The organism is Streptomyces sp. NPDC008150 (genome assembly GCF_042956945.1).
Lineage (GTDB): Bacteria > Actinomycetota > Actinomycetes > Streptomycetales > Streptomycetaceae > Streptomyces.
In genome coordinates, this window is record NZ_JBIBHJ010000008.1 from 1 (window position 1) to 57,671 (window position 57,671).

General features: G+C 72.0%; 47 protein-coding genes. 16 read left to right on the forward strand and 31 right to left on the reverse strand.

Translation table 11 applies throughout. The features are described 5' to 3' along the window. A partial coding sequence (locus ACFZA0_RS20455; RefSeq protein WP_391018725.1) for a hypothetical protein occupies window positions 1–202 on the forward strand: 202 nt, incomplete at its 5' end. A 167-nt stretch (window positions 203–369) separates the two neighbouring features. Here the strand turns inward: ACFZA0_RS20455 and ACFZA0_RS20460 are convergent. The 3 genes from ACFZA0_RS20460 to thyX form a co-directional block, all read right to left on the reverse strand. Beyond that, the gene (locus ACFZA0_RS20460; protein ID WP_391018727.1) at window positions 370–2,055 is read right to left on the reverse strand and encodes an RNase J family beta-CASP ribonuclease; all 1,686 of its coding nucleotides are present in this window, start codon (window positions 2,053–2,055) and stop codon (window positions 370–372) included. A gap of 178 nt (window positions 2,056–2,233) precedes the next feature. Then, window positions 2,234–3,133, reverse strand: coding sequence for a 4-hydroxy-tetrahydrodipicolinate synthase (gene dapA / locus ACFZA0_RS20465; protein WP_391018730.1), 900 nt, complete (start codon window positions 3,131–3,133; stop codon window positions 2,234–2,236). Between the two features lie 245 nt (window positions 3,134–3,378). Then, window positions 3,379–4,119 (reverse strand): FAD-dependent thymidylate synthase, encoded by a 741-nt coding sequence (thyX, locus tag ACFZA0_RS20470; protein WP_391018734.1) that lies wholly within the window; start codon window positions 4,117–4,119, stop codon window positions 3,379–3,381. 201 nt (window positions 4,120–4,320) lie between these two features. On the opposite strand from thyX, the gene ACFZA0_RS20475 reads away from it, so the two are divergent. Together ACFZA0_RS20475 and ACFZA0_RS20480 are read left to right on the forward strand one after the other, a co-directional pair. Then, a complete protein-coding gene (locus ACFZA0_RS20475; RefSeq protein ID WP_391018737.1) occupies window positions 4,321–4,560 on the forward strand; it encodes a hypothetical protein in 240 nt (79 codons plus the stop codon). A gap of 138 nt (window positions 4,561–4,698) precedes the next feature. Next, window positions 4,699–5,253: a hypothetical protein gene (locus ACFZA0_RS20480; RefSeq protein WP_391018740.1), complete on the forward strand. Its 555-nt coding sequence runs from the start codon at window positions 4,699–4,701 to the stop codon at window positions 5,251–5,253. A gap of 112 nt (window positions 5,254–5,365) precedes the next feature. Here the strand turns inward: ACFZA0_RS20480 and ACFZA0_RS20485 are convergent, their stop codons facing one another. The 5 genes from ACFZA0_RS20485 to rpsO form a co-directional block, all read right to left on the reverse strand. After that, window positions 5,366–5,827: a hypothetical protein gene (locus ACFZA0_RS20485; RefSeq protein ID WP_391018743.1), complete on the reverse strand. Its 462-nt coding sequence runs from the start codon at window positions 5,825–5,827 to the stop codon at window positions 5,366–5,368. Window positions 5,828–5,840: 13 nt separating this feature from the next. Next, window positions 5,841–6,593 (reverse strand): 4-hydroxy-tetrahydrodipicolinate reductase, encoded by a 753-nt coding sequence (gene dapB, locus ACFZA0_RS20490; protein WP_391018746.1) that lies wholly within the window; start codon window positions 6,591–6,593, stop codon window positions 5,841–5,843. A 59-nt stretch (window positions 6,594–6,652) separates the two neighbouring features. After that, complete coding sequence (locus ACFZA0_RS20495) at window positions 6,653–8,032, reverse strand: insulinase family protein (RefSeq protein ID WP_391018748.1); 1,380 nt, start codon at window positions 8,030–8,032, stop codon at window positions 6,653–6,655. Next, the gene (locus ACFZA0_RS20500; RefSeq protein ID WP_391018751.1) at window positions 8,029–10,248 is read right to left on the reverse strand and encodes a polyribonucleotide nucleotidyltransferase; all 2,220 of its coding nucleotides are present in this window, start codon (window positions 10,246–10,248) and stop codon (window positions 8,029–8,031) included. Before ACFZA0_RS20500 ends, ACFZA0_RS20495 begins: the two co-directional genes overlap by 4 nt. A gap of 439 nt (window positions 10,249–10,687) precedes the next feature. Then, window positions 10,688–10,975 carry a 30S ribosomal protein S15 gene (gene rpsO / locus ACFZA0_RS20505; protein WP_391018754.1) on the reverse strand — a complete coding sequence of 96 codons (288 nt, stop codon included), beginning with the start codon at window positions 10,973–10,975 and terminating at the stop codon, window positions 10,688–10,690. Window positions 10,976–11,282: 307 nt separating this feature from the next. Between rpsO and ACFZA0_RS20510 the strand changes: the two genes are divergently transcribed. Continuing rightward, window positions 11,283–11,663, forward strand: coding sequence for a DUF397 domain-containing protein (locus ACFZA0_RS20510; protein WP_391018756.1), 381 nt, complete (start codon window positions 11,283–11,285; stop codon window positions 11,661–11,663). A gap of 80 nt (window positions 11,664–11,743) precedes the next feature. Here ACFZA0_RS20510 and eccD read toward each other — a convergent pair whose 3' ends face one another. Next, on the reverse strand, window positions 11,744–13,258 hold the full coding sequence (gene eccD / locus ACFZA0_RS20515; protein ID WP_391018759.1) for a type VII secretion integral membrane protein EccD: 1,515 nt from the start codon (window positions 13,256–13,258) through the stop codon (window positions 11,744–11,746). A gap of 459 nt (window positions 13,259–13,717) precedes the next feature. Here eccD and eccCa point away from each other — a divergent pair, with 459 nt between their 5' ends. After that, window positions 13,718–17,686: a type VII secretion protein EccCa gene (eccCa, locus tag ACFZA0_RS20520; protein WP_391018762.1), complete on the forward strand. Its 3,969-nt coding sequence runs from the start codon at window positions 13,718–13,720 to the stop codon at window positions 17,684–17,686. A gap of 294 nt (window positions 17,687–17,980) precedes the next feature. On the opposite strand, the gene ACFZA0_RS20525 is transcribed toward eccCa, so the two are convergent. The 6 genes from ACFZA0_RS20525 to ACFZA0_RS20550 form a co-directional block, all read right to left on the reverse strand. Further along, window positions 17,981–18,265 (reverse strand): hypothetical protein, encoded by a 285-nt coding sequence (locus tag ACFZA0_RS20525; RefSeq protein WP_391018765.1) that lies wholly within the window; start codon window positions 18,263–18,265, stop codon window positions 17,981–17,983. Between the two features lie 187 nt (window positions 18,266–18,452). Continuing rightward, window positions 18,453–18,755 (reverse strand): WXG100 family type VII secretion target, encoded by a 303-nt coding sequence (locus ACFZA0_RS20530; RefSeq protein ID WP_391018768.1) that lies wholly within the window; start codon window positions 18,753–18,755, stop codon window positions 18,453–18,455. Between the two features lie 64 nt (window positions 18,756–18,819). Beyond that, complete coding sequence (locus ACFZA0_RS20535; RefSeq protein ID WP_391018771.1) at window positions 18,820–19,158, reverse strand: WXG100 family type VII secretion target; 339 nt, start codon at window positions 19,156–19,158, stop codon at window positions 18,820–18,822. Between the two features lie 114 nt (window positions 19,159–19,272). Continuing rightward, complete coding sequence (locus tag ACFZA0_RS20540) at window positions 19,273–20,424, reverse strand: S8 family serine peptidase (protein WP_391018774.1); 1,152 nt, start codon at window positions 20,422–20,424, stop codon at window positions 19,273–19,275. Window positions 20,425–20,522: 98 nt separating this feature from the next. Beyond that, window positions 20,523–22,334 (reverse strand): hypothetical protein, encoded by a 1,812-nt coding sequence (locus ACFZA0_RS20545; protein WP_391018776.1) that lies wholly within the window; start codon window positions 22,332–22,334, stop codon window positions 20,523–20,525. Next, entirely contained in the window at window positions 22,334–22,783 is a 450-nt protein-coding gene (locus tag ACFZA0_RS20550) for a hypothetical protein (RefSeq protein WP_391018779.1), read from the reverse strand. The genes ACFZA0_RS20545 and ACFZA0_RS20550 overlap by 1 nt, the downstream gene beginning before the upstream one ends. A 533-nt stretch (window positions 22,784–23,316) precedes the next feature. Here ACFZA0_RS20550 and ACFZA0_RS20555 point away from each other — a divergent pair. The 3 genes from ACFZA0_RS20555 to ACFZA0_RS20565 are packed head-to-tail and all read left to right on the forward strand — an operon-like array spanning window position 23,317 to window position 26,319. Next, the gene (locus ACFZA0_RS20555; protein WP_391018781.1) at window positions 23,317–23,706 is read left to right on the forward strand and encodes a hypothetical protein; all 390 of its coding nucleotides are present in this window, start codon (window positions 23,317–23,319) and stop codon (window positions 23,704–23,706) included. Between the two features lie 16 nt (window positions 23,707–23,722). Then, entirely contained in the window at window positions 23,723–25,777 is a 2,055-nt protein-coding gene (locus ACFZA0_RS20560) for a hypothetical protein (RefSeq protein ID WP_391018784.1), read from the forward strand. Continuing rightward, the gene (locus tag ACFZA0_RS20565) at window positions 25,774–26,319 is read left to right on the forward strand and encodes a hypothetical protein (protein WP_391018787.1); all 546 of its coding nucleotides are present in this window, start codon (window positions 25,774–25,776) and stop codon (window positions 26,317–26,319) included. The genes ACFZA0_RS20560 and ACFZA0_RS20565 overlap by 4 nt, the downstream gene beginning before the upstream one ends. On the opposite strand, the gene mycP is transcribed toward ACFZA0_RS20565, so the two are convergent. After that, the gene (gene mycP / locus ACFZA0_RS20570; protein ID WP_391018789.1) at window positions 26,309–27,598 is read right to left on the reverse strand and encodes a type VII secretion-associated serine protease mycosin; all 1,290 of its coding nucleotides are present in this window, start codon (window positions 27,596–27,598) and stop codon (window positions 26,309–26,311) included. The genes ACFZA0_RS20565 and mycP overlap by 11 nt on opposite strands. A gap of 13 nt (window positions 27,599–27,611) precedes the next feature. After that, window positions 27,612–29,138 carry a type VII secretion protein EccB gene (gene eccB, locus ACFZA0_RS20575; protein ID WP_391018791.1) on the reverse strand — a complete coding sequence of 509 codons (1,527 nt, stop codon included), beginning with the start codon at window positions 29,136–29,138 and terminating at the stop codon, window positions 27,612–27,614. Window positions 29,139–29,338: 200 nt separating this feature from the next. On the opposite strand from eccB, the gene eccE reads away from it, so the two are divergent. The 3 genes from eccE to ACFZA0_RS20590 all read left to right on the forward strand — a co-directional run bounded on the left by eccE (window position 29,339) and on the right by ACFZA0_RS20590 (window position 35,605). Beyond that, complete coding sequence (gene eccE, locus ACFZA0_RS20580; protein WP_391018794.1) at window positions 29,339–30,697, forward strand: type VII secretion protein EccE; 1,359 nt, start codon at window positions 29,339–29,341, stop codon at window positions 30,695–30,697. Continuing rightward, window positions 30,694–31,470: a hypothetical protein gene (locus ACFZA0_RS20585; RefSeq protein ID WP_391018797.1), complete on the forward strand. Its 777-nt coding sequence runs from the start codon at window positions 30,694–30,696 to the stop codon at window positions 31,468–31,470. Before eccE ends, ACFZA0_RS20585 begins: the two co-directional genes overlap by 4 nt. Before the next feature lie 517 nt (window positions 31,471–31,987). Beyond that, window positions 31,988–35,605 carry an SCO5717 family growth-regulating ATPase gene (locus ACFZA0_RS20590; protein ID WP_391018799.1) on the forward strand — a complete coding sequence of 1,206 codons (3,618 nt, stop codon included), beginning with the start codon at window positions 31,988–31,990 and terminating at the stop codon, window positions 35,603–35,605. Window positions 35,606–35,763: 158 nt separating this feature from the next. On the opposite strand, the gene ACFZA0_RS20595 is transcribed toward ACFZA0_RS20590, so the two are convergent. Further along, the gene (locus ACFZA0_RS20595; protein ID WP_391018803.1) at window positions 35,764–36,738 is read right to left on the reverse strand and encodes a bifunctional riboflavin kinase/FAD synthetase; all 975 of its coding nucleotides are present in this window, start codon (window positions 36,736–36,738) and stop codon (window positions 35,764–35,766) included. A 401-nt stretch (window positions 36,739–37,139) separates the two neighbouring features. Here ACFZA0_RS20595 and ACFZA0_RS20600 point away from each other — a divergent pair, with 401 nt between their 5' ends. After that, window positions 37,140–39,077, forward strand: a complete 1,938-nt coding sequence (locus ACFZA0_RS20600) for a protein kinase (RefSeq protein WP_391018805.1) — start codon at window positions 37,140–37,142, stop codon at window positions 39,075–39,077. A 66-nt stretch (window positions 39,078–39,143) separates the two neighbouring features. Continuing rightward, a complete protein-coding gene (locus ACFZA0_RS20605; RefSeq protein WP_391018808.1) occupies window positions 39,144–40,100 on the forward strand; it encodes an SMI1/KNR4 family protein in 957 nt (318 codons plus the stop codon). A 181-nt stretch (window positions 40,101–40,281) separates the two neighbouring features. On the opposite strand, the gene truB is transcribed toward ACFZA0_RS20605, so the two are convergent. The 7 genes from truB to rimP form a co-directional block, all read right to left on the reverse strand. Continuing rightward, window positions 40,282–41,187 (reverse strand): tRNA pseudouridine(55) synthase TruB, encoded by a 906-nt coding sequence (gene truB / locus ACFZA0_RS20610; RefSeq protein WP_391018812.1) that lies wholly within the window; start codon window positions 41,185–41,187, stop codon window positions 40,282–40,284. Next, the gene (gene rbfA / locus ACFZA0_RS20615) at window positions 41,184–41,636 is read right to left on the reverse strand and encodes a 30S ribosome-binding factor RbfA (protein ID WP_391018815.1); all 453 of its coding nucleotides are present in this window, start codon (window positions 41,634–41,636) and stop codon (window positions 41,184–41,186) included. The genes truB and rbfA overlap by 4 nt, the downstream gene beginning before the upstream one ends. Window positions 41,637–41,676: 40 nt before the next feature. Beyond that, complete coding sequence (locus tag ACFZA0_RS20620; protein WP_391018818.1) at window positions 41,677–41,970, reverse strand: DUF503 family protein; 294 nt, start codon at window positions 41,968–41,970, stop codon at window positions 41,677–41,679. A 236-nt stretch (window positions 41,971–42,206) separates the two neighbouring features. Further along, window positions 42,207–45,335 (reverse strand): translation initiation factor IF-2, encoded by a 3,129-nt coding sequence (infB, locus tag ACFZA0_RS20625; protein WP_391018821.1) that lies wholly within the window; start codon window positions 45,333–45,335, stop codon window positions 42,207–42,209. A 165-nt stretch (window positions 45,336–45,500) separates the two neighbouring features. Then, the gene (locus tag ACFZA0_RS20630) at window positions 45,501–45,797 is read right to left on the reverse strand and encodes a DUF448 domain-containing protein (RefSeq protein WP_391018824.1); all 297 of its coding nucleotides are present in this window, start codon (window positions 45,795–45,797) and stop codon (window positions 45,501–45,503) included. A 157-nt stretch (window positions 45,798–45,954) separates the two neighbouring features. Further along, window positions 45,955–46,959, reverse strand: coding sequence for a transcription termination factor NusA (nusA, locus tag ACFZA0_RS20635; RefSeq protein WP_391018827.1), 1,005 nt, complete (start codon window positions 46,957–46,959; stop codon window positions 45,955–45,957). Between the two features lie 2 nt (window positions 46,960–46,961). Next, complete coding sequence (gene rimP, locus ACFZA0_RS20640; protein ID WP_391018830.1) at window positions 46,962–47,510, reverse strand: ribosome maturation factor RimP; 549 nt, start codon at window positions 47,508–47,510, stop codon at window positions 46,962–46,964. Between the two features lie 201 nt (window positions 47,511–47,711). On the opposite strand from rimP, the gene ACFZA0_RS20645 reads away from it, so the two are divergent. The 3 genes from ACFZA0_RS20645 (at window position 47,712) to ACFZA0_RS20655 (ending at window position 49,757) form a co-directional block, all read left to right on the forward strand. Then, window positions 47,712–48,263, forward strand: coding sequence for a hypothetical protein (locus ACFZA0_RS20645; protein ID WP_391018832.1), 552 nt, complete (start codon window positions 47,712–47,714; stop codon window positions 48,261–48,263). An 80-nt stretch (window positions 48,264–48,343) separates the two neighbouring features. After that, window positions 48,344–48,781: a DUF4439 domain-containing protein gene (locus tag ACFZA0_RS20650; RefSeq protein WP_391019454.1), complete on the forward strand. Its 438-nt coding sequence runs from the start codon at window positions 48,344–48,346 to the stop codon at window positions 48,779–48,781. A gap of 76 nt (window positions 48,782–48,857) precedes the next feature. Beyond that, window positions 48,858–49,757, forward strand: coding sequence for an aminoglycoside phosphotransferase family protein (locus ACFZA0_RS20655; RefSeq protein ID WP_391018835.1), 900 nt, complete (start codon window positions 48,858–48,860; stop codon window positions 49,755–49,757). 297 nt (window positions 49,758–50,054) lie between these two features. Here ACFZA0_RS20655 and ACFZA0_RS20660 read toward each other — a convergent pair whose 3' ends face one another. The 6 genes from ACFZA0_RS20660 to dxr form a co-directional block, all read right to left on the reverse strand. Next, entirely contained in the window at window positions 50,055–51,755 is a 1,701-nt protein-coding gene (locus ACFZA0_RS20660) for a proline--tRNA ligase (protein ID WP_391018838.1), read from the reverse strand. 75 nt (window positions 51,756–51,830) lie between these two features. Then, window positions 51,831–52,433: a GNAT family N-acetyltransferase gene (locus ACFZA0_RS20665; RefSeq protein WP_391018841.1), complete on the reverse strand. Its 603-nt coding sequence runs from the start codon at window positions 52,431–52,433 to the stop codon at window positions 51,831–51,833. A gap of 74 nt (window positions 52,434–52,507) precedes the next feature. Beyond that, complete coding sequence (locus tag ACFZA0_RS20670; protein ID WP_391018844.1) at window positions 52,508–53,356, reverse strand: GNAT family N-acetyltransferase; 849 nt, start codon at window positions 53,354–53,356, stop codon at window positions 52,508–52,510. A gap of 193 nt (window positions 53,357–53,549) precedes the next feature. Beyond that, entirely contained in the window at window positions 53,550–54,707 is a 1,158-nt protein-coding gene (gene ispG, locus ACFZA0_RS20675) for a flavodoxin-dependent (E)-4-hydroxy-3-methylbut-2-enyl-diphosphate synthase (protein WP_391018847.1), read from the reverse strand. 237 nt (window positions 54,708–54,944) lie between these two features. After that, window positions 54,945–56,237: a site-2 protease family protein gene (locus ACFZA0_RS20680; RefSeq protein WP_391019457.1), complete on the reverse strand. Its 1,293-nt coding sequence runs from the start codon at window positions 56,235–56,237 to the stop codon at window positions 54,945–54,947. Window positions 56,238–56,245: 8 nt separating this feature from the next. Next, a complete protein-coding gene (dxr, locus tag ACFZA0_RS20685; RefSeq protein WP_391018850.1) occupies window positions 56,246–57,508 on the reverse strand; it encodes a 1-deoxy-D-xylulose-5-phosphate reductoisomerase in 1,263 nt (420 codons plus the stop codon). Window positions 57,509–57,671 lie beyond the last annotated feature (163 nt).

The following is a 57,671-nucleotide window of genomic DNA, read 5'->3' on the forward strand; positions in this document are numbered from 1 at the left end:
TCTGGCGTTGACTTTTGGCACGCTGTTGAGTTCTCAAGGAACGGACGCTTCCTTTGTACTCACCCTCTCGGGCTTTCCTCCGGGCTTCCCTTCGGCGTTTCCGACTCTATCAGATCTTTCCGATCCGATTTCCTCGGTGCTTTCCAGGTTTTCGCTTTCGCGTTTCCCTTTCCGGCGGTTCCGACTTTATCAGAAGTTCTGAGTCGGAATTCCCGCCCCGGCCGGCAATCGGTCCGACGCCTGCGCGCCGGCCCGCTTCCCGCTCGGGCGGAGCCGTAAACGTACTGGAGCCGGGTGCCCCGATGCAAATCGAGGTACCCGGCTCCTGGTTCGCCGGTGCGGAGGCGCGCTCGCGCGTCCGACGGGGCGTCAGACCTCCACGACCACCGGGAGGATCATCGGCCGGCGGCGGTAGGTGTCGGAGACCCACTTGCCCAGCGTGCGGCGTACGAGCTGCTGCATCTGGTGCGGCTCCACGACCCCGTCCTGGGCCGAGCGCTCCAGTGCTTCCGTGACTCTCGGGAGCACCGCCGCGAAGGCAGAGTCCTCGATGCCCGACCCGCGGGCCTGGACGTGCGGGCCCGCCGTGATCTTGCCCGTGGACGAGTCGATGACCACGAAGACCGAGATGATCCCCTCGTCGCCGAGGATGCGGCGGTCCTTGAGCGCGGGCTCGGTGACGCCGCCGACCGACAGGCCGTCGACGTACACGTAACCGGCCTGGACCTTGCCGACGATCTTCGCCTTGCCCTGGACGAGGTCGACGACCACACCGTCCTCGGCGATCACGATGCGGTCGTGCGGGACGCCGGTGAGGGCGCCCAGCTCGGCGTTGGCCCGTAGGTGGCGCCATTCGCCGTGGACCGGCATCAGGTTCTTCGGGCGGCAGATGTTGTAGAAGTACAGCAGCTCGCCGGCCGAGGCGTGGCCCGAGACGTGCACCTTGGCGTTGCCCTTGTGGACGACGTTGGCGCCCCAGCGGGTCAGGCCGTTGATGACGCGGTAGACCGCGTTCTCGTTGCCCGGGATCAGGGACGACGCCAGGATCACGGTGTCGCCCTCGACGATCCGGATCTGGTGGTCGCGGTTGGCCATCCGGGACAGCGCGGCCATCGGCTCGCCCTGGGAGCCCGTGCAGACCAGGACGACCTGGCTGTCCGGCAGGTCGTCGAGCGTCTTCACGTCGACCACCAGGCCCGGCGGGACCTTCAGGTAGCCCAGGTCGCGCGCGATGCCCATGTTGCGGACCATCGAGCGGCCGACGAAGGCCACCCGGCGGTTGTACTCGTGGGCCGCGTTCAGGATCTGCTGGATGCGGTGCACGTGGCTCGCGAAGCTCGCCACGATGATGCGCTTGCTCGCGCCCGCGAAGACCTGGCGCAGCACGTTCGAGATGTCGCGCTCGGGCGGTACGAAGCCCGGTACCTCGGCGTTCGTGGAGTCCGCGAGGAGGAGGTCGATGCCCTCCTCGCTCAGGCGGGCGAACGCGTGCAGGTCGGTGAGACGGTTGTCCAGCGGGAGCTGGTCCATCTTGAAGTCGCCCGTGTGCACGACCATGCCGGCGGGCGTGCGGATGGCGACCGCGAGCGCGTCCGGGATGGAGTGGTTCACCGCGACGAATTCGCAGTCGAACGGTCCGACCCGCTCGCGCTGCCCCTCGACCACTTCGAGGGTGTACGGGCGGATGCGGTGTTCCTGGAGCTTGGCCTCGATGAGGGCGAGGGTCAGCTTGGAGCCGATCAGCGGGATGTCCGGCTTCTCCTTCAGGAGATAGGGGACACCTCCGATGTGGTCCTCGTGGCCGTGGGTGAGGACGATGCCCTCGATGTCGTCGAGACGGTCCCGGATGGACGTGAAGTCCGGCAGGATCAGGTCGATTCCGGGCTGCTCCTCCTCGGGGAAGAGCACACCGCAGTCGACGATGAGCAGGCGGCCGCCGTACTCGAAGACCGTCATGTTGCGGCCGATCTCGCCGAGGCCGCCGAGCGGGGTGACCCGCAGGCCGCCGTCGGGCAGCGGGCGGGGCGGGCCGAGTTCAGGATGCGGATGACTCAAAAGACTCTCCTCAACCACACGCGCCACGTACCGCGATGGGCACGTGGCGCGCGTGACGTTCGTGCAGAAGCAGTTGTCGTGTGGATGCAGGCGCTGACGCCCTGCGTGTTCAGTTGTGGGGTTCGTACGAGTCAGTCGTGCGCACCCGGTCGTGCGTATTCAGTTGTGAAGTCCGTTGTCAGAGCTGTACCCCGCCGGCGGCAAGATCGATCTTGAGCTGCGCGATCTCCTCCGGCGCCAGTTCGACCATGGGCGGGCGCAGCGGCCCGGCGGGAAGGCCCTGGAGGGTGAGCGCGGCCTTGGTGGTCATGACGCCCTGGGTGCGGAACATGCCGGTGTAGACCGGCAGCAGCTTCTGGTGGATCTCGGTCGCCTTCTGCACGTCGCCCGAGTTGAACGCGTCGATGAGGGCGCGCAGCTCGGGGGTGACGAGGTGGCCGACGACGGAGACGAAGCCGACCGCGCCCACGGAGAGCAGCGGGAGGTTCAGCATGTCGTCGCCGGAGTACCAGGCGAGGCCGGAGCGGGCGATGGCCCAGGACGCGCGGCCGAGGTCGCCCTTGGCGTCCTTGTTCGCGACGATCCGCGGGTGCTCGGCGAGCCTGACCAGCGTCTCCGTGTTGATCGGGACGCCGCTGCGGCCGGGGATGTCGTAGAGCATGACCGGCAGGTCGGTGGCGTCGGCGATGGCGGTGAAGTGCCGGGCCAGGCCCTCCTGCGGCGGCTTGTTGTAGTACGGCGTCACGGTCAGCAGGCCGTGGGCGCCCAGGTCCGCCGCCGTACGGGCGAGGGAGATGCTGTGGCGGGTGTCGTTGGTGCCGACTCCGGCCACGACGTGGGCGCGGTCTCCGACCGCTTCGAGGACGGCTCGTACGAGGTCCGCTTTCTCCGCGTCGCTGGTGGTCGGCGACTCGCCGGTGGTGCCGTTGACGATCAGGCCGTCGTTGCCTGCGTCCACCAGGTGGGTCGCGAGTCGCTGAGCGCCGTCGAGGTCGAGAGCGCCGTCCGCCGAGAAGGGCGTGACCATGGCGGTGAGGACCCGGCCGAACGGGGTCTGCGGAGTGGAGGTCGGAGCCATGGGTACCACGCTACTCGGTGCACAGGGCAGGGTCTGCCCTAGGTCTGCCCGTCGTACGCGCGTCGGGCGGCCGACGGGTGGGACGAAGCGGGGGGAACAAGGCGGAGCCCGGCACTGCCTGCTCGGGGGTTCAAGCAGTGCCGGGTCCGTTTGATCAGGCTAGATGAACTTCGCCAAAGCCCGCAATCCGGACACTTCATGCGGCTGACCCGCACATCAGTGCCCGTGTGGAATACGGGAGCCCGTCAGGGGGCCACCCGGCCGTTGGCGTTGAAGGCCGCGTGGGTGAGGGGCATGAGCGCCGCCCACTGCTCCTCCATCTTCTCGCCGACCATCTCGATCTCCCGCTGCGGGAAGGACGGCACCTTCGCCATCTCGTGCTGGGTGCGCAGGCCGAGGAAGTGCATCAGCGAGCGCGCGTTGCACGTGGCGTACATCGACGAGAACAGGCCGACCGGGAGCACCGAGCGGGCGACCTCGCGGGCCACGCCGGCGGCGAGCATCTCCTGGTACGTCTCGTAGGACCGCCGGTACGAGTCCTCCATGGCGCGGCCGACCAGTTCCTGCTGGGCCCGGGTGCCCTCGACGAAGGTGTACTTGCCGGGACGGCCCTCCTGGACGAGCTTGCGCGCGGGGCCGGGGACGTAGAAGACGGGTTCGAGCTGCCGGTAGCGGCCGCTCTCCTCGTTGTACGACCAGCCCACACGGTGCCGCATGAACTCGCGGAAGACGAGGATGGGGGCACTGATGAAGAAGGTCATCGAGTTGTGCTCGAAGGGACTGCCGTGCCGGTCCCGCATGAGGTAGTTGATCAGGCCCTTGGAGCGCTCCGGGTCCCTGTTCACCTCGTCCAGGGACTGCTCGCCGAGGGTGGAGACCCGGGCGGCGAAGAGCACGTCGGCGTCCGACGCGTTGTGCTTGACCAGCTCGACGGTGACGTCGCTGCGGAAGCTGGGCTTGAGGTCGTCGGCGGGGGTGTCGCTCACTGTTCGGGGGGTCCTTCCCATCTCCTGCTCGGGCGGCGACCACTCTACGGGCAGGCTCCGACAACGGGGCGTTCGGTGTCGTGCCGCACCATTGCCCGGCGAACTTCTGCGAATTCGGTGAAACCGGGCACCTTTTGGGGCACCCGCTCGTCTGTACTGATGAAAGTCGTTCGTTCGACCTCCGAGAGGAGGAGCACCTCCATGCCCCGTCGGCGTGAGCCCGTTCCGTTCGCCTTCCTCGTGGAAGCCGACAGGTTCCGCAGCAATGTCACTCCCCCGCCCCGCGAGCGTGCCTCGGCCGGTCAGCTGGCCGGGCGCTGGCTGCTGGGCCTGACCATCGTCGCCGCGCTGGTCGGCTCCCTGATAGTGGGGCTGCCGTCGATGTCGCAGAGCGCGTCGACGGGGCAGAACCAGCAGTCGCAGGCCTCCAGCAACCGTTAGGGCACCTGGGCCGCGGGCCCCTCGGCGGGCCCGCGGAGCCGTGGGCAACCCCCATGGCCCCCCTAGGGTGGTGAGCCGGAACACGTGTCGATAGCCTCACCGGGCACAGCCCACGCGTGGATTGAGTGAGGACCAACCGTGCCCCTGCCCTTCCTGACGGCCGACCGTGCCTTCGACGCGGCCGACGACGCCGCGCTGCCCTTCGACGACCGGGAGCGTCCGCGTCGCCCGTACCGTCCCGGCCCGTGGCGGGTCGGTGTGGCGGCTCTCGTACTGCTGCTCTCCTCGTACGTCCTGTTCGCCGCGGTGATCATCGCGTTGACGGACTCCCCGTCGGCCGCGGCCCCCGTGCTCGTCGGCGGGGTCGTCCTCGTCCTCTGCGCGCTGCGTCTGCTGCGGGTGGGCGTGTGGGTGAGCACCCGCGGCGTGCGGCACGTCACGTTCTTCACCACGCGCACGACGCCGTGGGAACAGGTCGCCGATCTGCGCACCGTGCAGCAGCCGGTGCGCTGGCTCGGGCTGCCGCGCACGGTGCAGGGCCAGGCGCTGGTGCTGGCCCGCAGGGGGCACGGGGCCGCGGAGGCTCCCGTCCTGCTGACCACGCACGGCGCGGACTTCCTGGCGCGGCCCGAGGCGTTCGAGCGGGCCGCCGACGCGATGGAGGCCTGGGCCGAGGAGTGCCGGCGCGGCTGAGCGCCCCGCCGGACGGGACAGGGCCCGTGACGCCGCTTCCGGAAGCGGCGTCACGGGCCCTGATCGTCGGTGTCCCTCGTCGGCCCGTCGTGCACGTACCGACCGGCCGCCCTCACGCCTCGGCGGCGTGCCCGTCGCGGCCCTCGCGCAGGGCGATGGCCCGTTGCATCGCCTTGCGGGCGCGCGGGGTGTCGCGGGCGTCGTGGTAGGCGACCGCGAGACGGAACCAGCTGCGCCAGTCGTCGGGGGCGGCCTCGGTCTCCTCGCGGCGGCGGGCGAAGACCTCGTCGGCGGAGTCGCGGTCGATGCGGCCGGCCTCGGTACGCCTCAACTCGTCGACGGGCAGGCCGCCTTCGGCGTCGAGCTCGGCGGCGAGACGGTTCGCCTTCCGGACGAACTGGGTGTTCTTCCAGAGGAACCAGACGCCGATCACGGGCAGGATCAGCACCGCGATCCCGAAGGTGACCGTCACCAGCGTGCCGGACTCGATGAGCATCACGCCGCGGCTGCCGACCAGGACGAAGTAGAAGACCAGGACGGCGGCCGTGACGAGGTAGGTGATCTTTGCGCGCATGACGGGCCCGGTCTCAGCTCAGGTCGAGGAAGTGTTCCAGGCCGAAGGTCAGGCCCGGGGCGTCCACCACGCGCCGCACGCCGAGCAGGATGCCCGGCATGAAGCTGCTGTGGTGCAGGGAGTCGTGGCGCACGGTGAGGGTCTCGCCCTCGGCACCCAGCAGGACCTCCTGGTGGGCCAGGAGGCCGCGCAGCCGCACCGAGTGCACGGGAACACCGTCCACGTCGGCGCCGCGTGCCCCGTCCAGGGCGGTGGCCGTGGCGTCCGGGGCGGGCGCGGACCCGGCCTTCGCGCGGGCCTCGGCGATGAGCTGGGCGGTGCGGGTGGCGGTGCCGGAGGGGGCGTCCACCTTCTTCGGGTGGTGCAGCTCGATGACCTCCACCGACTCGAACCAGGGCGCCGCGATCTGCGCGAACTTCATGGTCAGGACGGCCCCGATGGAGAAGTTCGGCGCGATGAGCACACCCGTCGACGGCGACTGGTCGAGCAGTCCCGTCAGCTGCGCGAGCCGGTCCTCGGTCCAGCCGGTGGTGCCGACCACCGCGTGGATGCCGTGCCGTACGCAGAAGTCGAGGTTGCCCATCACCGAGGCGGGCGTGGTCAGTTCGACCGCGACCTGGGCGCCGGCGTCCGCGATGCCCTCCAGCCGGTCGCCCCGGCCGAGGGCGGCCACCAGTTCCATGTCCTCGGCGGCCTCGACCGCCCGTACCGCCTCGGAGCCGATACGGCCCCGGGCGCCGAGGACCGCCACACGCAGCTTGCTCATCAGTTGTGCTTCCTGGTCGGAGGGTGTCGGAGGGTCCGGACGGCGTCGTCGCGGACGGGTCAGGCCACGGCCTCGTGCAGCCGGGCCGCCTGCCTGTCCTTCAGCGGCCCTATCACCGACAGCGAGGGCCGCTGCCCCAGGATGTCGCGGGCGACCGCGCGGACCTCGTCCGGGGTGACCGCCGCGATCCGGGTGAGCATGTCGTCCACGGACATCTGGTCGCCCCAGCACAGCTCGCTCTTGCCGATGCGGTTCATCAGCGCGCCCGTGTCCTCCAGACCGAGGACGGTGGAACCGCGGAGCTGGCCGATCGCGCGGCCGATCTCGTCGTCGGACAGGCCCTGTTCGGCGACCTGGTCGAGTTCGTCGCGGCAGATCTTCAGCACGTCGTGCACCTGGCTCGGCCGGCAGCCCGCGTACACGCCGAACAGACCGCAGTCGGCGAACGACGACGTGTACGAGTACACGCTGTAGGCCAGGCCCCGCTTCTCGCGGACCTCCTGGAACAGCCGGGACGACATCCCGCCGCCCAGCGCCGTGTTGAGCACCCCGAGCGCCCAGCGGCGGTCGTCGGTGCGGGCGAGGCCGGGCATGCCGAGGACGACGTGCGCCTGCTCCGTCTTGCGGCCGATCAGCTCGACGCGGCCGGCGGCACGCACGGCACGGCTGCCGGCGCGCGGGCCGACGGGCTCGGCCTCCGCGTTGCGGAACGCACCCGCCTTCTCGAACGCGGCGCGCACCTGGCGGACGACCTTGGCGTGGTCGACGTTGCCCGCGGCGGCCACGACGAGGTGCGTCGGGTCGTAGTGCTTGCGGTAGAAGCGGCGGATGCGGTCCGCGGTGAGCGCGTTGACGGTGTCGACCGTGCCGAGGACGGGGCGGCCGAGCGGGGTGTCACCGAGCATGGTGTGCGCGAACAGGTCGTGCACGCAGTCGCCCGGGTCGTCCTCGGTCATCGCGATCTCTTCGAGGATCGCGCCGCGTTCGACGTCGACGTCCTCCTCCCGGATCAGCGACCCGGTGAGCATGTCGCAGACGACGTCGATGGCGAGCGGCAGGTCGGTGTCGAGCACGCGTGCGTAGTAGCACGTGTACTCCTTGGCCGTGAACGCGTTCATCTCGCCGCCGACCGCGTCGACCGCGGCGGAGATGTCGAGGGCGCTGCGCTTCGCGGTGCCCTTGAAGAGCAGGTGCTCCAGGTAGTGGGTCGCGCCGTTCAGGGCGGGCGTCTCGTCGCGGGAGCCGACGTGCGCCCAGATGCCGAAGGTGGCGGACCGTACGGAGGGCAGGGTCTCGGTGACGATGCGCAGGCCGCCGGGGAGGGTGGTCCTGCGGACGGTGCCGATGCCGTTGCTGCCCTTGACAAGGGTTTGGGTACGGGCGACGGCCCGCGCCTCCGGAGAGGTGCGGGCCGTCGCCTTGAAGCCGGGGGACGTCACTTGTCGGCGTCGTCCTTCTTCGTCTCGTCGCCTTCCTCGCCCTCGATCACGGGGATCAGGGAGAGCTTGCCGCGGGAGTCGATCTCGGCGATCTCGACCTGGACCTTGTGGCCCACGCCGAGCACGTCCTCGACGTTCTCCACGCGCTTGCCGCCGGCGAGCTTGCGGATCTGCGAGATGTGCAGCAGACCGTCCTTGCCCGGCAGCAGCGACACGAACGCGCCGAACGTGGTCGTCTTGACGACCGTGCCCAGGTAGCGCTCGCCGACCTCCGGCATGGTCGGGTTGGCGATCGAGTTGATCGTGGCGCGCGCGGCCTCGGCCTGCGAACCCTGGGCGGCACCGATGTAGATGGTGCCGTCGTCCTCGATCGTGATGTCGGCGCCGGTGTCCTCCTGGATCTGGTTGATCATCTTGCCCTTGGGGCCGATGACCTCACCGATCTTGTCCACGGGGATCTTGACGGTGATGATCCGCGGGGCGTTCGGGGACATCTCGTCCGGCGTGTCGATCGCTTCCATCATCACGTCGAGGATGTGGAGGCGGGCGTCGCGGGCCTGCTTGAGGGCCGCGGCCAGGACGGAGGCGGGGATGCCGTCCAGCTTGGTGTCGAGCTGGAGGGCGGTCACGAACTCCTTGGTGCCGGCGACCTTGAAGTCCATGTCGCCGAAGGCGTCCTCCGCACCGAGGATGTCGGTGAGGGCGACGTAGTGCGTCTCGCCGTTGATCTCCTGGGAGATCAGGCCCATGGCGATACCGGCGACGGGGGCCTTGAGCGGCACACCGGCGTTCAGCAGCGACATGGTGGAGGCGCAGACCGAGCCCATCGACGTCGAACCGTTGGAGCCGAGGGCCTCGGACACCTGACGGATCGCGTAGGGGAACTCCTCGCGCGTCGGCAGGACCGGCACGATCGCGCGCTCGGCGAGCGCGCCGTGGCCGATCTCGCGGCGCTTCGGGGAGCCGACGCGGCCGGTCTCGCCGACGGAGTACGGCGGGAAGTTGTAGTTGTGCATGTAGCGCTTGCGGGTCACCGGGGAGAGGGTGTCCAGCTGCTGCTCCATGCGGAGCATGTTGAGGGTGGTGACGCCCAGGATCTGGGTCTCGCCACGCTCGAACAGCGCGGAACCGTGCACGCGCGGGATGGCCTCGACCTCGGCGGCCAGGGTGCGGATGTCGGTGACACCGCGGCCGTCGATGCGCTTCTTCTCCTTGATGACGCGCTCACGGACCAGGGACTTGGTCAGCGAGCGGTACGCGGCGGAGATCTCCTTCTCGCGGCCCTCGAACTCCGGGAGGAGCTTCTCGGCGGCCAGACCCTTGACGCGGTCCAGCTCGGCCTCGCGCTCCTGCTTGCCGGCGATCGTCAGCGCGGCGGACAGCTCCGGGCGGACGGCGGCGGTGAGCGCCTCCAGGACGTCGTCCTGGTAGTCGAGGAAGACCGGGAACTCGCCGGTCGGCTTCGCGGCCTTGGCGGCGAGGTCGGCCTGGGCCTTGCAGAGCACCTTGATGAAGGGCTTCGCGGCTTCGAGACCGGCGGCGACGACCTCTTCGGTCGGCGCCTCGGCGCCGCCCTGCACGAGCTGGATCGTCTTCTCGGTGGCCTCGGCCTCGACCATCATGATCGCGACGTCGCCGTCCTCCAGGGCGCGGCCCGCGACGACCATGTCGAAGACGGCGTCCTCGAGCTCGGTGTGCGTCGGGAAGGCGACCCACTGGCCGTTGATCAGCGCGACGCGGACGCCGCCGATCGGGCCGGAGAAGGGCAGACCGGCCAGCTGCGTCGACGCGGACGCGGCGTTGATCGCCACGACGTCGTACAGGTGGTCGGGGTTGAGCGCCATGATCGTGGCGACGACCTGGATCTCGTTGCGCAGGCCCTTCTTGAAGGACGGGCGCAGCGGGCGGTCGATGAGGCGGCAGGTGAGGATCGCGTCCTCGGAGGGCCGGCCCTCGCGGCGGAAGAAGCTGCCGGGGATCTTGCCGGCGGCGTACATCCGCTCCTCGACGTCCACCGTGAGGGGGAAGAAGTCGAGCTGGTCCTTGGGCTTCTTCGAGGCGGTCGTGGCCGACAGCACCATGGTGTCGTCGTCCAGGTAGGCGACGGCGGAGCCGGCGGCCTGGCGGGCCAGACGGCCCGTCTCGAAGCGGATGGTGCGGGTGCCGAAGGAGCCGTTGTCGATGACGGCCTCGGCGTAGTGGGTCTCGTTCTCCACCAGTGGGTTCTCCGTTACATGTCGTCTTTGGTCCCGCCTCGCCCGTGTGCGGGGGGACGGTGAGGGAGAAGCGCTCGTCTGGTGCGGGCCGGTCTTCGATCGAAGCACCCGGGGTTCTTGCCCGGGAGCCACTACCGAGGACCGGCGGCGGGGAGGTGCGCTTCCCCTCATCCTTTGTCGTGCGCCGCGTTCGTACGGCGTACGCGTCCTGCGTGGGGTCCTGCTGCCGCGCCGCGGACTGTCGCCGTGGCGCGGGTGGTGCTGGGTCCTGCGTCGTGCGGTTGTGCTACCACACTACAAAGCCGAGGTGACACCCCGCACGTTTCCGCGCGTACCGTGCGCTTTCCGCGGTCCGCGGCGCGGACCGCCCGCACGGATGTACGGGTGTACGGCAAAGGGAGCGGCCCCCTGTGCGGGGGCCGCTCCCTTCACGGCGTCACTAGCGGGCGCCGGCCGCACCGCGACGGATGCCGAGGCGCTCGACCAGGGCGCGGAAGCGCTGGATGTCCTTCTTGGCCAGGTACTGCAGCAGCCGGCGGCGCTGGCCGACCAGGATCAGCAGACCACGACGGGAGTGGTGGTCGTGCTTGTGGGTCTTCAGGTGCTCGGTCAGGTCGGAGATCCGACGCGACAGCAGGGCGACCTGGACCTCGGGGGTGCCGGTGTCACCCTCCTTGGTGCCGAACTCGCTGATGATCTGCTTCTTCGTAGCGGCGTCGAGCGACACGCGTACTCCTCATAGTCTGTGATGCCACCGAGTGCCCCCGGTCTGTGTCTCGGGGGGTGCTTCCGTTACTCGGGAGGCGGGGATCCGCCGAGCGCCTCCGCCAGGTCCCGGCGGCTCCCGGGGGAGTCGCGCTCTAAGGGGTCCGGCGGTGCGTACACGAACGGCCGACACCAGGGTACCAGCCGGTGACCGACCCCTTTGCCCAGGTCCGCGAAGCCCCGCGGCGGCGGGGGCGGCCCCACTATGGTGACGTTCGGATCGCAGGCACGCCGGTCGGAACGGTACGTCGGGAAGGGGGCGCTTCGCCATGGCGGAGACAGCCGGGGCAGGGAGCACGGACAGCGGCGCGGACGGCACGGCGGCCGCCGGGGGCGACGCCCCGCCGGTCGCCGACGACGCCGTCGCGGACGCGGTCAGGGCGCGCAAGAACCGCGAGCGGGACGAGCTGTACGCACTGGACATCTCGGGGGTGCGGTGGCAGAGCGCGCCGGGCACCGAGCAGGACGAGGAGCGGGTGGAGATCGCCCACCTGCCCGCGGGCGCGGTGGCGATGCGTTCGTCGCTGGACCCCGACACCGTCCTGCGCTACACGGAGGCGGAGTGGCGGGCGTTCGTACTGGGCGCGCGGGACGGCGAGTTCGACCTGGAGGACGCGGCGCGGCCCGGCAACGGGAGCGCCGCCCCGTAGGTCCGTGAGCCGTGTGCGACGACGGCCCCCGCCCGGTCCGGGCGGGGGCCGTCGTCGCACACGGCGTCGAGGCGGCCGGGTCAGCCTGTCATCGAGCGGGCCGTGGTGTAGACGTCGAAGACGGCCAGCGCCAGCGGGACCAGGGTCAGCAGGACGAAGTTCTCCGCGATCTCCAGGAAGCGTCCCCAGAACGGGGTGAGCCCGCCGCGCGGCACGATCAGCCCGATCGCGGTGATCAGCGTGGAGGCCGCGGCGATCGCGGCCACCAGCCACACGGTGCGGATGTCGAGGTCGGTCCGGTTGCCGGTGAGCGCGTCCCGGAACATCGACCGGGGCGTGCCGATCGCCAGGCCGAGCCCCAGCAGGACGAGCGAGGCGAGGCCGGCGGCGAGGACGGGCGCGACCTGCGCGGTGTAGCGGAACAGGTGGGCCCGCATGATCAGGGCGACGCCGGTGACGAGGCCGAGGAGCTGCGCCCAGACGTCGTGGGAGAAGCCGAGCACGGCCGAGGCGCCGACGGCGAGCAGGGCGCAGCCGCCGACCAGGCCGACGAGCAGTTCGTGGCCGCGGCGGGCCTGCGCGGCCACGCGTTCGGCGTCCACGGGTTCCTGCGGCGCGGGGTCGGCGCCGTAGGCGCTGCGGGGTGCGGTGTCGGGTGTCTCGAAGCCGATCGGCAGGCGGGCGAACCGCATGGACAGGCCGGGCAGGAACGCCAGGGCCCCCACCGCGACCGGTGCGCACAGGGCGGCGATCCGCGACGGGGACCAGTGCAGCAGGATCGCCGCGAAGACGACGAGCACGCCGACCGCGGACGCGAAGAGGAACGCGACGAACGGACCGTCGCCGCCGGGCGAGCACACGGTGAGCACCACGGACGCCAGCAGGACCGCCGCGCACGCGAGCAGGAACTGGAGCTTGCCGATGCCCTGTCCGTCGGTCGGCGGCAGCACCCCGGAGCCGGCCACCCCCACGTTCGCGAGGGCGCCGAGCCCCAGGGCCACGGCGGAGGCACGGTCGTCGTAGATCCGGGCCCGCACGCACGCGACGACCAGCAGCACCAGGCCGACGACGCCGGCGAGCACGCCGGGCAGGCTGTGCATGTCGTGGCGGGGGTCGGCGGTCCAGGCCACGAAGGCGAGCAGCGCGGGCAGCACTCCCCCGCCGACGAGTCCGGCGGCCCGGGTGAGGTCGCCGCTCCACAGGGTGTGCTCGCGGGTGACGGCGGCGGCGACCGCCTCGGAGACGTCGTCGAAGACGGCGGGCGGCAGCGACTCGGCGAAGGGGCGCAGGCTGAGCAGTTCCCCGTCGAGGATCTGCTGGGCCGCGAAGGTGCGGGAGCTGTCGAGGACGGTGCCGTCGCGGCGGACCAGGTGGTAGCCGACGGGCGCGTCCTCGGCGGGGCTCTGCCGGGAGAGCCTGAGGATCTCCGGGTAGATGTCGGCGACCGGGATGTCGTCGGGCAGCGCCACGTCGATCCGGCTGTCGGGCGCGACGATGGTGACCCGGCAGAAGCCGAGTCCGGCGCCGGTGCCGGAGGAGTTCCCGTTGCCGGGCCCTCCTGGCGCCGTGGCCGCCGCGGAGGCCGTGATGCTCACCTTGCTGCTCCCCCTTCGGTGCTGCCCGCGCGGTGCGGGCCGGTTCGGTGTGCGGACCGTTCCGGGTACCGGCCGTTCCGTGTGCCGGCGATTCCGTGTACGTCAACCGCCGCGACGGTGGCGGCAGTCGGGTGTCCGGGGCCGCACGGCTCCGGATCCGTGGCGTTTCCGGGCCCCTCGTGTGAAGGTCCTGCGCGGGTTCCCGGGCCGCCCGCCGTCGTGACCGTCGTACGGCCGCGAACGGGGCCGCCGGGCCGCCGCCGGGCTTCCGGAACGCCGCACCGATGCGCGAATTGCCCTTTTTCACCAGCCTGGTTCACGTGTGCGCACGCGAACATCCGGAACACTACCGCCCTCCCGCACCGCGTGGAGTCAGTAGGATCACGCGGCGGCCCGCGTTCGCCTGGGACGGGGTGGCGGACGACAATTCCGCGGGCCGGGCAAGGGATTTGGTGAGCAGTGAGCCACATCGTCGTGAAGCGCCCGCCTCGGGCGCTGCCGTCCGAAGTGCCCACGGACGAGGTCGTCGTGCAGCCCCCGCCCGAGTTGCCCCGGGGCCATCAGGACAGTGTCCTCATGCAGTTGCTGCCGACGCTCGGCATGGGCGGCTCGGTGGTCTTCTTCTTCACGAACGGGCAGCCGTTCATGAAGATCATGGGCATGGTGATGATCGCGTCGACGGTGGCGATGTCGGTCGCGATGGTGGTCCGCTTCCGGCGCGGTTCGCAGGGCCAACTGGCCGACATGCGCCGCGACTACCTCAGCTACCTCGCGCAGACCCGGCGCGCGGCCCTGAACACCGCGCGGGCCCAGCGCGACGCGCAGTACTACCTGCACCCCTCCCCCGAACAACTGTGGGCGCTGGTCGCCGAGGGCAGCCGGGTGTGGGAACGGCGGCCCGTGGACGAGGACTTCGCGCAGGTACGGGTGGGCCTGGGCCCGCAGTCGCTCGCGACGGCCCTGGTCGCGCCGGAGACCGGCCCCGTCGACCAGCTCGAACCGCTCACCGCGGGCGCCATGCAGCGCTTTCTCGCCGTGCACGGCACCCTCGACGACCTGCCGATGGCGATCTCGCTGCGCGCCTTCTACCACGTGACGGTCGCCGGTGACGACGCCGACGTCCGGTCCGCGGTCCGGGCCCTGACGGCCTCGCTCGCGGCACTGCACTCGCCGGAGGACCTGGTGGTGGCGGTCGCCGCCGGACGGGCCGAACTCCCGCGGTGGGAATGGGCGAAGTGGCTCCCGCACGTGCAGGCGCCCGGGGTCTCGGACGGCGCGGGCAGCCGGCGCCTCATCGGCGGCGACACCCGCGAGCTGGAGAACCTGCTGTCCTCCCGGCTGACCGGACGCCCCCGCTTCCACCCGAACGCGATGCCCCTGCCGTCCGAGCCGCACGTCGTCGTCGTGCTCGACGGGGTGTCCCTGCCGCCCGACTCGGTCCTCGCCAACCCCGAGGGCCTGCAGGGCGTGACGGTCGTGGAGCTGGTGCCCGGCGAGGCGGAGGCGGCGGGCGGCGACCTCGCCGTCGTCGTGGGACCGGAGGGACTGCGCCTGGAGTCGGGCCACGGCGTCGTCTACGAGGGCGTCCCCGACGCCCTCTCGTACGAGTCCGCCGAGGCGCTCGCCCGCCAACTGGCGCCGTTGCGGATGGCGTCGGGCGGTGACGACGACGAACCGCTGCTCGCCAACCTGGAGTTCACCGATCTGCTGAACCTGGGGGACGCCGCGTCCGTCGACACCAAGCGGACCTGGCGGCCGCGTTCGACGGCGGAGCGGCTGCGGGTGCCGATCGGGCTCGGCGAGGACGGCCGGCCCGTGATGCTCGACCTCAAGGAGGCCGCGCAGGAGGGCATGGGCCCGCACGGACTGTGCGTGGGCGCCACCGGTTCCGGCAAGTCGGAACTGCTGCGCACGCTGGTGCTGGGGCTCGCGGTCACCCACTCCTCGGAGACCCTCAACTTCGTCCTCGCCGACTTCAAGGGCGGTGCCACCTTCGCCGGCATGGCGCAGATGCCGCACGTCGCGGCGGTGATCACCAACCTGGCGGACGACCTGTCGCTGGTGGACCGCATGGGCGACTCCATCCGCGGCGAGCTCAACCGGCGCCAGGAACTGCTGCGCGACTCCGGCAACTACGCCAACATCCACGACTACGAGAAGGCACGCGCCGCGGGCGCCCCGCTCCAGCCGATCCCCTCCCTCGTCCTCGTCATCGACGAGTTCAGCGAACTCCTCACCGCCAAGCCGGACTTCATCGAGATGTTCGTCCAGATCGGCCGTATCGGGCGGTCGTTGGGCGTGCACCTGCTGCTGGCGTCCCAGCGCCTGGAGGAGGGCCGCCTGCGCGGCCTGGAGACCTACCTCTCCTACCGCATCGGCCTGCGCACCTTCTCCGCCGCCGAGTCCCGCGCCGCGCTGGGCGTCCCCGACGCGTACGAACTGCCGAACGTGCCGGGATCCGGCTTCCTGAAGTTCGGCACCGGCGAGATGACGCGCTTCAAGGCGGCCTATGTGTCGGGCAGTTACCACTCGGGCCCGCAGCGCGCGGCGACCGACGGCCGGCTCCCGGTGGACAGGCGGCCGGTGCTGTTCACCGCGGCCGAGGTCCCGGTGCGGTACGCGCCGGTGCCGCGGCAGGGCGCGGAGGCGGCGGGCGACGGTGTCGACGACGCCCTCGCCGACACCGTCCTCGACGTCATCGTGCGACGCCTGGAGGCGCAGGGCCCGTCCGCGCACCAGGTGTGGCTGCCGCCGCTGGACAGCCCGCCCTCGCTGGACGCGCTGCTGCCCGGCCTCACCGCCGTACCGGGCCGCGGTCTGACGCAGCCCGGTTACGAGGGCGCCGGACGCCTGGTGGTGCCGGTGGGCCTCGTCGACAAGCCGTACGAGCAGCGCCGCGACCCGCTCTGGGCGGACTTCTCCGGGGCCGCCGGCCACATGCAGGTCGTCGGCGGACCGCAGTCCGGCAAGTCGACGCTCCTGCGCTCGCTGATCTCGTCGTTCGCACTGACCCACACCCCGCACGAGGTCCAGTTCTACGGACTGGACTTCGGCGGCGGCGGCATGGCGTCGATCGCGGGACTGCCGCACGTCGGCGGTGTCGCCTCCCGCCTCGACCCCGAGCGGGTGCGCCGCACGGTGGCCGAGGTGTACGGCGTGCTGACCCGCCGCGAGGAGTACTTCCGCGCCTCCGGCATCCCGTCGATCGCCGACTTCCGTGCCCGGCGGGCCCGCGGCGACATCAGCGTCGAGGACCAGCCGTGGGGCGACGTGTTCCTCGTGATCGACGGCTGGGGCAACTTCCGTACGGACTACGAGGCGTTGGAGCCGGTCGTCCTCGACATCGCCGCACGCGGCCTCGGTTACGGCGTCCACCTGGTGCTCACGGCGTCACGTTCCATGGAGGTGCGGGCCAACCTCAAGGACCACCTGATGAACCGCCTCGAACTGCGCCTGGGCGACCCGATGGACTCCGAACTGGACCGCCGTGTCGCCGCGAACGTCCCGACGGGCGTACCGGGCCGGGGCCAGGCCCCGCAGAAGCTGCACTTCATGGCGGCGGTCCCGCGCATCGACGGACTCACCTCCGACAGCGACCTCGCGGACGCCACGGCGGCGCTGGCGACGGAGGTCTCCCGGCACTGGCAGACCCCGGGCGCCCCCGCGGTACGCCTGCTGCCCCGTGAACTCCCGGCGGCCCAACTCCCGCCGGGCGACGCCCTTCCCAAGCGCGGCGTCGCCTTCGCCCTCGACGAGGACAATCTCGAACCGGTCTTCGTCGACTTCGAACAGGACCCGTTCTTCCTGGTGTTCGGCGAGAGCGAGTCCGGCAAGTCGAACCTGCTGCGACTGCTGGTGCAACAGATCACCCGGCGCTACTCGGGCGACGAGTGCAAGCTGTTCGTCGTCGACAACCGCCGTTCGCTGCTGGACGTCACCCCCGCCTCCCACCTGGCGGAGTACATCCCGATGTCCAACGCGATGGACCACCACATGGCGGCCCTCGCGGACCTGATGAACCGCCGCACCCCGACGGCCGAGGTGACCGCACGCCAACTGCGCGACCGCAGTTGGTGGCGGGGGCCGACGGTGTACGTGGTGGTCGACGACTACGACCTGGTCTCCACGTCGAGCGGCAACCCGCTGGGCGGCCTCACCGAACTGCTGCCCTTCGCCCGCGACGTCGGCGTCCGCTTCATCATCGCCCGCTCGACGGCGGGCGCGGGCCGCGCGGCGTACGAACCGTTCCTCCAGCGCATGAAGGAACTCGGCGCCCAGGGCGTGGTGCTGGCGGGCGACCCGGGCGAGGGCGACCTGCTCGGCGGGGTGCGCCCGCGACCGATGCCGGCGGGACGCGGCGTCTTCGTCTCCCGGCGACGCGGGAAGCCGCTGGTGCAGACGGGGTGGGTGCCGGAGGTGGAGGACTGAGGCCGCCTCGGCGACGGGCCGGCCCGGTCCGGGGCGGTCCGGAGCGGCCCGTCGCCGGGGCTGCCCGTCGCCGAGGTGCGGCGAGTCCGGCACGTCGTGAACGGGCCCCGAAGGGGTGCGGCGGGAGCCGACCGGACCTGGTGCGCAGGGGTCAACTTCCCTTTGACCGGGGCCTCGTAGCTCGGTTCTTGCGGCGCGGGGCCGTTGTCGGTGGGGCCGGGTGGTTCGCTCCGTGGCAGACACCGGCTACGCCATGACCCGAGCCTCCGTGCCGTCCGCCGGTGACGCGCGCTCCTAGAGGCCGCGCAGTGCCTCGCGCAGGTCGGCGCCGTAGTCGGTCCAGCAGTCGATGCTGCCGTCCTCGTTCAAGCTGCCCATGTACCAGTCGCCGTCGGCGGACTTCACGAGGCAGAGGCGGTGGAACCCGAGAACGACCTCCGGGCAAGGCATCTCACGGTGCTCGGCGCCGCCGACCCACCGCACTGGTCGACCGGGCTCCAGGGCGACGGCGTCCCGGTCTCCCGAGACGTCGCGGATCTGCTGGAGTGTCCACCCCGGGGGCAGTTGGGCGTCGGCCATCCGGCAATGGTCCCAGTCGGGCGGCTGCGGATCACCGCTCGGGAGGGCGCTCGCCGCGCTCGTGCGGTGCTTCGGGGCGGCGGGGCGTGGACGGCACGACGGGGTGGGCACCTCCCGTGCGTGCCCACCCCGTCGGTTGTTCGCGTCGCCCGCGCGGCGGCCCGGGGCCGGCGGCGAGCGGTGACCGCTACTGGAAGTAGCTCGCCGCCTTCAGGTCGCCGCCGCGGTAGTCGCCGCCGGCCTGGCTGACCTTCTGGCTGATGGAGATCAGCGCGGCGTGGATGCCGGAGGTGTGGGTGTCCCACTCCTTCATCTTCCCGCCGAACGCGGTCGCGGCCTCGCCCTCCCAGCCGGCGGCGGCCTGCACCACGGCCGACTTCAGCGCGGCGAGGTCGGACTCCAACTGCTTGGCCTGGTTGCCGAGTTCGGTGGTGATGGCGTCGAGGCCGCCGTACTTGACGGCGAGTTCGTCGTAGTGAACGTTGGCCATGGTTCCTCGTTTCGGGTCAGCTGGTCAGGTGTGGTCTGCGCACTGCGCCGTACTGCGCCGACGCTCAGTAGCTGTTGAGCGCGGACGTGCTGCCGCCGTACTGGACGTCGATGCCCTGCATCGTCGAGCGGACCTCGTCCTCCAGCTTGTCCTTGTCCTTGCGCGTCGCGTTGATGTTCTCCAGGAACCAGATCAGCAGGTCGCCGATCTTCTTCATGTGCTCGTTGATCTCGACCTGCTTGCTGTTGAACGCGGCCGCGCCGACGCCCTTCCAGTTCGCCTCCATCGTGTCCAGGGTGCCCTGGAGGCGCGTCAACTGGCCCTTGATGGACTCGTAGCGCTCCCCGATGTTCTTTTCGAGCTTGATGACGTCGCCGTCATTGAGCCGCTGTCCATCTGCCATGGTCGGCATTCCCTTCGTCAACTTGCTCTGTTCGGTACGGAGTTCCGCTACGCGGCACCGTCAGAAGACCGGTGTCTGCCGAGCGGACGGGTCTGGATCGGCCGCGGGTTCGGCTCAGGTGGCACGTCGGGCACGCAGCGCGGCGAAGGCTCCGCCACCGACCACGACGACGCCCACCGCGCCGAGGACCACCCACAGTTGGGAGTTGCCGCCGGAGTCGCTCGCGCTCGATCCTGCCGCCGAGGTCGCGCCACTTGAACCCTTGGCGGGGGGTTGTGACGAGGCCGGTACGGAGGGGGTGGCAGACGCGGGGGTGGCGGCCGTGCCGTTCTCCAGCGCGAGGGGGTCGGCGCCGGCCGCGCCCGGGTCGATCTTGCTGTCGGCCAGGACCAGGCGGGGGCGGATCAGGCCGTACCCGAGGTAGTTGCTGGGCTCGTCCTTGGGCCAGTCCCGGCCGGCGGTGTCGATCAGCGTGCGCAGCACCTGGTTGGCGGTCCAGCCGGGATGCGCCGACCAAATGAGGGCCGCGGAGGCGGAGGCGATGGCGGTGGAGGCACTGGTGCCTCCGGTTGTGCAGTACTTGGTGAATTTGGCGTCGCACCAGTGGAGAACGTCGAGCCCAGGCGCGGCGAGATCTACTGACCCGCCGTGTTCCGAGAACTTTCCGACGGTTCCAGACTCATCGGCGGCAGCGACACCGACGACCCTGTCGTAGGAGGCCGGGTAGCCGATGCTGTTCTTCGACTCAGCGTCGTTGCCTGTGGAGGCGAATAGCAACTTACCCTTGGCGAAGGCGTAGTTGACCGCCGCCTGCTCGTCCTTGAAACGGTAGGGACCGCTGAACGACATGTTGATGATACGTGCGTCAGAATCCGCCGCCGCCTTGAGAGCCTCTACGACGGTGGGCGTCCTCTTCTGGTCGGGTGAGTCTCCCAGGTTGACCTGATACGGGACGATTTTCGCGCCCGGAGCAAGGCCCTTGATGCCACCGCCGTTGCCAGTGCCCGCGATCATTTCCGCCATGGACGTACCGTGTCCGTCGAAATCGTCAGTGGCACCGAACGAGGCGGATTTTGGCGTCTCATCGGCCAAAACCTGGCCCTTCAACGAAGAGGTGTTGGGATTTACCCCGGAATCCAGCACCGCGACCTTGATTCCCGAGCCGTCACTGACCTTCCACATGTCGTCGGCCTTCATGAGCGTGAGGTACCACTCCTGAGACTCTGCGTCAGCAGCCATCGCCGGGGGCGCGAGGGCCGACGACATTACAAGGACGACTCCCACCGCGGCGCCACTCACCGCGAGCCGTCGCCCGGCACGTCCAACAACCGCGCGCAACCCGGTACTCGGGTTCCTCCCTGGCTTCATGCCTCTGCCGGTCCTCGCTCGTGTTCGCCGTTCACCCGTTTTGCAGCATCTCGCTCGTGCACGTCCTGGCGTTTGGTCTCGTCCTCGCGGTTCTTTCGGCCGAGCCTGCGCTGTTTACCCTTCGACGCCTGTGCGCCACGACCGCCGACATTCCTCTGAGCGGATTGTTGATTCCGCCCCTTGGGGGTGCCGACAACGCCGTCGGGGTTGCCAGAGGTAACCCGCCGTGTTTGACCCGACCTGGTCGTCTCGGCTGAATCCTGCGCGCCCACGACGCCACGCCGGCCAATCCCGACAGGAGCTTTGCGCGTTCCAGCCGGCTTCTCCGCCCCGACCACATTGCCTCGCGATGCCTTGGCGCCCGTGTTGCCCGAGAGCGCACCCTTCGGCTTCCCGCCGACGACCCCGTTTCCGCGCAAGGCTCCCCGTGCGCCTGGGCCACCCTTCGCGGCTGTACCCGTGGCACGCGGGGTGCCGCCGGAGATACCGCGTCCGACCTGCCCCTTCCCGACCGGCGTGCCGCCCGTACGTCCCGCCGTGCCACGCGCGCCAGCCTGGCCGGTTGCGCTTGTCCGCCCAACTGGACCGTTCGACGCGCGACCGGTCGCACCGGATCTTCCCGCGGATCCGGAAGCACGGCTGGTCGCTCCTGCACGTCCCTCCGGGTCACTGACCGCCCGGGACGTCGTCGAGGCGCCAGAACCCGGCACCCTCCCCCTGGAAGGGAATGCGGATCCGGACCCGGGGCTTCCGGAGGCCCTGGCGAACGCCCCTCCGACCACAGGTGAGGCAACTCCGCTCACGGGAGTTGCAGGCAGTGCACTCGAACCGCTCGTGCTTGGGACCGCCGGAGCACTTGGTGCTTGCGCCGCCGAACCGTGCGGCAGTGTGCCCACACTTGCAATTTCGGTCCCGGGAGCGGGAATCGTCGCAGTAGGCGAGCCACGGTGCGGTGACACCACCTGAGACGAATCTCCCTGATGAGGAGGCAAAGGAGCCTCTCCGGTGCTGTCGTGGTGAACGACGGCCGTCGTGTGAGAAGCAGTCCCTACATGACCAGGGCCAACGGTCGTACGGCCGGAACCGAGATGGGAGCCACCCTCGGGGGGCAGGTCGCGCCCTCCGCGGTACTCCGGCTTCGGCACCCCCACGTCCGGCATCGTTTCGAAGACCGGTGGCTCCTGGGCCGCCAATGCCTCCTCCGAGACCGAGTAGAACGACGCCAGGCGGTTCATCTGGTTGATGGCCTCCTGGCGGTGATCCTCGACCTGGACCGCCGCCGCGTACTCGTGGTTCGACTCGACCCGCTTCACGTGCGGGATCTCCGCCACCGTCTTGGGGTTCGCCCTCGTGTCCCTGGGCGGCATCGAGCTGCGGACCGACGCCAGGCCGGTCGCCGCCGCCGTGATCTGCGTGCCGGCCGCCTCCGCGAAGGTGGCCAACTGGCGTGCGTGCGTGACCAGTTTGCTGCCCCACGTGTTGAACGAGTCCGCCGCCTCGCCAGTCCAGTCCACCCTGCCGATGTGACCGTTCAGCTCTTCGGCCGCCTCGCTGATGGCGTCCCGCGCGTCCCACATCGCCTTGCCGGCGGTCTCCAGGTGCTCGGGCTTCGCCGAGTCGACCATGTCGATCATGGTGTTCAGGTGGTGGCCCTCGAAGTTGGTCTCCCCGAAGAACCGCACATGGGCGCCGAAGGCGTTGTTCACCACGTTCGACATGGTGTTCGCCGCGTCGATCACACCGACCTGCTCGGCGACCTGCGTCAGCTCCGCCTTGTGCTGGTTCTGGTCCCCGTGCCCGGCACCCATCAGTAACCACCCTCGAACTGCTTGTCGTCGGAGCGCTTCCCCTCGCCCGCGCCCTGTGCCTTCTCGCGCGCCGCCGCCTTCTCGTCCTGCGCGATGTCCGTCTGGATCGTCCAGAACCTGCGCCGCAGGTCCTCTTCCAGGTTGTCGAAGCCGACGTCCGCCGCGTGCACGGCGATGTACATCGCCTCTATCTGCCTGCCGAGGTTCTTGGACAGGGTGGTGAGGTGTTCGTGAACGCGCTCGTACTGGGCGTGGAGCCCCGTCGCCTCGGCGAAGGCGGACGAGCCGCTGAACGACGCCGGAGAGAGCGCGTGGTCGCCGATCTTCCCCGAACTGCCCGCCGAGCCATTGAAGTTCGTCAGAACCGTGTCCACGCGCTTCTTGAAGGTTTCCAGCGCCTCCAAGCCCCGCTTGAGGTCGACGCCTCCGCCTCCGTCCGCAGCCAGCACAGCGGCCCCCTTCCCCGTACCCCGTTGGTCAAGCTGTCGGGTGCCGCGCCGTGACAGCGCGTCAATGCACCCTTCGACCACTGTAGTCACTCTGTAAATCTCATCCAACTGGACTTTGTGTTGAGTCGGTTACGAAGGTGTCGGGGCCATGTCCCGCCGACCCGCGCAAGCCATGACAAACCCTGCCCATACGGCGACGGAACGCCCGAATTACCGGCAGTCACCCGCCATCGCCGATCTCGGACACCCCGCGCCCCCGCCGTTTGCAACCACAAAACCCCTGCCTGAATGGCCGGTTGTCACATTGACGTGCACCGACAAGCCGGATGCGGATCCCTCTGCCCGGGTGGCGGCACTTCACCCGAACTCGTGAAGCGCAGTTCCGGATCGACCCGCCCGCAGGGCCCGAACCCACCGGCACGGGGCAGCCCGTACCGCCGTCACGCCACCCCGACCGCAACGGCCCTGGCCGCAGCCATTGTTACTCTGCGCGTCCATGTCGCTACAGCAGGTTCGTCGGCGGGAGTGCGGTCGTGTCACACGATGACGGAGAGCGGGTCCCCGGGCATCCCGGACCGGGACGCGGTGGCCCGTCCGAGTTCGTTTCCGGTCCTGCCGAGAAGCGGTCCGCCGCCCGTGCCATCGAGCACCACCTGGAGCCGGACACCCGCCGGGCCGGCGACCACGCCGATGCCGAGACGTCCGCCGCGGTGCGCGCCTTCGGCCCCAAGGACGGTCAGGGATGGGCCACTTCGGGTGCCTTGAAGGCGGCGCACCATCGCTGGGGCGAGCAGGTCGCGGCGCTGCTGAACCGGCTCGGTTCCGAGAAGGCCGCCCTCCGCGACACCAATGCGCTCTTCGACCGGACGGACACCGGCGTCGCCGCCGGTCTGCGCCGACCGTCCTCACTGGACCTGCTGTAGACCGGGAGCGACCGCCGTGCCGACGTACCACGAGATCATGACCACCGACCTCGCCTGCCTCACCGCTGCCGCCGACCAATGGGACGCCATGGCGGGCGAGTTCGCGAAACGGGAGTCCCAGTACCGGCGCGACGTCCACGGAGTGACCGTCGCGCCCTCCTGGCTCGGGGCGAGCGCCGACGCCGCCCACACCCGGTTCACCATCACCCTGCGGGAGTTCGGGGCCGCGCAGACCGAGGCGAAGGCCGTCGCCTCGCTCCTGCGCGACGCCCACGCCCAGTTCGTCGAACTCCGCGGCGGGGTACGGGCGGTACGGCACGAAGCCGTCGCGGCCGGGCTCCGCGTCTCGGACTCCGGCATCGTCTCGGCCTCCCCCGACAAGGACGACGACGCCCGCACCGACAACTCCCCCTGCGTCTCCGCCTCTTCGTGGCAGCAGCGCCTGGACCGTGCCGTGCGCGACGTCGGTGACGCCGACCACGGCGTCGGCATCGCCCTGCGCTCCGTCACGGTCGACTCCGACCCCGGCGACGGCACCGTCAACGGCTTCAACTCCGAGGCCAAGGGCGACGTGGAGCAGTACGAAGCGGCCGCAGCCGACGTCATCGCGCGCAAGCTCGCCTCCGGCGGAAAGCTGTCCGCCCGTGAACTCGCCGAGCTGCGGCTCCTGTTCCGCGACAACGACCACGACACGTCGTTCAGCCGCACCTTCCTCGCCGGACTCGGCGCGGCGGGCACCGTGCGGATGACCAACCGGCTCAACGACCTCATCCACGTTCCCGGCGGCGCGGACGGCGGCGGCCTCGCCGCCATCGAGTCCGGTCTTGCCCGGACCCTCGCCACCGCCACCCACGACACCCGCTCCCCCTGGTACGAGCAGTGGCGTTCCGACGTCCGGAGAGCGGGAGTCGAGCGCTACGACACCGTCTTCAACGGCAGCAGCCTCGACAAGGTCCGCGGCTACCAGTCGCTCGTCACCCTGATGCAGCACGGAGACGGGTACTCACCGCAGTTCCTGTCCGACGTCGGCGACGACATCATGACCGCGGAGAAGGCCGACCCCGACGTCTGGGACCTCAAGGGCCACTACAGCGGCAGGCACGGCGCCTGGTTCGCCAACGACCCCATGGACGGGCTCCTCGGCGTGATGAGCCACGACCCGGGCGCGGCCGCCTCCTACCTCGGGTCCGACGACCGTATGAAGTACCTGACCGAGGAACGCGACTGGCGCGTGCTGATGGACGCCGGTTCGGACAACGGCAAGGCGCCCGCGTACCGCCCCGCGCTGGACGGCGACGACCGGGCGGGCTTCGGAGCGGCGCTCCAGGCGGCGGCCACCGGCGTCGACCCCTCGGACCCGAGCGCGAGGTTCGTCCAGCACACGAAGGCCAACGACGCGGTGTTCCGCTCCGCGTTGACCCATCTGGCCCGGCGGCAGGACGACTTCCCCTCCTCTCTCCGGGACCCGATGGCCCACATCCTGGTGAACCACGGAGACACGGTTCACTACGCGGCCAGCAGCATCGACATGGGTGCGTCGCCGCTGCCGCAGGACCAGTTGTTCGAGGTGTTCAAGCAGGTCTCGAAGGACCACTCTGCCTACGGGACGCTGAACCACGAGATCAACCGGGCCCTGGTCGCCGACATCCACCGGGCCGATCAGCGCTATCCCGAGGAGTCGCTGATCAGGGCGGGACGGACCGTCGGTTTCCTGGAGGAGGCCCGCGCCCAGACCGCCTCGGCGCCCCCGACGGCCTCGTTCGAGGGGAAGTGGGTCTTCGACCAGGCGATCGGATACGTCCCGGTGGTCAGCGGACAGGTGCAGCAGGGGTTCGACTACGTCACCGATCAGTGGCTTGCGGACGAGCAGAAGCGGCTGGACGACACGGCCACCGAAAAGAGGGTCGCGATCTACGAGAATCGGAACAATCAATTGCGGGCACTGACGGATGAGTGGTGGAGCGTCCACGGTTCCGGTGGGGAATCCCCCTATCCTCTTCGACATTCGACCGAAGTCTCCGCAGACGAAGGAATCATGCACGCGAACGGCGTTTCTGGAGGGCAAAGGTGAGACGGCTGTCCTGCCCAGCCACCCTATTTTTGTCGGCGTTCTGCCTGGTGGGGATGTCGCTCACATCGTGCTCTCCCTCGCCCAAGATCCCACGAGCGATCTGCCAGACGCCGATCAGTCGTAAACTTTCCGCAGCGATCCTTCAGCCCACGGACGGTATTCGCGAGCGCACGAGTTCGGGTTTCGGCAAGCCGGGGCAGTGGTCCTACTGCAAGGTCTACGTCGGCGAAGAGCAGGCCATGGAAATCAAGTTGGCCACTCATGGTGGCTCGATGGACCCGATGAAGGCGGCGTATCCGGGCGATGCGGTGTTCCGCTTGCAGAACCCCCGCCGCATTCGCCTCGCCGACGACGCCGTTGTCGGCGACGACGGTGCCATCGCCACCACTCGTTGCCTCGACTCCTCCGGCGCCGATCACTTCACCCTCACCCTCAAGGTGACCCGCGGCCGGGCCGACGCCCAACGGCGGGTGGTCATCGAGCGGTTCATGCGGGCCTACATGCCGGCAACCGTGAAGTCCCTGCACTGCCTCAGGAAGTGATCCCGCGGCGGCGGCGCGCGTCGCGTATCGCCACCGCCGCGCCGCCCAGTGCCGCCGCCGTCACCGCCGTGCCGACCGTCACGTAGGTCGCGAGGCGGGCGTTGTGCTGGTCCGCCGTCTCGCCCAGTTGGACCTTGGCGGGGCTGGGGGCCTCGGCCCCGGTCAGGCCGTCCTGGGGGGTGGGGGACTCCACGGGGTGGTCGTCGTCCGTGAGGGCGGCCACGGGGTCGACGACGCCCCAGCCGACGAGGCGGTCGTGGCCGGAGATCGTGCGCTCCGCGGTCTGCTCGATCTGGGCGACGACCTCGCGGGCCGTCCAGTCGGGGTGCTTGGCCTTGATCAGCGCGGCGACGCCCGCGACGTACGGGGCGGAGAAACTCGTCCCGTTGTCGGAGCAGTGGCCGCCCTTGGGCACCGTGGAGATCATGTCGACGCCCGGTGCCGCGACACCGACGAAGTCGCCGGACTGGGAGAAGGAGGCGCGCTCGTTGTTGCGGTCGGAGGCCGCGACCGCGAGGACGCCGGCGAAGGACGCCGGGTAGGTCTTCTTGACGTTGCCGCCGAGGCCGTCGTTGCCCGCGGACGCGACGACCACGATGTTCTTGGCGAGGGCCTGGTCGACGGCGTCCTCCAGGTAGCCGGCCGGCGCGACCGCCTTCGACGTGTCCTGCGAGATGTTGATGACGTCGGCGCCCTCCTTGATCGCGTGGAGGATGCCCTGGGTGAGTGTCTTGGCGTCGCCGTGCCCCTCGGCGTCGTTCTGCTGGATCGGGATGATCTCCGCCTCGGGTGCGAGGCCAACGAAGCCGGTGCCGCTCGCCGGGCGGGCGGCGATGATGCCGGCCACCTTGGTGCCGTGGCCGACGGTGTCCGTGGTGCCCTGCGCGTTGCCGTGCGGGATCGGGTTGCCGTCGGCGTCCTTCAGGCCGGGCTTCATGAGGTTGATGCCGCTCTTGACGTCGACGGCGTCGGCGAGTTGGGGGTTCTTGACGTCGACACCCGTGTCTATGACGGCGACTTTGACGCCCTTGCCCCTGGACTGGCTCCAGAGTTCGTCCAGTTGGACCCGCTGGAGGGCCCAGGGCCGGCCCGGGTACTGCTTGTTGGGGAACGTGCACTGGTCCGTCGAGAAGGAAGCCGACGTGGATGCCACCGTCAGCGGTGCCGGAGCGGCCGTGCTCGCCGCGGACACCGGTGCCTGCGCCGATGCCAGCAGTGCTGCGGCCGTCAGCGCCGCCGCGCGGACGGCGGTGCGTGCCGGGGAGTTCCCGTGCGGCATGGTCCTCGTCTCCTCAGGAACCCTGGGGCTGGCGGGCCGCCGCCCTCGACAGGCGCGGTCCGGTGGGCAGGAACTCGGACCAGGCGGCCGGGATCGGTGCCGGGGTGACGTCCTTGTAGCCGAGGGCGGTCTGCGCCTGCTTGGCCTCCTGCTGAAGCTGCTGGCGCTCCTTGGCCGTGGTGCCGATGCCCGAGTCGTCGGTGGCGCTGTCCGCGTTGGACTGGAGCACGTAGCGCAGCCCGGTGTCGGTGACCAGGAAGACGGGGCCCGCCTTCGTCTCCGCGCCCTGGAACTGCCGGTAGAGCTGCCCTGATCCGGGGGTGACGTAGGCGCTCGACGAGCCGGTGGGGAGGGTGGCGGGGAAGTCGGTGCCGACCCAGGTGCTCAGGGTGGTGGTGCCGTCGTCGTCGTCGACGTCGCGCAGCACCGAGCAGACGGTGCTGCGGCTGCCCACCGCCTCGGACGCCTCGTTGACCGGGTGTGTCGCCAGGGTGGGCCAGGTGTGGTCGGTGCCGAAGGCCGCGCCGGGGACGATCGCGCCGGGACTGGTCTCCTCGGGGTGTCCCACCTGGCCGAGCGACACCAACCGCTCGTCGGACAGCAGGAGTCGGGCCACGAAGTCGGAGACGGGTGCCACCCTGCCCGGCAGCACCACGTAGTACTGCTCGGAGCCGTTGTCCATCGCCCGCAGGACCATGCCCACCTTGTTGGCGGAGTCGTCCAGTTGACCGGGTGCGTGGGCCGGGGCGCCGACCGTGCCGGTCAGGTCGGGGAAGGTGATCGGGTCGCCCTTGTGCAGGGTGTCGAGCCAGGCGGCGGAGACGTGCTGCGGCTTGTTCTCGGAACCGACGACGGCCCGCAGCAGCGACTCGTCGCCCTTGTCGACCTCGTACGCCCTGCCGGACGCGTCCACGACGTACCGGGTGCCGTCCGGGGTCTCGACGTAGAGGACGTCGCCGCCGGTGAGCCGGCCCGCCCCCTCGGTCTTCGCCATGTCGCGGGTGCCGAGGACGAGGGCCGCCTTCTGGATGGACCGGCCGCCCGCGCTGGGCCGTTCACAGACCGCCCAGCGCTTGGCGGCCCGCGCCTCGTCCGCCGCGGGGAGGCGGTCGGGGGCGTAGGGGATGCCGACGGTGACGCCGCGCGGGATCTTGCCGCTGTCGAGAACGGAGTCCGCGACGGTCACCACGCTGTCCTCGCCGGTGCCCAGGAGCAGTTTCGCGGACGCCATGTTGAGGACGGGGTGCAGTTCCGGCTTCTCTTGGTCCGTTTTCAGGATGACGTACCTGGTGGTCGACTTGGAGGCGACGATGACGTTCTTCCCGGTGGCGTCCCAGCCCGCGGGCGCGGTCGGCCGGAACAGGCCCCACGCGCCGAAGACCGCCATGACCAGCACGCCGACCCCGATGCCGGGCAGCACACCGCGCAGCGGGCGCGGGGCGCCTTCCTCGGAACCGTCGGGGGACGACTGGACGAAGGAGGCGAGCATGCGCCGCTTCGCGAAGGTGTAGGCGTTGAGCTGATCCCGCCGAGATGCCATCTGTGTCTGTCTCTCCCCGTGTTTCCCCCGTGCCGCGGGCGGTGGGACGTCGCCGCTTCGGGCACTCCGGTGTCGGACCGGGCCCCTACTATGCCTGGTGTCGGCAGGGGCCTGCGGAGCGGGTAGGGTACCGGGGCCCTCTGGGGCCGTATGTGCGCCGGGACACCGGTGAGTTGTGAGGAAAACGGGGGGATGGAGTGATGGCTTCCGGGACACGTACGCGGTCTCGTGACCGGTCGCGGGAACGGGGCTCCGCGCCGTCCGGACCGACGCCGGGACCCCAACACCCGGACGGGCGGCGGGCGATGGCCCCGGAGTCCGGCGCGCGCCCACGGGGGCCCGGCGCCTCGCTCCCCCGGACGCGGCGCGGACAGGCCGGGACGTTCCGGCTGCAACGACTCGTCCTGCTGGAGACGGCGGCCGCCGCGCTGCTCGTCGGCTGGGTCGTCGGCCCCGTCGCGCTGATGGCGGCCGCGGTCGTGGCGGCCGTCCTCGTCCTCCTCGCCCTGGTACGCCGCCGGGGCCGGGCGCTGCCCGAATGGCTCGCCACGGCACGGGCGTTGAAGGTGCGGCAGCGCCGCGCCGACACCACGGCCGTACCCCCGGAGACCGAGCCCGGCCTCGCGCCCGCCGTGGAGTGCGACCCCGCGCTGCGCACCTACACGTACGGGGGACGCGACGGGCGCTCCGTCGGCATGATCGGCGACGGGACGTTCGTCACCGCCGTCGTGCAGGTGGAGGCCGACATCACCGCGCTGCGCGCCGAGCGCGGCAGGCACCCCCTGCCGGTCGCCCTGGTGCGGGACGCGCTCCAAGTGGACGGTATCCGGCTGGAGTCCGCGCAGGTGGTGCTGCACACGCAGCCCGCGCCCGCGCTGCACCTGCCGCAGCAGTCGGTCGCCGTCAGCAACTACGCGCCGCTCCAGGAGCAGACGGGCGCCCCGGCGGTCCGCATCACCTGGATCGCGCTCAAGCTCGATCCCGAACAGTGCGCGGAGGCCGTCGCGGCCCGCGGCGGCGGGGTCGTGGGCGCGCAGAAGTGCCTGGTGCGGGTCGCCGACCACCTCGCGAGCCGGCTGACCGGCGCCGGGTTCCGCGCGACCGTGCTGAACGAGGAGGAACTGGTCTCCGCCGTCGCCACGTCCGCGTGCGCCAACCCCCTGGTGACGGCCGAGGCGGGCCGGTCCGGAACGCGCGAGCGGCGCACCGAGGAGTCCGGCCGGAGCTGGCGCTGCGACAACCGCCGGCACACCACGTACTGGGTGCGCCGCTGGCCCCAACGCGGCCCCGGAGGGACGTCGTTGCCCCAGGTGATCGCCCTGCTCACGGCGGTGCCCGCCCTCGCGACGACGTTCAGTCTCACGCTGGCCCCCGGCGAGCGGCAGGAGGTCACCGTGACCGCCCATCTGCGGGTCACCGGCCGCAGCGACGACGAACTGACCGCCGCACGGCGGGCGTTGGTCGGCGCGGCCCGGCACACCGGGATGGGCCTGGCCCGCCTCGACCGGCAGCAACTCCCGGCCCTTCTCGCGACGTTGCCCCTCGGAGGTGCCCGATGACGGCGACGGTTCCGCAGCAGCCCGCCCCCGTGACGACCGCCGCCCCGGCCCCTCGTGGCGGTGCGCGCGGCCGGCTGCGCGGCGGCTTCGGGCTGCTCGGCCCCCGGCACCCGCGCCACACCCTGTCGCCGGACCAGGTCGACGCGCTGACGCTGCCCATCGGGGACGACGGTGTCGTCATCGGTGTGGACGCGGCGGGCGCCCCGGCCGTCCTCGGCCTCAACAGGCCCACCCCGTACGACATCGTGCTCATCGGCGGCCTGTGGACCGCGCAGGTCCTCGCCCTGCGGGCCGCGGCCACCGGTGCGCGCGTGGCCGTGGAGACCGGCCGGCCCCAGGCGTGGATACAGATGGTGCACGCCATGGGCGGCGGACAGAACGGGCTCGCGGTGTACGAGGTCGGCCGGGTGCCGCCGCAGGGCGCGTCCGCCGGGACGCCCGTCCTGGTGGTCCGCGACTGCGGCATGCGGCCGCCCCGCGGCCGGGTCGTCTCCGGCCCGTGGCAGTCCGTACTCACGCTGCTGCCGTACCTCAGCCCCGTCGCACCCCGGCTGGTGCGCCAGGCACGGCTGGTGGGCGTCCAGCGCATCTCCCCCGACGAGGCGGGCGAGTTGGGCCGCGCGATGACCCTGCCGCGGGCCGACGTCGACTCCCTGCCGACCCTTGCCGACGGCGTCACCCTGTGGTGCGCCGACCGCGACCGGCAGTACGTGATGACCCAACCCACGGACGCGGAGACCGGGTTGCTGGGGACGCCGCGCCGGATGGACTGAACCCGACCCGCGGCGGGACCGCCCGAGCCGGACGGGGACGCGAGGTCGCCCCGTGCCGGGTACGGGGGCTGGGCGCCGAGGCCGAGGCCGGTGCCGGGCGGCCGCGTGCCGCCGCGCGACCGCGTACGCGGCTGCCGGGACGTCGAGTCGCCCGGTTGTCGAGTTGTCGAGTTACGGCCGGTTCGCACGCGTTCCCCTTCGGGGCGATCGCCCCGGACGTCCATTTTGGCGGTTTTCCGGGGTAGTTGGGCCTGTACGTAAGGGAGATTCGGGGCAGTGCGTGCCGGGGCGGGTGCGCGCGGAGGGTTGGACGGGCCTGCCACGAGGATGCTTGTGGTGATTAGGCTGGGACCGGGCGCCGCAGCAGACCCACGAGGGGGACGTGGGCGTCCGTGACCAAGGGCCCGGCGGGCCGGACCGGTTCGGGGCACCGTCCGACCGATTCCGACCGGCCGAGTACGCGACGAACGGTCACCCCGGCACGGCTTGCGGGTGCTCGACCACATCAGGAGGAACTGTGAGCAGCGATCGGGACGGGATCCGCGGGGGCTGGGCCACACCCGGCGACGACCAGCCCGACGCCGACCCCGCCATTGACTCGACGGGCGAGTTCACCATCGACTACGCCCCGCCCGCCTGGTACACGCAGAACGCCTCGGGCGGTTCGGGCGCGGGCGGTACGGATGCGGGCACCGGGGCCGGCCGCCCCGTGCCGCCCGGTCCAGCACCCGGCGCGGGGGGTGCCTTCCCGCCTCCGCCGACGGCCCCCCTTCCGCCTCCGCCGCCCGCCCCGGCAGCCCCTCCGGCGCCGTGGACGACGGCCGGGGCGCCGGGTGTTCCGGCCGGCCCCGGTGCGCCGGACGCTTCCGCCCCCGGTGTGCCGGGCGCGCCGTCCGAGGGCGGGTACGTGGCGGCCCGGCGGCCGGACTCGCCCCAGCCGCCCGTGGCCTCCGCCGCGGACGGCCCGGTGGACGGTCCGGTGAACGACTCCGCCGACGAGTTCCGTCCGGCGTGGTCCCCCACCGCCCCGGCGAACACCGGGCCCACCGACAGCGGTGACCTGGAGAGCGGCGCCACGATGCGCTTCTCCGCGGCCTCACTGCGCCGCGAGATCGCCGACCGGAACGCCTCGGCGGACGAGGAAGGCACGAACTCCCGTACGGAGACGGGCACGGGCACGGACGCCGACGCGGATGCCGCGCCCCGGGCCGAGGCCCAGGACGAAGCCGAGAACGCGGGCGCGAGCGCCGGTGCGGGTGCGTTCACGGACGGCAGCGGCCCCGTGCCCGACGAGGCTGCGCCGCGCACGCACGACGTGCCTTCGACCGGCGCGGACGACGCCACGGACTCCAACTCCGGTTTCGGCCGGGCCGACTCCGAGACCGGCCCTGCGGATCCCGGTGGTACCGCCGACCGCGTGGACGCCCACACGGGCGCGGACGCCGTCGGCGGTGCGCACGGCTCCGGAGCCCTCGACGGCCCGGACGAGGACGACGCAGCCGAGGCCCGCGCCGCGCAGACCGCCCCCGCGCGAGCCACCTCCACCGAGGAACCCCGGGACGCGGAGAAGCCCGCGGAGTCTGCGGAATCCGCGGAATCCGAAGAGCGCAGGGGACCCCAGGACCACGAGACGTCCAAGGAGCCGGAGGCCCCCAAGGCTCCCGAGGTCCCCAAGGCTCCCCCGGCCCCCGAGGACAAGGCCGCCCACGCCGACCCGGTCGACGCGCTCGACACGACGGACGACGTGGACGACGTGGACGTGATCGACGCGGCCGACGAGCGTGCCCACACGGCTCCGGCTCCGGCTCCGGCCCCGACCCCGGCCCCCGCTCCCGCCCCGGTCGACGCCGTGCCCGGGGAGCCGGCCGGCCAGGCGGCCGCCGGGCTTCCGCCGCTGCCGCCGTCCTACGAACCCGCCGCGCAGCCCGCCGCCCCCGCGCCCGCCGCCCAGTGGCCCGCACGGCCCGAGCCTCCCCGGGCAGACGACAACGCACCCCAGCAGCCGCAACGGCAACAGCCGGTCGACCGGGGGACGTTCGTGTTCCCCGCCGCCGCACCGGCAGCGCCGCCGGCTCCGCCCGTGCCCCCGCAGCAGCCGCCGTTCCCGCCGCAGGGTCAGCAGGCGCCGCAGGGTCAGCAGGCGCCGCAGGCGCCGCAGGCGCCGCAGGCGCCGCAGTCCCAGCCCGCGGGCTGGGACCTGCCTCCTGCCGCGGTGCCTCCGCAGCAGGGCTACGGCTTCCCGCAGCCCACGGGCACGCCCGCACCCGCGCCGGGGCCGTTCACCCCGGGCCCGAACGACCCCGCTCCGCACCCGGGCCCCGGTTACGGCTACCCCCAGGCCCAGGCGGGCCTCAACCCGCAGGCCCCGCCCGCGCCTTCGCCTCCGGTGGCGCCCGCAGCGCCGACGGGCCACCCGGAAGCGGGGGTGCGACAGCCGGGCGAGCAGGCGGAACAGCGCCCCGGGTACGGCTTCCCGCAGCAGGGCCCGCGCGACCAGCAGCCGTCCGCCGCCGCCCCCGCACAGCCGCAGCCGCCGGTCCAGCCGCAGCCGCCCGTCGACCCCCGCGCCGGCACCGCCTGGCCGCAGCCGATCCAGCACGACCAGCGTCAGCCGGTCAACCCCGGTGCGGCGCCGCTGGGTTACACCGCCGCTGTCGAGCTGTCCTCCGACCGGCTGCTCAACAACAAGCGGCAGAAGGCCAAGAGCGGCCGTCCCGGTGCCGCCCCGTCCCGCTTCCGTATCGGCGGGAAGAAGGAAGAGGCCGAGCGGCAGCGGAAGTTGGACCTGATCCGGACGCCGGTGCTCTCCTGCTACCGGATCGCGGTGATCAGCCTCAAGGGCGGCGTGGGCAAGACGACCACGACGACCGCGCTCGGTTCGACCCTGGCCACCGAACGGCAGGACAAGATCCTCGCCATCGACGCGAACCCGGACGCGGGCACCCTCGGCCGCCGGGTGCGCCGGGAGACCGGGGCGACCATCCGCGACCTGGTGCAGGCGATCCCCTACCTCAACTCCTACATGGACATCAGGCGGTTCACGTCCCAGGCGTCCTCCGGACTGGAGATCATCGCCAACGACGTCGACCCCGCCGTCTCGACCGCCTTCAACGACGAGGACTACCGGCGCGCGATAGACGTGCTGGGACGCCAGTACCCGATCATCCTGACCGACTCGGGCACCGGACTGCTCTACAGCGCCATGCGCGGCGTCCTCGACCTCGCCGACCAGCTCATCATCATCTCGACCCCGTCGGTGGACGGCGCGTCCAGCGCGAGCACCACCCTGGACTGGCTTTCGGCGCACGGATACGCGGAGTTGGTGTCGCGGTCCCTGACCGTGATCTCCGGAGTGCGCGAGACCGGCAAGATGATCAAGGTCGACGACATCGTCGGCCACTTCCAGACGCGGTGCCGCGGCGTCGTCGTGGTGCCCTTCGACGAACACCTCGCCGCGGGCGCCGAGGTCGACCTCGACATGATGCGGCCCAAGGTGCGCGAGGCGTACTTCGACCTCGCGACGCTCGTCGCCGAGGACTTCGTGCGCCACCAGCAGGCCCACGGACTGTGGACCTCCGACGGCAACCCGCCTCCCGTGGCCGCCCCGCCCATGCCGGGCCAGCGTCTGCCGGCGCAGGGCCTGCCCTACCCGGGCCAGGCGTACGGCCAGGGGCAGGGCGGGCCGGAACACCATCCGTCCGAGCAGTACCCCTCCGAGCAGTACCCCTCCGAGCAGTACCCGCAGCGGCCTGCGCCGGGGCAGTACCCGGCGCAGGGACTGCCGGGGCAGGGGCCCGCGTATCCGCCCGGCCAGGGCCAGGTGCCCGCGCAGCAGCCCTACGGGCAGCAGCCTCCGCAGTACCAGGTTCCGGCGCAGCCCGGCCCGCCCCAACAGGCACCGGGAGTGCCGTACCAGCCGCCGGTTCCGCCCCAACAGGGCTACGCACAGCCGGGAGTTCAGCCCGGAGTTCCGGCGGCTCCCCCGCAGGGCCACCCGCACCCGGGCCACGTCCCGCCCCAGCAGCCCCCGTTCCCCCAGCAGCAGCCCCAGCAGCCGCAGGGCGGGCCCCAGGCGCAGCCGGCACCGCAGCACGGCGACACCCCGCCGCCGCCCGCGCCGCCCCAACAGCGGTAGCGGGCACGGCGGTTGTGACCGGGGCAGCGGAGCACGTTGCCCGCGGCGCAGCTCCGGCAGCGGTCCGGGACACAAATGAGGGGCGGCCGGTACGGACAAGTACCGGTCGCCGCTCACCCGTTGGCGTCCAGAACCGACGGTGACGGCACGGGCGGCGGTCAGCCGCCGGTGGTCTCCGCCGTGTGCGTCGCGTCCGCCGCGACGAGTTCCCGGCAGCGGCTCACGTCCACCGCCATCTGCTCCAGCAGCGCCTCGACGGAGTCGAACTTGGCCTGCCCGCGCACGAACGCGAGGAAGTCCACGGCGACGTGCAGCCCGTACAGGTCGAGGCCCACGCGGTCGATCGCGTACGCCTCGACGGTCCGCTCGGTACCGTCGAACTGCGGGTTGGTGCCGACGGAAATGGCCGCCGGCATCGCCTCGCCGGCCGCGTGCAGCCAGCCGGCGTAGACGCCGTCGGCCGGGATCGCGGTGTGCGGGAGGGTCTCGACGTTGGCGGTCGGAAAACCGAGTTCACGGCCTCGCTGCGCGCCCCGGACGACAACGCCCTCGACCCGGTGCGGGCGGCCCAGGATCTCGCGGGCCCCGTCGACGTCGCCCTCGGCGATCAGCCGCCGGGTCAGCGTCGACGAGAAGGGCTGACCGCCGCCCGCGTCGCCGCTCACGTACAGGTCGACGACCTCGACCTCGAAGTCGTACGTCCCGCCCTGCGCCTTGAGGAACTCCACGTCACCCGCGGCCCGGTGGCCGAACCGGAAGTTCGGGCCCTCGACGACGGCCTTGGCGTGCAGTTTGTCGACCAGGACCTTCACCAGGAACTCGGCCGGCGACAGCTTGGAGAACTCCTTGGTGAACGGCAGCACCAGCACCGCGTCCACGCCGAGTTCCGCCATGAGTTCGGCCCGGCGGGGCTGCGGGGCCAGCAGCGGCGGGTGGCTGCCGGGGCGGACGACCTCGCTGGGGTGCGGGTCGAAGGTGACGACCACGCAGGGGACGCCGAGCTGCCGCGCGCGGTCCACCGCGTGGCGGACGATGAGCTGGTGTCCGCGGTGGACCCCGTCGTAGGACCCGATGGTGACGACGCTGCGCCCCCAGTCCTGGGGGATGTCCTCCAAGCCACGCCAGCGCTGCACTGTGACCGCTCCTCGTCGAACCCGTGTCCGTGTTGCCTCTTACGCAGGTCTAAGGGTGCCATGCCCGGTGGTCGCCGCCCGCATCGGCATGGAGGCTGTGACGGGGCGCACGGCCCGCGGACCCCGCGATCCGCCCCGCCGCGCCTCTCACCCGCAGGTCTCCCGCCGCACCTGCCCGCCGTGGCGCCGCCGCTTCCGCGCCCTCTTCCGCACACACGACTTACGCAAGACAGTTCGATTCACCATGGATCGCCGCGAGTACGTACGAGTCCTCCCGAGTCTGTAGGAAACGGAACCACCGAAAGCGCTTGCTGACGTCATGATGTGAGCTTCGCGCGGGGAGCTGTGGGGAGCGCGCGGATGTCCGCGGGGAGTGCGGGCGGGAGACCTTGGGGGGTCCGATGGAGGCTGTGCAGGCGTTGGGGGCTGGGGATCCGGAACGGGTCGGCCCCTATCGGGTGGTCGCCCGGCTGGGGGCCGGCGGCATGGGGCGGGTGTATCTGGCGCGGTCCAAGGGCGGCCGCGCGGTCGCCGTGAAGGTCGTACGGCCCGAACTGGCCGAGGACAGGGAGTTCCGGCAGCGGTTCGCACGGGAGGTGGCGGCGGCGCGCCGGGTGAACGGCGTGTTCACGGCGGGCGTGGTGGACGCGGACGCGCAGGCGGACCCGCCCTGGCTCGCCACCGCCTACGTGCCCGGCGTCTCCCTCGACGCGGCCGTGGCGCGGCACGGGGCCTGGCCGAGCGGCCCGGTGACGACACTGGCGGCCGGGCTCGCCGAGGCGCTGGAGGCGATCCACGCGGCGGGGCTCGTCCACCGCGACCTGAAGCCGTCGAACGTCCTGCTGGCCGCCGACGGCCCCCGGGTCATCGACTTCGGCATCTCGACGGCCACCGAGGCGAGCGCGATCACCCGTACGGGGGTGGTGATCGGCACTCCCGGGTTCATGTCGCCCGAGCAGTTGACGGGCGATCCGGTCGGGCCGGCCAGCGACGTGTTCGCGCTGGGGGCGGTCCTGGCGTTCACGGCGTCGGGCACCGGCCCGTTCGGCACGGGGTCCGCGCAGGGCCTGATGTACCGCATCGTGCACGGCGAGCCGGTCCTCGGCGACGTCCCCGCTCCCCTGCGCGGCCTGGTCGGGCGGTGTCTGGCGAAGCGCCCGGAGGACCGCCCCGGCGTCGACGAGCTGCTGGGCGAACTGACGGACGCGGCGGGGGCGGCGCGCACGACGCTGCTGTTCACGAGCGCGGCCTGGCTGCCGCCCGCCGTGGCCACCACCGTGCGGCAGGTACGGGACGGGACGACCGACGTGGACGGGGGCGGCGGCGCGCATGCGGGCGGCACCCCGGCGCCGGGCCCGGCCGGACGGGGCGCACCGGCCACGCCCGCCCCGCCGCCGCCCCACCGGGCGCCCACCGTGACCGGTCCGGTGCCGCCCGTTCCCCCGGCGGGAGCCCCGCGGACCCCCCGGACGCCACCGCCCGCGTACACGCCCACCGCGTACGCGCCGGACGCGGCGGGGGCCGCGGGCGCGGCGGCCGGCCCGGGGTCCGGGCCGCCCACGCCGCCGCCCGGCGGCACACCCCCCGCCGGATTCGGCGCCGCGTCGTACGGCACACCCCCGCCCGGCACGCCGCCGCCCGGCACCCTGCCCACCCCGGTGCCCGGCGGCCCCGGCGGACCCCGCCCCGGTTCGCCGCGCCGGCGGCGCCGTGCCGTGATCGTCTCCGTGCTCGCGGCGGTGCTGGCCATCGGGCTGACGGCCTGGCAGGCGGACGCGCTGTTCGGCGGGGGCGGCTCGGGCACGGGGTCGGCCGGTTCGACGTACGACGCCTCGCCCTACGTGTCGCCGACGTACTCGGACACCACGACCCCGTCGCCGACCCCGGCCGTCGCGTCCCCGTCGGACACCGCCTACGAGACACCGACCGACACCTACACGCCGTCCGAGACGCCCACCGACACGTACACCCCGTCGGACACCCCGACGCCCACGGACGACGAGGCCGACCTGTCGGGCGAGTGGAACGGCAGCTACATCTGCAACCAGGGCATCACCGGCGTGGTGCTCACCATCGAGCAGTACGACGACGACAGCGTCAACGCGGTGTTCGCGTTCTACCCGGCGCCCTCCAACCCCTCGGTGCCGCGCGGGTCGTTCGCGATGACGGGAGGTCTGGAGGACGGCGTGCTGACGCTGCGCGCGACCCACTGGATCAACCAGCCGCCCGACTACCTGACGGTGGACCTCCAGGCCGCGTACTCCACCTCGACGCCGGACCACCTCGACGGCAGGGTGTACGGCGCCAACTGCACGACGTTCTCGGCGGACCGCGACTGAGCGGCCCCCGCGGCACGGACCACCGCGACCCCCTCGGCTGTCGGTGGCGGGGCCTACGGTCGCGGCATGACGAAAGCAACAGGGGCCCCGGGCAGGCCGGTTGGGGCGGACGGGCTGGTCGCGTCCTGGGACCGCGTCGCGTCCTGGCTCCGCACGCACTCCCCGATCGACCACGCGGCCCTGCGGGGCCCGGCGACCGGGGAGGAGATCGCCGCGCTGGAGACCCGGCTCGGCTTCCCGCTCCACCCGCAGCTGCGGGCGCTGCTGGAGCTGCACGACGGGGCGGTTCCGTATCCGGAGCACGGGGTCCACCGCGCGGGCGCGTTCCTGCCCCTGGGGCACCGGCTCAGCACGGCGGACGACATCGCCGCCCACCACCGATGGCTGGGGCACCTCGGGACGCGGATTCCGGACCTCCCGGCGGTCGCGGGAGGTTCCCCGGAGCACGCCCGCCGATGGGTGGAGTGCGCGCATCTCGACGACGGCGGAGTCGTTCTGGTCGATCACCGGCCGGGCCCGTCCTACGGCCACGTCCACGAGATCGGCATCGCGTCGGGTCCCGCCGGGGCCACCAACTGGGCTCACACCCTTGCCGAGTTGTTCGACAAGCTGGCCAACTGCCTGGAGAACCGGCGCGCGTTCATGGATCACGGGGCCCCTGTCCCGTACGAACTGCCCTCGGGTCACCACTGCGTCGGCTGGTCCCCCGGGAGCGCCCCCGACGAGGGCGGCACTCCGCCCTGGCCCGAGCCCCGCCTTCCCGTCCCCCGGGTACGCCCGGAACGGCGCCGGGGCCTCGGCCGGCCCCTGGGACGGCTCACGCTTCCGATGCTGTACGGCGGCCCGGCGTTCTTCGCCACCGGGGAGCCGCCCTTCGCGTCCGTCGGGCCGATCGGGTCGTCCGGTCTCGTACCGCCGGCACGGCCGGAGGGCGGCCCCGACCGCTCCGTCTCCGCCCAGGCCCAACGCGCCCCCTCGCACTCCCCCGATTCACTCCGAGCGCCCGGCCGGTCGGGTGAATAGGCAGGGGTGCCGGGACACAACCTAGGGGTGGGGGGAACCGAGGGGGGACCGTGGAGCGGCGACAGTGGCCGTCTCGTGGCCGCCGCTCCGCGGAGAACCGTCGGCTCCGGTCACCCAGTGGGTGACCGGAGCCGACGGGCACGGACAAGGACGGGGCGGGCGAGCGCCCCGGCCGCGGAGCTCAGGCGAACACCGCCAGGCTCTTCGCCTTCCCCCGCTGTTCCTCGACCAGGGCGACGAACACGCCCTTGGGGTCGTAGACCGCGACCGCGCCGGACCCCGCGTACTCCTCGGGGATCTCCAGCCGGACACCGTTGACGAGCAGCCCCGCGCGCCGGGAGTCGACGTCCCAGCGGGGGAACGCCGCCGCCGCGGCCTCCGCGACCGGCATCACCGTCAGCTCCTCCTGGAGCTTCTCCAGCGTCCGGGCCGCGTCGAGACCGTACGGGCCGACCCGGGTGCGGCGCAGGGCCGTCAGGTGGCCGCCGACGCCGAGACCGGCGCCGAGGTCGCGCGCGAGGGCGCGGATGTAGGTGCCGGAGGAGCAGACCACGGACACCACCAGGTCGAGGACGGGCGTGCCGTCCTCGGCGACGGCGGGCCGCACGTCGTACACGTCGAACGACGAGATCGTGACAGGGCGGGCCGGGATCTCGAAGTCCTCGCCGTCGCGGGCGCGCTTGTACGACCGCACGCCGTTGATCTTGATGGCGCTGACCTTGGACGGCACCTGCATGATCTCGCCGGTCAGCTTCGCGACCCCCGCGTCGACGGCGTCCCGGGTGATCGCCGAGGCGTCGGCCGACGTGATGATCTCGCCCTCCGCGTCGTCGGTGAGCGTGTTCTGCCCGAGCCGGACGGTGCCGAGGTACTCCTTCTCGGTCAGCGCGAGGTGACCGAGCAGCTTGGTCGCGCGCTCGACGCCGAGCACGAGGACACCCGTGGCCATCGGGTCGAGGGTGCCCGCGTGGCCCACGCGGCGGGTTTTGGCGATGCCCCGCATCTTCGCGACCACGTCGTGCGAGGTGAAGCCCGACGGCTTGTCGACGATGACGAGGCCGTCGGGCGGGGTGGGCTTCTGCGTCATTCGGCGGCGTCGTCCGTCTCGTCGTCGTCCTCGGGCTTGCGGTAGGGGTCCGCGTCGCCCGCGTACCGGGCGCCCTCGGACGCCTGGCGCACCTTCTCGTCGGAGGACCGCGCCTTGTCGAGGAGGTCCTCGATGGTCTTCGCGGTGTCCGGCAGGGCGTCGGCGACGAAGGCGAGGGTCGGGGTGAACTTCACCCCGGCGGCCCGGCCGACCTCGGAGCGCAGGATGCCCTTCGCGCTCTCCAGCCCGGCGGCCGCGGCCGCGCGCTCCTCGTCGTCCCCGTACACGGTGTAGAAGACGGTCGCCTCCCGGAGGTCGCCCGTCACCCGGGTGTCGGTGATGGTGACGTGTGAGCCGAGCCGCGGGTCCTTGATCCCGCGCTGGAGCTTCTGGGCCACCACCTCTCGGATGAGGTCCGCCAGCCTCTTCGCCCGCGCGTTGTCGGCCACTGGTCCGTCTCCCGTTCTTTCCTGAATCTGTGTTCTGTGGTCAGTCGTCGTCGCCGTGGAGCCGCCGCCTGACGGAGAGCAGCTCCACCTCAGGGCGCCCGGCGACCAGCCGTTCGCACCGGTCCAGTACGTCGGTCACGTGTTCCGTGTCGGCCGCGACCACCGCGAGCCCGATGCCGGCCCTGCGGTGCAGGTCGAGGAAGTCGACCTCGGCCGCGCCGACCACGAACCTGCGGTTCAGTTCGGCGACGATCGGGCGGACGACGGAGCGCTTCTCCTTCAGCGACCGGACGTCGCCGAGGAGGAGGTCGAAGGACAGAGTCCCCACGTACATGTGTGTGTCCGGTTGACCCGCCGGTACGGGATAGACGGCCCCGCCCATGAGTGGCGGGGACATCAAGAACCGTACATCGAACGGGCCGGACCTTCGACGGGGTTTGTGAGGGCTCCGAAGAGCTCTCCCCCGCCGCCGGTCCGGCCCGCCCGGTGTCGTGTTGTCACCGTCCGCGCGAACGGACGGCACGGTGGCCGGCGGGAACACGTCCCGCCGGCCACCGGCAGCCTCGGTGCTTACGCCCGCGGCTTCTCGCGCATCTCGTACGTCGCGATGACGTCGTCGACCTTGATGTCGTTGAAGTTGCCGAGGTTGATACCGCCCTCGAACCCTTCGCGGATCTCGGTGACGTCGTCCTTGAAGCGACGCAGACCGGAGATGGTGAGGCTCTCCGCGACCACCTTGCCGTCGCGGATGAGGCGCGCCTTGGTGTTGCGCTTGACCTCGCCCGACCGGACCAGGACACCGGCGATGTTGCCCAGCTTGGACGACTTGAAGACCTCGCGGATCTCCGCCGTACCGAGCTCGACCTCTTCGTACTCCGGCTTGAGCAGGCCCTTGAGCGCTGCCTCGATCTCCTCGATCGCCTGGTAGATGACCGAGTAGTAACGGACATCCACGCCTTCGCGCTCGGCCATCTGCGCGGCACGCCCCGCGGCGCGCACGTTGAAGCCGATCACGATGGCGTCCGAGCCCATCGCCAGGTCGATGTCCGACTCCGTGACCGCACCGACGCCGCGGTGCAGGACCCGGATGTCGACCTCTTCGCCGACGTCGAGCTGGAGCAGCGAGGACTCGAGAGCCTCCACCGAACCGGACGCGTCGCCCTTGATGATGAGGTTGAGTTCCTGCACCAGACCGGCCTTGAGGGCCTCGTCCAGGTTCTCCAGGGAGAACCGGACACCCCGGCGGGCGAAGTTGGCGTTCCGCTCACGAGCGGCACGCTTCTCGGCGATCTGGCGGGCGGTGCGGTCCTCGTCGACGACGAGGAAGTTGTCGCCGGCACCCGGGACGTTGGTGAGACCGAGGACGAGGACCGGAGTCGAGGGACCCGCCTCCTCCACGTTGTCGCCCTTGTCGTCGAGCATGGCGCGCACACGGCCGTAGGCGTCGCCCACCACCATCGTGTCGCCGACCCGCAGGGTTCCCCGCTGGACCAGGACGGTCGCGACGGCACCGCGGCCACGGTCGAGCCGGGACTCGATCGCAATACCCTGAGCGTCCTGCTCCGGGTTGGCCCGCAGGTCGAGCGAGGCGTCCGCGGTGAGGATCACGGCCTCCAGCAGGCTCTCGATGTTGAGGCCCTGCTTGGCGGAGATGTCGACGAACATGGTGTCGCCGCCGTACTCCTCGGCCACCAGCCCGAACTCGGTGAGCTGACCGCGCACCTTGGTCGGGTCGGCACCCTCGACGTCGATCTTGTTGACCGCGACCACGATCGGCACGTCGGCCGCCTTGGCGTGGTTCAGCGCCTCGATCGTCTGGGGCATCACACCGTCGTTGGCCGCCACCACGAGGATCGCGATGTCGGTCGACTTGGCACCACGGGCACGCATGGCGGTGAACGCCTCGTGACCCGGGGTGTCGATGAAGGTGATCTTCCGCTCTTCACCGTTGACCTCGGTGGCCACCTGGTAGGCACCGATGTGCTGGGTGATGCCGCCGGCCTCGCCCGCGACGACGTTCGTCTTGCGGATGGTGTCGAGAAGGCGGGTCTTGCCGTGGTCGACGTGACCCATGACGGTCACGACCGGCGGACGCGCGACGAGGAACTCCTCGCCGCCCTCGTCCTCGCCGAACTCGATGTCGAAGGACTCCAGCAGTTCGCGGTCCTCCTCCTCGGGGCTGACGATCTCGAGGACGAAGTTCATCTCGTCCGCGAGGAGCTTCAGCGTCTCGTCGGAGACGGACTGCGTCGCGGTGACCATCTCACCGAGGTTCATCATCACGCCGACGAGCGACGCCGGGTTGGCGCCGATCTTCTCCGCGAAGTCGGTGAGGGACGCACCGCGCGACAGGCGGACGGACTGTCCGTTGCCGCGAGGCAGCATCACGCCGCCGACCGACGGGGCCTGCATGGCCTCGTACTCCTGACGGCGCTGCCGCTTCGACTTGCGGCCACGACGCGCGGGACCGCCGGGGCGGCCGAAGGCGCCCTGCGTGCCACCGCGGCCACCGGGACCGCCGGGACGGCCACCGAAACCGGGACGACCGCCACCGCCGGCGAAACCGCCGCCGGGAGCACCGCCGCCGGGACGGCCGGCGAAACCGCCACCGCCGCCGGGACGACCGGCACCGCCGCCGCCACCGGGACGACCGGCGAAGCCGCCGCCACCGGGACGACCGCCACCGGCGCCGCCGCCGGGACGACCCGCACCGGCCGGACCGCGGCCGCCGGGGCCGGGACGCGGGCCGGCAGCGGGACGCTGCGGCATCATGCCCGGGTTCGGGCGGTTGCCGGCGGGGCCGCCGCCGGGACGCGGGGCCTGCGGACGCGGCATGCCGCCCGGCGTCGGACGGCTGCTGCCGCCCGGAGCCTGCGGACGTGCGCCGCCCTGGCCGCCGGGACCCTGCGGACGGGGACCGGCGCCGGGGGCACCGGGACCGCCCGGACGGGCACCCTGCGGACGGGGCGCCTGCGGACGCGCCATACCGGTGGAGCCACCGGAGGTGAACGGGTTGTTGCCCGGACGCGGGCCTGCCGGGCGACCGCCCGGACGGGCACCGGTCGCACCGGGACGCTGGCCGCGGTCGCCGCGGTCACCGCCGGAGCGCTGACCCGGACCGCCCTGACCCTGACCACGGTCCTGGCCGCGGTCCTGACCGGGGGCGCCGCCGGGGCGGGCACCGGGCCGGGGAGCGCCGGGACGGGCGGAGGCGGGCTTCGGCGAGGCCGGAGCGGCCGAGGCCGCGGGAGCTGCCGGAGCCGCCGGCGGAGCGGTGAACTCCGGGGCGGCGGGTGCTGCGGGGGCCGGACGCGGCGCGGGCCGGGGACCCGGCGTCGGACGCGAACCGGACGGCTGCGCGGGGGCCGACGGGGCAGCCGCGGCGGGAGCCGCAGGAGCCTCGGGCTGGGCCGCGGCGGGCTTGGGAGCCGGCGGCCTCGGGGCAGCCGGACGGGCCGCTTGCGCCGGAGAGGGCGCCGCGGGCCTGGGGGTTGCCTTCCTGGGCGCTCCGGGACGGGCACCGGACTTGCCGTTGCCACCGCCCTGCTGGAACGCGTCGGTCAGCTTGCGTACTACGGGCGCCTCGATCGTCGAGGACGCCGAACGGACGAATTCACCGAGTTCAGTGAGCTTGGCCATGACGACCTTGCTCTCAACGCCGAACTCCTTGGCGAGTTCGTAGACCCGGACCTTAGCCACTTCGCTCCTTTGAGGTCCGGGTTGCGTCCGGACCGTCGCTAGTTCATGGGCGTACTCATCGCGTACTCATCGAGTGCTCATCGCAATCTCGACCTGCTTTCGACTCGCGAGGTACCAAACCGGACGGGGTGTTCCGCACGGCATGTTCTTACGGGTGTTGACGGTTCAGCGCGACGCTGTACCGCAACGGTCCGACCTCTCCACGTGGAGGCGCAACGCCTTTACGTCGAGCGGTCCCGGGACGCGGAGCGCCCGCGGGATGACCCGGCGGCGTACCGCCTGGTCGAGACAGACCACGTCGGGGTGCAGGTAGGCACCCCGGCCGGGCAGCGTACCGCGAGGGTCGGGGACGCACGCGCCCTCGGCCGCCACGATACGTAGCAGTTCGATCTTGGCCGTTCGCTTGCGGCACCCGACGCAGGTGCGTTCAGGGCATGCGTTGTCGCGCGTCCGGCCAGACACTGTTAAGTCTACCTCCCCGTACCGACCTCATCCCCGCGGGGCAAGAATCGAACGGCTGTTGTCGTGATCTAAGCCACCCGCGGCTTGGATCTATTCCCCGGCCGACGGAACGGCCCCTTCCGGGGCCGTCCGGTGGACGCGGGTCGGCCGGCGTCCGCTAGTCGCGGTCCGCGTCGGCGTCGTCCTGCTGCTCGGTGTCCGGGCGGATGTCGATGCGCCACCCGGTGAGACGGGCGGCCAGGCGGGCGTTCTGCCCCTCCTTGCCGATCGCCAGCGAGAGCTGGTAGTCGGGCACCGTCACCCGCGCGGAGCGGGCCGCGAGGTCCACGACGTCGACGCGGGAGACGCGGGCCGGGGAGAGCGCGTTGGCGACCATCTCGGCCGGGTCGTCGGACCAGTCGACGATGTCGATCTTCTCGCCGTTCAGCTCGCCCATCACGTTGCGCACCCGGCCGCCCATCGGGCCGATGCAGGCGCCCTTGGCGTTCAGGCCGCTGCGGGTGGCGCGCACGGCGATCTTGGTGCGGTGGCCGGCCTCGCGGGCGATGGCCGAGATCTCGACGGACCCGTCGGCGATCTCCGGCACCTCCAGCGCGAACAGCTTCTTCACCAGGTTCGGGTGGGTGCGCGACAGCGTCACGGACGGACCGCGCACGCCCTTCGCCACCCGGACGACGTACGAGCGCAGGCGGGTGCCGTGCGGGTACGTCTCGCCCGGGACCTGCTCCTGCACCGGCAGGATGGCCTCCATCTTGCCGATGTCGACCATGACGTTCTTCGGGTCGCGGCCCTGCTGCACCACGCCGGTGACGATGTCGCCCTCGCGCCCGGCGTACTCGCCGAGCGTCGCGTCGTCCTGCGCGTCGCGCAGGCGCTGGAGGATGACCTGCTTGGCGGTGGTCGCCGCGATACGGCCGAAGTCGGAGGGGGTGTCGTCGAACTCGCGGGCCTCCTGGCCCTCTTCGAGGTCGTCCGGGTCCTCCTTCGCCCACACGGTCACGTGACCGGTGTCCCGGCTGAGCTCCACGCGCGCGTGGCGGCGGCTTCCGTCGGTGCGGTGGTAGGCGATGAGGAGGGCCGACTCGATCGCCCCGACCAGCAGGTCGAAGGAGATCTCCTTCTCCCGTACCAGTCCCCTCAGGGCACTCATGTCGATGTCCACGACTAGCCCTCCTCCTCTTCCTTCTCCGTCGCGTCGTGCGTGGTGTCGTGCTGGTCGTGCTTTTCGCTCTTGTCGTCCTTGCGGTTGAACTCGACCTGGACCTGCGCCCGGTCGATCTCCGCGAGGGGAAGTCTGCGGGAGGTGGCCTTGCGCCCCTTGACGCCGGGCACCTCCAGGTCGAGCCCGTCCTCGTCGGCCGTCAGGATGCGGGCGACCAGTTCGTCGCCCCCGGTCAGCCGGAACCTCACCAACCGGCCGACGGCACGCGTGTAGTGGCGGTTCTCGGTGAGGACGCGCTCCGCGCCGGGGGTGCCGACTTCGAGGGTGTACTCGGCGTCGCCCATCGCCTCGGTCTCGTCGAGCTTCGCCGAGAGCGCGCGGCTCACATCGGCGACCCGGTCGAGATCGGCACCGTCGTCGGAGTCGACGACGACGCGCAGCACGCGCTTGCGGCCGACCGAGTCCACCGCGATCTCTTCGAGATCCAGGCCCTCGGAGGCGACGAGAGGTGCCAGCAGTTCGCGCAGCCTCTCGCTCTGGGTGGTGCTCATCCGGGTGACTCCTCGGCCGCGTCTGCTGTTGTGGGGACGTCGCTTGTCTGGTCAAAGGGTATCCGGTCCCGGAGGGTGTTGCGGTCCACCGGGGACCGGGCGGTGCCGCTGGCGGACGCGGGCGGACCGCCCCGGTACGGTGATCATGGGCCTGCGCCCTACCCGGTCTTTCCTGTCCACGAGCCACCGAGGACGTCTGCCGTGCCGTTCCCCTCACCGCCGCGCATCCCCCCGGGACCGCGCCGCAGGAGTCTGTTCGCCTCGGCCGCGGGTGCGGCCCTGCTCGCCGGCTGTTCCACCGGCACCGATTCGTCCGGCGGCACGGGCGGGAGCCCGTCCGCCGTGCAGCGCGTGCGCACGCGGGCCGCCCGGGACAGCGGTGACCTCGTGGCCCGATACGACGCCGCGATCGCCGCGTTCCCGGCGCTGGAGGCGCGGCTGGCGCCGCTGCGCGCCGAGACGGCACGGCACGCGAAGGCGTTCGGCGCCGGGGCGGCCGCCGGGCCCTCGCCCGCCGCCTCCACGACGGCGGGGAACGCTCCGGCGGCCGGCTCCCCCACCCCCTCGCCGTCCGCGTCGGGGGCCCCGACCGAGAAGGCCACGCTCACCCAACTCGCCTCGGTGGAACGGACGTTGGCGGACCGGCGGACGGCCGCACTGGTGGACATGCCGGGCGAACTGGCCCGGCTGCTCGCCTCGGTGGCGGCGGCCGGGGCGGCACACACGTACCTGCTGACGGAGGCGGCCCGGTGAGCGGCACGACGAAGGGACCCACCACGTCCGGGTCCGCGACGAAGCGGTCCGGCAAGGACGCGGAGCAGGCGGCCGCGGAGCTGTCGGCACTCCAGGCGGCACTGGCCGCCGAGCACGCCGCCGTCTACGGCTACGGCGTCGTCGGCGGGCGGATCGGCGGCACCCGGCAGGCCGAGGCGCGCAGCGCGTACGACGCGCACCGGGCCTCGCGCGACGCGCTGGCGCGGGAGGTGCGCGAGCTGGGCGGCAGGCCGGTGGCGGCCGAGGCCGGGTACGCCCTGCCGTTCGCGGTGACGGACCCCGCGGGCGCGGAACGGCTGGCGGCGCAGCTGGAGGACGGAGTGGCCGGGGTGTACGCGGACCTGGTCCGGGCGGCGGAGGGCGGGCGCAGGCGCACCGCGGCGGGGGCGCTGCGGGAGTCCGCGGTGCGCGCGGCGCGCTGGCGGGGCGGCAGCGTAGCCTTCCCTGGTCTCGCCGAGCGGACCGGCACCACGGCGTCGGCGTCCCCCTCCGGCTGATCACGCCGGGCGGCTGCCCCGCCGGCTCATCGAACCCCGGCCTCCTGGGCCCGTACGGGAAGGGAACGACTCGCGCATGGCTCTGGAACCGCCGCCGCGTCTGGTGCGGGCGCTCGCGGAGAGCGCGCCCGACGGCGACGACTGGCTGGAGAAGCTGCCCGAGGCGGCGCGGCAGGCCGTCGAGCTGAGCGGGTCGACCGCCGAGCGGGTGCAGGTGCCGGGCGGACGCAGCAGCCTGGTGGTGCTGGTCCGGCGCGCGGACGGCTCCCCGGCCGTGCTGAAGCTGGCCCCCGGGCGGGCCCGTCCGGAGAGCGAGCGGGCCGCGCTCACCACGTGGGACGGCCGCGGTGCGGTACGGCTGCTCGACCCGGCGCCCGGCGAGGGCGCGCTGCTGCTGGAACGGCTGCATCCGGACGTCTCGGTACGGTCGCTGCCGGAGGCGCGGGCGCTCCTGGAGGCGGCGGACACGTTGCGCCGGCTGTGGGTGGAGCCGCCGCCCGGCTGCGCGTTCGAGACGGTAGAGGGACGGACCGGTCGGCAGGCTGCGGCGATGACGGCGAGCGCGGCGGCCGACCCGTCACTGGCGCCGCTGGTCGACGCGGCGCTCGCGGCCCGTGCGGAGCTGCTGGCCGCCCCGCCCGAACACCGGCTGCTGCACGGCACGTTCCGGCAGAGCAAGGTGCTCGCGGGCGACCGGATGCCGTGGCTCGCGGTGGGTCCGGACCCGGTGGTCGGCGAGCACGCCTTCGACCTGGCACGGCTGGTGCGGGACCGGGTGGAGGACCTGATCGCGGTGTCGTCGGGGGCGTCCACGACCCGGCGGCGGGTGAAGCGGCTCGCGGAGTCCCTGGACGTCGACCAGGAACGGCTGCGCGGGTGGACCCTGTTCCGGGCGGTCGAGTCGGGCGTACGCGCCTTGCGTGTGGGCCGCCCCCAAGACGCGGAACTCCTGCTCGAGTTCGCGGGCTGGCTCTGAGGGAGGACCAGCATCGTAGGGAACCGGCCGGAAGCGAACGCGGCGGGGAAGCCGGAAGCGGCGAGAAGGGGACGTGTCGGGGGTGTGCGCCCGGAGAACCGGTGCGTCCGCCCCCGCCACCCCTCAACCAGGCGGTTCACGCACCGGTTTGAGGACGTACACCCCCGGCGCGGCCCCGACCCACGGCCAACGCGCACCGCGCACCGCGCACCGCACCCGGGAACGGCCGCCGGTCTGCCCCGACGGCCGTTCCGAGCACGAGCAACAGTGCCGCAAGGGCTCAACCGCCCCCCGACGTCAGGAAGTTGACGTCAGCCGTGCGATCGCCTCGTCCACGGTGACTTCCTCGCGCTCCCCCGTACGGCGGTCCTTGAGCTCGACGACGCCCTCGGCGGAGCGGCGGCCCGCGACCAGGATCTGCGGGACACCGATCAGTTCGGCGTCGGTGAACTTCACGCCCGGGGAGACGCCCGCGCGGTCGTCCACCAGGACGCGGACACCGGCGGCGGCCAGCCGATCGGACACGTCGAGGGCCAGCTCCGTCTGGAGCGCCTTTCCGGCGGCGACCACGTGCACGTCGGCGGGGGCGACCTCCTTGGGCCAGCACAGGCCCTGCTCGTCCGCGTGCTGCTCGGCGAGGGTGGCGACGGCGCGGGAGACGCCGATGCCGTAGGAGCCCATGGTGACGCGGACGGGCTTGCCCTGCTGGCCGAGGACGTCGAGCTGGAAGGTGTCGGCGTACTTGCGGCCGAGCTGGAAGATGTGGCCGATCTCGATGGCACGGTCCAGGCGCAGGCCGGTGCCGCACTTGGGGCAGGGGTCGCCCGCCTCGACCACGACCACGTCGAGGTACTGGTCCACCTCGAAGTCCCGGCCGGCGACGACGTTCTTCGCGTGCTTGCCCTGCTTGTTGGCGCCGGTGATCCACGCGGTGCCGGGCGCGACGCGGGGGTCGGCGATGTAGCGGACCTTCTCCAGGCCCTGCGGGCCGACGTAACCGCGGACCAGGTCGTCGCGGCCCTCGAAGTCCTCGGCGGTGACGAGTTCGACGACGGCCGGGGCCAGGTGCTCGCCGAGCTTGCCGAGGTCGACCTCGCGGTCGCCGGGCACGCCCACGGCGACGATCTCGCCGTCGACCTTCACGAGGAGGTTCTTCAGCGTCGCGGACGCGGGGACGTCCAGGTGCGCGGCGAGGGTCTCGATGGTCGGGGTGTCGGGGGTGTCCAGCTCCTCGACCGCGGCGGTGCCCGTCGCGTCCGCGGGCTCGGCGACGAAGGTGACGGCCTCGGTGTTGGCCGCGTAGTCGCACGCGGGGCAGTCCACGAACGTGTCCTCACCGGCGGGCGCGGGGGCGAGGAACTCCTCGGAGGCCGAGCCGCCCATCGCGCCGGAGACGGCGGAGACGATGCGGTAGTCGAGGCCCAGGCGGCGGAAGATCTTCTGGTACGCCTCGCGGTGCAGCCGGTAGGACTCGGCGAGGCCCTCGTCGGTGGTGTCGAAGGAGTACGAGTCCTTCATGTGGAACTCGCGCCCGCGCAGCACGCCGGACCGGGGGCGGGCCTCGTCGCGGTACTTGGTCTGGATCTGGTAGAGCATGACCGGCAGGTCCTTGTACGACGAGACCTGGTCCTTGACGACGAGGGTGAAGATCTCCTCGTGGGTCGGGCCGAGCAGGTACTCGCCGCCCTTGCGGTCCTTGAGGCGGAACAGCAGGTCGCCGTACTCGTCCCAGCGGCCAGACGCGTCGTAGGGCTCCTTGGGCAGCAGGGCCGGGAGCAGGACCTCCTGGGCGCCGATGGCGTCCATCTCCTCGCGCACGACGCGGGAGACGTTGTCGAGGACCTTCTTGCCGAGCGGCAGCCAGGACCAGATGCCCGCGGAGTTGCGGCGGACGTAGCCGGCGCGCACGAGGAGCTTGTGGCTGATCGTCTCCGCGTCGGCCGGGTCGTCGCGCAGTGTCTTGACCATCAACCGGGACATGCGCTGGACCTGGGCCATGATTCTTTACTCCTGCTGCTGCCTGAGGGTGGTGCTCTGGAGGTTAGCCGGGCGGCCCATCCCGGCGGAAATCGGTTAGTGCCCGGCGCCGGGCGCGGGCGGTGCGGGCCGGGGTCCGCGCAGCGGCAGCGGGGCGCCCATCACCGCGTACGGCTGGGCCGCGCTCGGGAACAGCACGCGGCGGGCGAGGTCCTGGTAGCCGAGGGAGCGGTACAGGCCGCGGGCCGGGCTGTCGGTGTCGATGGCGGAGAGGATCGAGCGGGGTTCGGCGGCGCCGTCGGTGATCGCGGTGATCAGGGCGCGGCCCACGCCGCGGTTCTGGTGGGCGGGGTGCACGTGCAGTTCGGTGATGACGAAGGAGCCGTCGAGCCAGCCGTCGTGCCCCTCGTCGCGCAGGTACGGCTCGACGACGGTGGACCACCAGTGGGCGCGGTCGTTGGGCATGCCGTAGACGAAGCCGGTGAGGCGTCCGTCGGGGGTGACGGCGCCGAGCGCGCGGGCGCCGGGCGTGGTCATGTGCCGCAGCACGATCTGGCGGCGCACGGCGACCTCGTCGGCGCCGAGCCCGAAGGCGACCGCCTGGACGGCGAGGGCCTCGTCGACGCGTGCGGCGAGGTCGAGCCGGCCGATCACGATGTCGTCGTGGGGGCGGTCGCCGTGACCGGGGAAGCGCAGCATGCCGGGGAGACTACAGGGCGCGCCCGTACGGCCGGGCGCCGATGATCTCCGCCGGGGACGCCCGCGGGGCCGCCTCAGAACAGCACGCTCATGAAGGCGCCGATCTCCTGGAAGCCCACTCGGGCGTAGGTTCGGCGCGCGGGGGTGTTGAAGTCGTTGACGTACAGGCTGACCTGGGGTGCGACGTCCGCGAGGGCGTAGCGCAGGACGGCCGCCATGCCGGGGGCGGCGACTCCCCGGCCCCGGTACTCGGGGGCGACCCACACGCCCTGGATCTGGCAGGCGCGGGTGGTCGCGGCGCCGATCTCGGCCTTGAAGACGACCTTGCCGTTCTGGTCGACGCGGGCGAACGACCGCCCGGAGCCCACGAGTTCGGCGACCCGGGCCTGGTAGAGCAGCCCGCCGTCACCGGCCAGCGGGGAGACGCCGACCTCCTCGGTGAACATGGCGACGCAGGCCGGCATGATCGTTTCCATCTCGTCCTTGCGGACGCGGCGCACGTACGGGTCGGGGACGACGTCGTCGGGCATCCGGTCGGTGACCATCAGCGGCTGGCGCGCACGGACCTCGCGGGCGGGGCCCCAGTGGGGTTCGAGCAGCCGCCACAGTTCGGCGGTCCGCTCGGCGGGGCCGACGATGGAGGAGCAGCGCCGGCCGGCCCGGCGGGCACGGTCGGCGAAGGCGCGCACCGCGCGCGGGGTGGCACAGATCGGGACGAGGTTGGCGCCCGCGTAGCACAGGGACGTGAGCATGCCGTCCTCGTACCAGCCCCACATCTCCCCGCCGAGCCGCCAGGGGTCGAGGCCGGCCACCTGGACGCGGGAGGTGACGAACGCGTTCGCCACCGGCTCGCGGTCGAGGACGGCGAGTGCGGCGTCCAGGTCGCCCGGTACGAGCACCCTGGAGGTGGTCTGCGTCAACAAGTGCGGGACCTCACCCTGTGGTCTGCTGGTCTCCGCACTGTACCTGCCGAGTTTGTGACGTGCCCGCGCCCGGGGGACGGTCCCGGGCGGCCGGCCCGCGGACGCGGGCGGCGTGGTGTGCGCCGGGCGCGGACGGGCGGGCGCGCGAGCGCCCCGTCACCGGCGGGGACGGGGCGCGTGAGGTGCGGGAAGGTCAGCCGGCGACGGAGACCGAGGGCTCGCCGGAGGCGATGCCGTCCTTCTCCATCTGCTCGGCGAGCTTCATGGCCTCGTCGATGAGCGTCTCGACGATCTTCGACTCGGGGACGGTCTTGATGACCTCGCCCTTCACGAAGATCTGGCCCTTGCCGTTGCCGGAGGCGACACCGAGGTCGGCCTCGCGGGCCTCGCCCGGACCGTTCACCACGCAGCCCATCACGGCGACGCGCAGCGGGACCTCCATGCCCTCCAGGCCGGCGGTCACCTCTTCGGCGAGCTTGTACACGTCGACCTGGGCGCGGCCGCACGAGGGGCAGGAGACGATCTCCAGGCGGCGCGGCTTCAGGTTCAGCGACTCCAGGATCTGGAGGCCGACCTTGACCTCCTCGGCGGGCGGGGCCGACAGGGACACCCGGATCGTGTCGCCGATGCCGCGCGAGAGCAGGGCGCCGAAGGCGACGGCCGACTTGATGGTGCCCTGGAAGGCCGGTCCGGCCTCGGTCACGCCGAGGTGCAGCGGGTACTCGCACTGCTCGGCGAGCTGGCGGTAGGCCTCGACCATGACGACCGGGTCGTTGTGCTTGACGGAGATCTTGATGTCGCGGAAGTCGTGCTCCTCGAACAGCGACGCCTCCCAGAGCGCGGACTCGACGAGCGCCTCGGGCGTCGCCTTGCCGTACTTCTTGAGGAGGCGGGCGTCGAGGGAGCCCGCGTTCACGCCGATGCGGATCGGGGTGCCGTGGTCCTTCGCGGCCCGCGCGATCTCCTTCACCTTGTCGTCGAACTGCTTGATGTTGCCCGGGTTCACCCGGACCGCGGCGCAGCCGGCCTCGATGGCGGCGAAGACGTACTTCGGCTGGAAGTGGATGTCCGCGATCACCGGGATCTGCGACTTGCTCGCGATGGTGGCCAGCGCGTCCGCGTCGTCCTGCGTGGGGCACGCGACGCGCACGATCTGGCAGCCGGAGGCGGTCAGTTCGGCGATCTGCTGGAGGGTCGGACCGATGTCGGAGGTCCGCGTCGTCGTCATCGACTGCACCGAGACCGGGGCGTCCCCGCCGACCGCGACGGAGCCGACCTGGATCTGCCGGCTCTTGCGGCGGGGGGCGAGGGTGGTCGGAACGGTCGGCATGCCGAGTGAAATCGCAGTCATCTGCTGTGCAACCCCAAGTCGTGGATCAGGTCCGGTCCCGGAGCAACGGGGCCCAGGATTCGAGATTACGGCACGGGCTCGAACACGAGCGCATCCCGTCGGTAAACCACCCTATGAAGTGGGTCCGCGACGGACCCGGTCCCGCGCCGCCGTCGGCGGGGCGGGACCAGGGTGCACCCGCACCGCGTACGGCGGGTGTCGGGACGCTGTCCCCGGGGTGTCGGGAGGAGCCGGCCCCTACGTGATGCGGACCGGGTTGATCACGTCGGCGACGAGCACCAGCAGCGTGAAGCAGACGAAGACCCCGGCCACCACGTAGGCCACCGGCATCAGCTTCGCGACGTCGAACGGGCCCGGGTCGGGGCGCCGCAGGAGCTTCGCCAGGTGGCGGCGCAGCGACTCCCAGAGGGCGCCCGCGATGTGGCCGCCGTCGAGCGGCAGCAGCGGGAGCATGTTGAAGAGGAACAGGGAGAGGTTGAAGCCGGCGACCAGCATCAGCGCCATGGCGATCTGCTGGGTGGGCGGGATGTCCAGGGTGAAGATCTCGCCGCCGACGCGGGCGGCGCCGACCACGCCCATCGGGGAGTCGGCCTGGCGGGGCGCGCCGTCGAAGACCGCGTCCCACAGGGCGGGGATCTTGCCGGGCAGCGCGACGATGGAGTCGACGGCCTCGCCGATCCGGTCGCCCATCCACGTCACCGACTGGCCGAGGTCCTGGTGGACGACGCCGGTGGCGGCGCTGAAGCCGAGGAAGCCGGCGGTGACGTACTTGCCCTCGACGATCTGGCCGCTGGAGTCCTTCTGCGCGACGAGGTTCTTGGCGATCTTCGCGTGCAGCGTCGTGTCCCGGCCGTCGCGCTCGACGACGATCGGGACGGTCTTGCCGGGGTTCGCGCGGATCAGGTCGGAGAGCCGGTTCCACTCGTCGGTCCTCACCCCGTCGAACGAGACGATCTTGTCGCCCGCCTTCAGGCCGGCCGCGGCGGCCGGGGAGGCCGCGTCGGTCGCCCGGCAGGTGTCGCGGTTCTGGCTCTGCGAGATCACGCACTTGGAGACGGAGCTGACCGTGGTGGTCTGCTGCGAGATGCCGAAGCCCATGAGGACGACGAGGAACAGCACGACGGCGAGGATCAGGTTCATGAACGGGCCCGCGAACATCACGATGACCCGCTTCCACGGGGCGCGCGTGTAGAAGAGGCGGGTGTCGTCGCCGGGCCGCAGCTCCTCGAAGGCGGCGGAGCGCGCGTCCTCGATCATGCCGCGCCAGGGCGAGGTGGAGCGGGCTTCGATGCGGCCGTCGGCGCCGGGCGGGAACATGCCGATCATGCGGATGTAGCCGCCGAACGGGATGGCCTTGAAGCCGTACTCCGTCTCGCCCTTCTTGCGCGAGAAGACGGTCGGCCCGAAGCCGACCATGTACTGCGGCACGCGGATGCCGAACAGCTTGGCGGTGGAGAGATGCCCCAGCTCGTGCCAGGCGATCGAGACCAGCAGGCCGACCGCGAAGACGACTATGCCGAGGATCATCATCAAGGTCGTCATGCACGCGCCTCCGCGGTGGCCGCCGTCGCCGTCAGTTCCCGGGCCCGGGTCCGTGCCCAGGTCTCCGCTTCGAGGACGTCCGGCACCGTCAGGGAAGTTCCCGTCGCGGGTGTGCCGTGTTCCTCGACCACTCGCGTGACGGTCTCCATGATTCCGTTGAAGGGCAGGGCCCCGCGGCGGAAGGCGTCGACGCATTCCTCGTTCGCCGCATTGAACACCGCCGGGGCGGTGCCCGCGAGCTGTCCGACGTGCCGGGCCAGACCCACCGACGGGAACGCCTCGGTGTCCAGCGGGAAGAACTCCCACGTGGACGCCTTGCTCCAGTCGAAGGCGGGCGCGGCGTCCGGGACGCGTTCGGGCCAGCCCAGGCCGACGGCGATCGGGCCGCGCATGTCGGGCGGGGTGGCCTGGGCGATGGTGGAGCCGTCGGTGAACTCGACCATGGAGTGCACGTAGGACTGCGGGTGGACGACGACCTCGATGCGCTCGAACGGGATGTCGTACAGCAGGTGCGCCTCGATGACCTCCAGGCCCTTGTTGACGAGGGTCGCCGAGTTGATCGTGATGACCGGTCCCATGGCCCAGGTCGGGTGGGCGAGCGCGTCCTCGACGGTGACGTTCGCCAGCTCCGCCTTGGTGCGGCCGCGGAACGGGCCGCCCGACGCGGTCACGACGAGCCTGCGGACGTCGGCGCGGGTGCCGGCGGCCAGCGCCTGGAAGAGCGCGGCGTGTTCGGAGTCGACGGGGATGATCTGCCCCGGCTTGGCGATCGCCTTGACCAGCGGACCGCCGACGATGAGCGACTCCTTGTTGGCGAGCGCGAGGGTGCGGCCCGCCTCCAGCGCGGCCAGGGTCGGCGCGAGGCCGATGGACCCCGTGATGCCGTTGAGGACCGTGTGGCAGTCGGCGGCGGCGAGTCCGGTGGCGGCGTCCGGCCCCGACAGGATCTCGGGCAGCGGCTCGCCGGGCCCGTACTCGGCGGCCAGCGCCTCGCGCAGGGCGGGGACGACGTCCTCGCGCGCGACGGCGACGGTCCGCACCCGCAGCCTGCGGGCCTGCTCGGCGAGGAGGGCGACCCGTCCGCCGTTGGCGGAGAGGCCGGTGACCGTGAAGCGGTCCGGGTTGCGCAGCACGAGGTCGACGGCCTGGGTGCCGATCGAGCCGGTCGAGCCGAGGATCACCACGTCCTTGGGGCCGTCACCCGCGACGGGGTCGTAGACGAGGTGCGGGTCGGCGAGGGGGGCTGGACTGTCGCTCATCCCCCCATTGTGGCCGCAACGGCTGCCGGTGGGGACAGGGCGTCCCCCGGTCGTGGGGCGGGCGTCCGCGACGGCACCGGTACGGGCGGCGGGGTGCCGGGGGCGGTGCGCGGCGCGCGGGAGGTGCGCGCGGCGGGGGTGCGGTGGCCGGCTCCGCCTCCCA

What these genes read in the sequence shown, in the direction of transcription:
- ACFZA0_RS20660 (WP_391018838.1), bottom strand. Translation starts at nt 51,755, where the DNA reads ATGGCCCAGGTCCAGCGCATGTCCCGGTTGATGGTCAAGACACTGCGC.
- ACFZA0_RS20475 (WP_391018737.1), top strand. Translation starts at nt 4,321, where the DNA reads ATGCCCCGTCGGCGTGAGCCCGTTCCGTTCGCCTTCCTCGTGGAAGCC.
- ACFZA0_RS20525 (WP_391018765.1), bottom strand. Translation starts at nt 18,265, where the DNA reads ATGGCCGACGCCCAACTGCCCCCGGGGTGGACACTCCAGCAGATCCGC.
- ACFZA0_RS20530 (WP_391018768.1), bottom strand. Translation starts at nt 18,755, where the DNA reads ATGGCCAACGTTCACTACGACGAACTCGCCGTCAAGTACGGCGGCCTC.
- truB (WP_391018812.1), bottom strand. Translation starts at nt 41,187, where the DNA reads ATGACGCAGAAGCCCACCCCGCCCGACGGCCTCGTCATCGTCGACAAG.
- dapA (WP_391018730.1), bottom strand. Translation starts at nt 3,133, where the DNA reads ATGGCTCCGACCTCCACTCCGCAGACCCCGTTCGGCCGGGTCCTCACC.
- eccE (WP_391018794.1), top strand. Translation starts at nt 29,339, where the DNA reads ATGGCTTCCGGGACACGTACGCGGTCTCGTGACCGGTCGCGGGAACGG.
- ACFZA0_RS20485 (WP_391018743.1), bottom strand. Translation starts at nt 5,827, where the DNA reads ATGCGCGCAAAGATCACCTACCTCGTCACGGCCGCCGTCCTGGTCTTC.
- ACFZA0_RS20510 (WP_391018756.1), top strand. Translation starts at nt 11,283, where the DNA reads ATGGCGGAGACAGCCGGGGCAGGGAGCACGGACAGCGGCGCGGACGGC.
- mycP (WP_391018789.1), bottom strand. Translation starts at nt 27,598, where the DNA reads ATGCCGCACGGGAACTCCCCGGCACGCACCGCCGTCCGCGCGGCGGCG.
- ACFZA0_RS20680 (WP_391019457.1), bottom strand. Translation starts at nt 56,237, where the DNA reads ATGATGATCCTCGGCATAGTCGTCTTCGCGGTCGGCCTGCTGGTCTCG.
- ACFZA0_RS20585 (WP_391018797.1), top strand. Translation starts at nt 30,694, where the DNA reads ATGACGGCGACGGTTCCGCAGCAGCCCGCCCCCGTGACGACCGCCGCC.
- ACFZA0_RS20535 (WP_391018771.1), bottom strand. Translation starts at nt 19,158, where the DNA reads ATGGCAGATGGACAGCGGCTCAATGACGGCGACGTCATCAAGCTCGAA.
- ACFZA0_RS20540 (WP_391018774.1), bottom strand. Translation starts at nt 20,424, where the DNA reads ATGTCGTCGGCCCTCGCGCCCCCGGCGATGGCTGCTGACGCAGAGTCT.
- dapB (WP_391018746.1), bottom strand. Translation starts at nt 6,593, where the DNA reads ATGAGCAAGCTGCGTGTGGCGGTCCTCGGCGCCCGGGGCCGTATCGGC.
- ACFZA0_RS20600 (WP_391018805.1), top strand. Translation starts at nt 37,140, where the DNA reads ATGGAGGCTGTGCAGGCGTTGGGGGCTGGGGATCCGGAACGGGTCGGC.
- ACFZA0_RS20655 (WP_391018835.1), top strand. Translation starts at nt 48,858, where the DNA reads ATGGCTCTGGAACCGCCGCCGCGTCTGGTGCGGGCGCTCGCGGAGAGC.
- rimP (WP_391018830.1), bottom strand. Translation starts at nt 47,510, where the DNA reads ATGAGCACCACCCAGAGCGAGAGGCTGCGCGAACTGCTGGCACCTCTC.
- ACFZA0_RS20545 (WP_391018776.1), bottom strand. Translation starts at nt 22,334, where the DNA reads ATGGGTGCCGGGCACGGGGACCAGAACCAGCACAAGGCGGAGCTGACG.
- ACFZA0_RS20605 (WP_391018808.1), top strand. Translation starts at nt 39,144, where the DNA reads ATGACGAAAGCAACAGGGGCCCCGGGCAGGCCGGTTGGGGCGGACGGG.
- eccB (WP_391018791.1), bottom strand. Translation starts at nt 29,138, where the DNA reads ATGGCATCTCGGCGGGATCAGCTCAACGCCTACACCTTCGCGAAGCGG.
- ACFZA0_RS20620 (WP_391018818.1), bottom strand. Translation starts at nt 41,970, where the DNA reads ATGTACGTGGGGACTCTGTCCTTCGACCTCCTCCTCGGCGACGTCCGG.
- dxr (WP_391018850.1), bottom strand. Translation starts at nt 57,508, where the DNA reads ATGAGCGACAGTCCAGCCCCCCTCGCCGACCCGCACCTCGTCTACGAC.
- ACFZA0_RS20665 (WP_391018841.1), bottom strand. Translation starts at nt 52,433, where the DNA reads ATGCTGCGCTTCCCCGGTCACGGCGACCGCCCCCACGACGACATCGTG.
- ispG (WP_391018847.1), bottom strand. Translation starts at nt 54,707, where the DNA reads ATGACTGCGATTTCACTCGGCATGCCGACCGTTCCGACCACCCTCGCC.